Below are 57,671 nucleotides of genomic sequence, written 5' to 3'. Positions count from 1 at the left end.
TTAATGTAACGGATGAATTGATCATCAACTTGATTCAATTGAGCGTTTTTTTGCGCGGTTTCAAGTGTTGATTTTAATGCGTCGACATGAACAATTTCTTGCGGTGATTCTTTGGCACAAGCTATTGTTGCTGCACCCGTATAACCAAAAAGGTTTAAAACTTTTGCATTGGGAATTTTTCTTAAACAGTGTCTTAAAAAATCCCAGTTATCTGCTTGTTCAGGAAAAATACCGACATGTTTGAATTTACCTGTTTCTAAAGTGAACTTTAAATCTTTGTACTGTATTGTCCATGAGGTGATTGGATGGGACCAATGGTTGTCGATGAATGTTGAATCAACAGGAATTGATGTTCTTTTTTTATTTTGGGCAAGTGGTTCTGGTCGTTTGAGGATAACCTCTCCAAACCGTTCAACTTTAAACCCTTTCTCTAAGGCGAGTATTTCGTAATCTTTCCAGTTCGTATTTTTTAACATGATTGTCTCCTTTTTGCATCATTATAGCATGCAATCAACGGTGACGAATATGGTATAATAAAAAAAGGTGATAGTATGGATTATATGCAAGGTCTTAATGAACAACAACGAGAAGCTGTTTTAACAGATTCTCAACATACACGAATTATAGCAGGAGCAGGAAGTGGTAAGACTCGGGTTCTTACCACTCGTCTTGTTCATTTAGTGAAGGACTTAAACTATGATCCACGTCGGTTGTGTGCGATTACGTTTACCAATAAAGCTGCCAATGAAATGAAAGATAGATTAATGGCGATGCTTGATGGTTATTCTGAAGTTCACGTATCCACCATTCACTCGTTGTGTGTGTTGATCATTCGAATTGAGCATGAAGCCATTGACTTACCACGTGGTTTTACAGTTCTTGATACAGCTGATCAAAATCAAATTATGAAAGAAGCATATGACAAACTTGGCTATTCAAAACAAGATCTGTCTTATCGTGAATGTTTAAACTATATCTCAAATCATAAAATGGCACACATTTCCGCAGACGATGCGTTGTCTTTAGCGACAAAATACCCAGCTGATCGAAAAAAATCACAGGTATATAAATATTATGAAGATCGTTTAATCGAGTTAAAATCTCTTGATTTTGATGGGATTTTATTGGAGGTTTATTATTTACTTAAGGATAATAAAGCAGTCTTAGAGCGTTGGCAAAATCGTTTTGATGTACTTTGTGTTGATGAGTTTCAAGATGTTGATGAAGTTCAATACGGTATTGTTCGTCGTTTAGCTGGCAAGAACAATGATTTGTATGTTGTGGGTGATCCCGATCAAACAATTTATTCATGGCGCGGAGCCAATGTAAAATTTATATCTACGTTTGATACGTTGTATCCTGATGCAAGGACGATTGTGTTGAATAAAAACTATCGTTCAACACAATCGATTTTAAGTCATGCTAATGCACTGATTCAACATAATAAAAACAGACCACATAAGGATCTGGTCGCTCATAATCAAGCAGAAGATCCAGTGGTGTATCAAGAGTTTCTCGATGCTCAAGAAGAAGCTGAATGGATTGCACGAAAAATACATGAAATGTATGAAAAAGGAACCCCCTATTTAGATATCGCTATTTTATATCGATCGAATTATTTGTCTCGTGTGATGGAACAAGTATTCTCAAGGCATCAAATTCCTTATGTTATCTATGGCGGACAAAGTTTCTATGATCGTATGGAAATAAAAGATATGATTGCCTATTTACGAATGATTAGTCATGGTGATGATTTAGCGCTTCGTCGTGCGGTTGCGAAACCACGTCGTGGGATTGGTGAGAAGTCATTAGCAAGCTATGCAAATAGAGCAGAGAAACATCAAGCAAGTATTTACCAGATGATGTTGGTGGACGTGGAATCTGGTGTTGCAAAAAACAACATTAAAAAATTTGTAGACTTAATTGAATCGTTCAAAGAACAAGCCCATGAATTGCCATTAAATCGATTAATGGAATTGATTTTCACTCAAAGTGGTTTGAAGAAACATTATGAGGATAAAGGTGAGGATTCAAGGATAGACAGTGTTCGTGAATTATGGAACGATGCTGCATCATTTATCAAAGATCACAGTGATGCAGATTTAATTGATTACTTACAAATGATTAGTTTATACACAGATAAAGAAGAACAAGAAAGTGCAGATGTTGTGCGTTTAATGACGATTCACGCAGCAAAAGGATTAGAGTTTAACACGGTCTTTGTGATGGGGTTATCAGATGGTGTGTTTCCTAACCGAAATAGTATCTCAGAAGGAACTCAAGGGATAGAAGAAGAACGTCGTTTAATGTACGTTGCAATAACACGTGCTAAATCGAGGTTATTTATCTCGAATAACAGTGGATTTAGTTTTGTCTTGCAAGGATCATCTCGTCCCTCTCGTTTTATCAAGGAGATGGACATTGAAAAAGAGGTCTTTGAAATGCCTTCAGAATATATTCAATCTAGTGAGGAAAGTCTTCAAATACGAGAGCATCGCCGCTCTATAGAAATAATGGATGTTGTGATTCATGAAGTCTTTGGTGAGGGAATTGTTATTAACATCGAAGATGATAAAATGACTGTTGCCTTTAATTTCCCTCATGGAACCAAAACAATTGCGATGTCATTTGCAGGCATTAAACGAAAAGGAGTTTAAGATGAGTAAAGAGAGAATAGAAAAGTTAAGAAAAGATTTAGAAAAATATAATTATGACTATCATGTTAAAGATCAACCAAGTATTTCTGATTTTGAGTATGACCAACTTTTCAATGAATTGCTTCAATTAGAAGCAGATCATCCTGAATACTTTGATCCACTTTCTTTGACACAAAAAGTCGGAGGAGAAGTCTTGGATAGCTTTGTGAAGGTTGAACATCCTTATCCAATGTATTCATTGGGCAATGCATTTTCATTAGCCGATCTTGAAGTGTTTGATAAACGCATTAAAGCAGTCTTTCCAGAAACGACCTATGATGTTGAATTGAAAATTGATGGCTTAGCGATTTCGCTAGAGTATGAGGAAGGACGTTTTGTTCGCGCCTTAACCCGTGGTAATGGTACGGTTGGTGAAGATGTAAGTCATAATATCAAAGTCATTGATTCGATTCCTTTACGGTTGAATAAATCGGTAGATTTAATTGTTCGGGGCGAGGTGTTTATGCCTCATCCTTCATTTGTGAAAGTAAATAAAAAACGTGCAGAAGAAGGGCTCGTCCTTTTTGCAAATTGTCGGAATGCTGCATCGGGTACGATTCGTCAACTGGATTCGAAAATTGTTGCAAGTCGAGGACTTGATGGGTTTTGGTATACCATCATTAATCCTGAAAGTCATGGTTTGAAAACTCAATCTGAAGCCCTTGAGTACCTAAATTCCTTAGGGTTTAAAACAAATAAAGAAAACAAAGTTTATTCTGATATGGACGATGTGTATCAGAGAATAATAGAGATAGACACCTTCCGTCATGAATTACCTTATGACACCGATGGTGTTGTTGTAAAAGTGAATGACTTCGCAAGTCAAGAACGTTTGGGCTTTACCGTAAGAGTTCCTAAGTTCGCAATTGCTTATAAATTTAAGGCTGAAGAAGTCGAGACAAAGGTCCTTGATATTTTCCTGACGGTAGGAAGAACAGGTAAAATTACGCCCAACGCTAAATTAGAACCTGTTGAGATCTCAGGTAGCGTTGTGTCATATGCGACATTGCATAACTTTGATTATATTGAAGGCAAGGATATTCGTATCGGTGACTTTGTTCAAGTTAGAAAAGCTGGAGAAATTATTCCAGAAATTGTGAAAGTTAATCTTGAAAAGCGGGGTGCGGAAAGTGTACGCTACCAACCAACCTCTATCTGTCCTGTTTGTCATGATCCTTTAATGAAATTTGAAAACGAAGTGGATAGTTATTGTGTCAATGTCAGTTGTCCAGCAAAAACAATTGAATCTCTTATCCATTATGCATCAAGAGTTGCAATGGATATTGACACCTTGGGCGAAAAAAGAATTGAACAACTTCATCATCATAAACTTATAGAAACAATCAAGGATATTTATCTTCTTGAAGATCGTAAAGAAGAATTATATGAACTTGAGAAGATGGGTGAAAAAAGTGTTGAAAAATTATTAAATGCAATTGAAAAGAGTAAAGAACAAAGTCTTGATCGTTTTATCTTTGGTCTTGGAATTCGTCATGTAGGGTCAAAGACATCAACAGTTCTTGCTAATCATTTTAAATCAATTGATTCATTAAGTAAGGCAAGTTATGAAGACTTACTTAAGATTGATGAAATTGGTGGTATAATAGCGGAATCAATTGTTTCCTTTTTTGGCGTTGATGATAACTTGCAATTATTGAATGATTTAAAGGAGTTGGGAGTTAATCCTAGCTACGAAGACGAGGTTGTCGGAGATGGATTTAAAGATATGCGTTTTGTTTTAACAGGAACACTGACAAGCTTAAAACGTAATGATGCGAAACAAATTATTGAATCACTTGGTGGAAACGTCGTTGGAAGTGTCAGTTCAAAAACAAATGTTGTTGTTTATGGTGCTGAAGCAGGTTCAAAATTAACGAAAGCTCAAGAACTTGGAATCACAACATGGACAGAGGAACAATTTTTAGAAGAGGTGAACAAGCATGAAGAATAAAATAACCTTACTACTAGCCTTAATGTTATTGTTAAGTGCATGTGGGAGCAAGAAGAAAGAGGAGCCAGTTGAAGAGGATAAACCTGTCTCAATCGTTGATTCGAATAAAGGCGATTATTCAATTCTGGTCCCGTTTATTAATTCGCCCTTACGTCAAAGTTATGCTTCTAATTTTAGAGAAATAGATATGATGGAAATAGGTTCAGGATTACAAGAAAGGTCTAAAGAGTTCTTTGATCCTGATAAATATTCTGTATCAGAAGGAAGTTTGATTGATCGTGATCGCTACAATAATTTATTAGGAAATCAATCAGACAAAAACCCCAATGGATTAAACTTAAAACCTTTTGAAATTAAAGATGGCAGTGTAACCTTAAAAGATCCAACGTTTGTCAGCGATATTGTCGAAATTAACTTCCATCGTTCAAATAAAGTTGATGAGGTTGATGGTATTGCTGTAGCGCTCGTATTAAAAAGGGTTCAGATCCTTGACCATAAGATTGGATCAACGCATAAGCTTAGTGATGAGACCTTATTTGAAGTTGGGAGAACTCTTGGATTGCGTTTGTATTCCTATCTAAGTTCTTTGGAAGGAATGGGGGATGTCCCTATTTATATTGGCTTATATGCGCAAGAATCTGACATTGATAAATTGCCTGGGAAATATTTACCTGGGAATTATATTGGGCACGCATTCTTTAAAACTCGCTCAGATCAATTTGTTAAAGATAATGAACAGTGGATTTTATTGAATGATAAAATCGCAAGAGATAAAATTCCAGATGCAGCAAGTAGTTTTAGTCGATTACGAAAAAATATTCATACCTTTGCAGGTGATGAAAATATTGGTGTTGTTGCAAGTGGTTTCTTGGTTGATGATCGCTTACAAAAAATTAATATTGAAGTTGTGACGGGGTCGAAAACATATTTAGAAATATATGCGTTATCTCAGTACATTAATAAAGAGTTGGCGATGTTTGATGCCTATCAGGTTCCTGTTAAAGTTGATATACGTATTTATCAAAAATCAAGGGTCGTGATTGAGCGAAGTCCAGGTAAAGATAGCAAGATTATTGAGTTAAATTAGGAGGAATAAGATGGAATATAATAACAAGAAAGTTGAATCACTCGCAAATATGCTCATGATTGATGTGAGTCAAGAAGAGGTTGAAGCAATTGTTGAAGATACAAGTTTTAATGACTATTTAATATTTATGCAAAATATCGATACTCAAGATGTGGCGATGATGCATTTACCATATGATGAAGTCACAACTTATTTAAGAGACGATTCAATTGAATATGTCTTAGAGAGAGAAACAATGTTTAAAAATGCTCCCAAGCATGATAATCAATTTATAGAAGTGGTACAGGTGATTAGTAAATGAAGTATAATGCGATTGTTGAAAAACTAGATATACAAACAAATAAAAATGATGGAAAATTACACGATTGGACATTTGCAATTAAAGACAATGTAAATTTAATTGGTAGCAAAACGACTGCAAGTTCAGCACTGCTCGAAAATCATGAGTCGATTTACAATGCACATATCTGTGATTTGTTGTTAGCGGAAGGCGTGCATGTAACTGCAAAGACGTCGATGGATGAATTAGCGATGGGTGGAACAAATCGTTCCGCATTAACAGGCCCTGTCAAAAACCCTTATGATCCAACTCGTATTTCGGGAGGGTCATCGGGCGGGAGTGCGGCGTTAGTAGCAAGCCGTGATGTTCGAGCTGCAATTGGAAGTGATACGGGTGATTCTGTACGCAAACCCGCAGCTTATTGTGGCATTGTTGGGGTAAAACCAAGTTATGGCCGAATCTCTCGTTATGGTGTTGTTCCTTATGCCTCATCCCTTGATCATGTTGCCTACTTTAGTCAAAATGTCAGTGATGCAGCTTTAATATTAGAAGTTTTAGCTGGAAGAGATGATCGAGATATGACAAGTTCATATGAACCTGTGGATGCTTATGCAAGTCTTTTAGACTTAGATTTAAAGGGAAAAAAGATTGGTGTATTTAAAACTGTGAACGATGCAGTAGAAAATAAAGAAACACAAGAAGCATTTAATGATGTTTTGAATAAATTAGAAGAACAAGGTGCAATTCTTGTTGAGAAAACAATGGACAAAGCACTTTTACGTGCTCTTTTACCAACGTATTTAAGTATTGCGAATGCGGAAGCAAGTTCCAATCACTCAAACTTAGATGGTGTCCGCTTTGGCAATGCAATTGCAGGTGAAAATTTAGATGATTTAATGAAACATACACGAGGACAATTATCATTAGCGAGCAAGAAACGTTTAATCTATGGTGCATCCATGTTTTTAGATGAAGGTGATGAGATTCTTTTCAATAAAGCTAAAAGGGTCCGTCGTTTGATTGTGGAGTCCTATGAAAGACTATTCGATGATATTGATGTATTACTATCAATAGCAGCACCTAATCCAGCCCCTAAAATCGAAGAAACACAAGTCAAAGATTTATTTTCTGATGAACATTTAATTGCTGATAATTACATGGTGATTGATAATTTTTCTGGTTACCCAAGTTTGACTCAACCGATGGGAATGAGTGATTCAATGCCGATTGGTCTTAATATATCAGCAAAACCGTTTGCAGAAACAACAATGTTTGCATATGCCAAGAAAATTGAGTCACTGATTGCATGGAAGGGAGAGTTTTAGTATGTACGAAGCAGTTATAGGAATTGAAGTCCATTGCGAACTTTTAACAAATACAAAGATGTTTTCCGCATCGCCTTTGCGTTATGGTGTTGAACCTAATACAGCAATTAATGAGGTGGATTTAGCGTATCCTGGAACATTGCCTCAAGTGAATGCTCAGGCAGTTAAACAAGCAGTACTGTTAACCAAAGCCCTCAATTGTACACTGGATCCAGTGCTTCGATTTGATCGAAAAAATTACTTTTATTCAGATTTACCAAAAGGATATCAGATTACTCAACAATACTATCCACTTGGAAAAGATGGCTTATTTCCAATTATGGTTGCTGATCAAGTAATGGATGTTCGAATCAATCGATTACATTTAGAAGAAGATACAGCAAAACAATTCCATGAAATTGATAAAACACTCATCGATTTCAATCGTGCCGGAACACCATTGGTAGAGATTGTTACAGAAGCAGACTTTCGTTCAGGTCAACAAGCGGCGGCGTATGTCGAAAATTTGCGTTTGCTAGTCGTTCATTTAGGTGTATCCAATGGAAAAATGGCCGAGGGGTCATTGCGCTGTGATGTTAATATCTCGTTAAGACCAAAAGGACAAGAAAAATTTGGGACTAAAGTTGAAATAAAAAATTTAAATTCAATCAATAATATTGAGAAAGCAATTGAGTATGAAATTAAGCGTCAGACAGAGATTTTAGATAATAAAGAAGCTGTTGTTCAACAAACACGTCGATTTGATGAAGCAAGCCAAACGACTGTATTGATGCGTACGAAAGATGATGTTGTCGATTATCGTTATTTCAGAGATCCCAATATTCCTGCAATTAAAATACATGATGATATTTTGAATGCTGAACTTATTGAACTTCCACTTACCAAAATGAAACGTTATCAGAGTGAATATAATCTTTCAGCTTATGATGCGAAAGTATTAGTGAATAACCCAGAAATAAGTCAATATTTTGATGCGTTAACATCGAAATCATCAGAGTATAAACTAATGGTTAATTGGTTGACTCAAGATTTGCTTGCGGTTTTTGATCAAAAAGAAGATAAATCAATGACAGAATGGATTACTCCAGATTACTTTGTCCAATTTATTGATGCAATTTCAAGCAAGACAATATCTTCAAAGCAAGCTAAAAAAGTATTCACTGGTTTGTTAGAAGGGATTGAACCTAAAAAATACATTAAAGACAATAAGATGGTCCAAATTAGTGATGAAAAAGTCCTTACAGAGTGGATAATGGATGTTCTTGAGAATAACCCACAAGTGTTAGATGATTATCGAAATGGACTCGATAAGAGTATGAAATTTGTGGTTGGTCAGGTTATGAAACTTTCTAAAGGTCAAGCAAACCCACAATTTACCAATATGTTAGTCGAGCAAATCCTTGCGAAATTAGCATAAATCATATACAATTTGAATGTATTTAAGGAGGCCTCTATGAAGAAAATAATTGGTCCAGAAAAAGAGAATACTGTTGAAATTACGCCGATCAAGGATGTAAAAAAGACAGCACCTAAAAAAGATAATGGTAAGAATAAACAACCTAAAACTAAAGGAAAAAGAGCTAAATTCGCTTCGAAAGACGGAAGAGGGAAACGTGATTGGTCTTTTTATGCGATTGTTGTTAGTTTAATTATTATTTTAATTCCTACATTGATTGTTGGAGTAACCTTATTTAGAGCAACACGTGGAACAGGGAAACCTATTATAGGTCATCGCTTTGATAACGACCTAGCTCCAAAGATTGAAAAAGATGACATGAGTGCATTACAGCAAAGTCTTGAGTCAATTAAAGGTGTTGAAAAAGTTAATGTAGAACTTAAAACTGCAACGTTAAGAATCTACTTGGACATGCCACAAGAAAGTGATAAAAAAGCTGTGGAAGCAGCGGCAAACGAAGCTGAAAAAATATTAAACAGTAAATTTGATCCGAAACAGTATTTTAGCGCTGAGGGTTCAAAGTTACAATATGATTATGAAATCTATACTTATAATGAGTTAAGTGAAGATTCTTTGATTTATATCATCAATAAAACGTCCAGAATGACAAAGGCTAACAAACAATATCTTTCAGAACCTGTATCAAAGGAAATGAGAGATGAGCTATTAGAAATTCAGAATAACCGTGATAATCCAGTTAAAGAGGGTGTCGAAGGAGAAGGCGCTGAAGTCGAAACAACAGAATAATAGTTAAGAGATGGAGCAACAATGGAAACTACGATAAACTTATTTAACAAAATAAAAACACTTATGAGTGAAAACAGTTTGTTTTTACTCGTTTTTATATTGTTTTTACCTGATTATGCACTCTATCCGGCGATGGGGATTGCTTGGATATTTGTCATGTACGAGTTTTTTAAGTACAAAGGGTTTAATTGGAGCTTTTTTTGGCTATTGCTACTCTATTTAATGATCGTCTCCTTAGTATCAAAAAACTATAAAGGTTTTGCCGGTGCGCTTTATTTAATTATTCTTTATGCCTATGGAGGGTCCATTAAGCGTAGAGTAACACCCAAAACTTATATGGAACTGCAATTTTATATTGTGTTTTCATCACTCTTTAATTTCTTCTTTAACTTTATTCATTGGCGTCCCTCTTGGTATGATTGGTTTATGGGTCAGTTCTCATGGATTATTGATTTTGGAGGATTGCCTTTTTATGGTGATGGGTATATGAGAGCTTATTCAACCTTTGATAATCCTAATTTTTATGCATTCATATTATTGATTGTTTTGTTAGTTTGTTTTAATCAGATTCAATTCCAATTAACCTTTAAAAATTATAAGCTCATGTTTTTCTACATCGGTGCTTTTATCATTAATTTTTATGCATTATTATTAACAGGAACGCGCTCAATTTTAGTTGCACTAGGATTAGGTTTGGTTACGATATTATTAGCACAGCGAAAATGGATGCAATTAAAAGTTTTGATATTTTTAGGGGCAGCGGCTGTTTTATTTATTATGTCGAATGCAAGTTTATTTCCTAGATTTATGCAAATATCTCAACACAGTGAAATACGGTTTACAATATGGGAAACAGCACTCACACAAATTCAGAAAGAACCTTGGTTTGGTAAAGGTCTCTTTACCTATGAGTTTTTATTCGATCGTTCCGATGCCCATAATATTTTCATTGAAAGTTTTCTAAGCATGGGAATAATGGGAACCTTTATTTTTCTTGTGTATGTAATTGAGAAGATTTATTACTATTACAACAATGCATATTATCTCGATTATCCGTTGGCGTTATCGGTTATTATTTCTACGATTATGTATGGCATTTTTGATATACCGCTCTTTGCTGTTCAAACAAGTATGTTATTTATTGCTGTTTTATGTTTACCAACTCGAGATAAAGAGTTTTTAAAAGAACTAACTTAGTTCTTTTTTTATAGGAAGTAATAAAATGAAAGTGAGGTGATGGGGTTGATTACATTAATAACGGGACCAAGCCATGCAGGAAAAACATACCTGGCACAAAAAATACTTGAACAAGAACATCGTCCTTACATGTCTATTGATCATTTGAAGATGGGCTTAATTCGTAGCGCTAAGACAGATTTAACGGTTGAAGATGATATGTTACTCCAAGGTTATTTATGGGAGATTGTTAAAGAAATTATAAAAACAGCGATTGAGAATGAGCAAGAATTAATCGTTGAAGGCATTTACATTCCTTATACTTACAGACAAGATTTTAATAGAGAGCAATTAAATAATATTGAGTTTATTAGCATTGTTTTTACGGATAATTATATTACACAACATTTTTCACAAATAGTGGACAATAGAAATAGCATTGAAACAAGGCAGACATTTGATGTAACCCTTGAATCTGTTTTGAATGACCATCATGATCATCGTGCTTCTTTTAAAGAGGAAGTGGGAAGGTTGATTGTTGTTGAGGATGACTATATACAGACACTGGATGAATATTTGAAAAGGAGAGAGAAAGATGGCAAGAGCAAAGACAAAAAAAGAGTTATTAGAACAAGCAAGATGTAACTATGAAAACCTGTTTGCTTTGATTGATTCAATGAGTCAAGAGGAAGTGAATGGACAGTTTGTATTTGAAGATAAAGCGAGTCGTACTCAGGCACATTGGCAACGCGACAATAATGTTCGGGATGTTTTGGTTCATCTCTACGAATGGCATCAGTTGATATTGAATTGGGTAACATCAAATCTCGGTGGTGATGCTCAGACGTTTATTCCTGCACCTTACAATTGGCGGACTTATGGAGACTTAAATGTGGAATTTAGGAATAGACATCAATCAACAGATTTAGAGACTGCTAAAGGGCTTTTAAATGATTCTCATCAAGAGGTCATGACTTTGTTAGAGAAGTTTACTGATGATGAACTATTTACTAAGGGAGTTTATGATTGGGCCATCGGTTCGACGTTGGGGTCATATTTTGTTAGTTCATCAGCAAGTCACTATGATTGGGCGACTAAGAAAATAAAAGCCTATATAAAGGAAAGAAAAAATGCTTAATATTGCTTATATAGGAAATGGAAAAAGTACCAATCGATATCATTTACCTTTTGTTAAAAGTCTGAATACAATTATCACAGTAAAAAAAGTTTATAATCGGCAACTTGAAACGATGGCATGGGAACCAGATAACACGATTCAGTATACAGATAATTTGAATGATATTCTAGATGACCCAGCGATTGATGCGGTTGTTATTTGTACGCCTCCTTACACGCACTATAAGTATGCTCTGCAAGTGTTAATGAGTGGGAAACACTGTATGATTGAAAAACCCTTTACAGAGTCATATGAGCAAGCAAAAGAATTGTTCGAGCTTGCACATAACGAAAATCTTGTCTTACAAGCTTTTCAAAACAGGCGGTATGACAGTGATTTTTTAACTGTGTCTAAAATTATTGAATCGAAAATTTTAGGAGAACTCTATGAGGTCAATATTCACTTTGACTATAACCGACCTGAAGTTCCAAATGCATCAGAAGAACTGACAAAAAATGAGGCACTCATATATACTCATGGAAGTCATATATTAGATCAAGCAGTGGCGTTATTTGGAATCCCAGAATCCTATCACAGTGAAGCGAAACAACTATTAGGACACGGGAAAATGAATGACTACTTTGATATTGACTTGTTTTATCCAACATTAAAGGTATCTGTTAGAGCAAGTTATTTTAGAGTTCAGCCACGTCCTAGTTTTGAACTCAATGGAACTCAAGGTTACTACATAAAACAAGAGAAAGATCGCCAAGAAGAATTTCTGAAACGTTTTGTTATGCCAGGTGGGAAAGGCTTTGGTCTGGATGAAAAACAACATTACGGTAAAATATTTTATTATGACAATGAAAAACTCGTACAAAAGAGTGTTAAAAGTGAAATTGGAAATTATGCAAACGCATATCAAGATTTTTATGATGTCATTGTCAAAGGCAAAAAAAGCAAAGTAAAAGCGAAAGAAACTCTATTTGTAATGGATATTTTAGAAAAAACTTACAACAAAATAAGCGAATAATAAGCACTATAACGCTGTTATTTGTAGGATAAAGCATAAAACGAAGATTTATTGTAAAAAAGACTTGAAATGCATTTTTTATTATGGTATATTTTATGAGCGCTTGGAAATGCCTGATTAGCTCAGCAGGCAGAGCAACTGGCTGTTAACCAGTGGGTCGTAGGTTCGAATCCTACATCAGGCGCCAGATATTTGGCCCGTTGGAGAAACGGTTAACTCACATGCCTTTCACGCATGCATTCACGGGTTCGAATCCCGTACGGGTCACCATAAACAATTAACAACTTACCTCTTAGGGTGTAAGTTTTTTTATTTCAGGATATAGAACCGAAATAAATTTTCAAAAGTACCTGAAAGACATTTCACTAAAAATTCACAAACAGAAAGCCCTTACATTAATGAAGTAACAAATCGACACTCTATACAAGGGTTAAGGAAGGTTTAACTTTGTAAAATTAGAGTAAATTTTTATCAAGACTTGGATAATGATATTGAAATATAATTTCAATATGATACTTTATAAACGTAAAACATAGAGTATGGAGGATAAGATGAAAAAACTTACCAAGTTAATTTTAAGTGCGTTATTAATGTTAACGAGTATTGGTTTTAACGTTTCAACATCCATTGTGGTGGATGCAGAAAGTAAGTATCATGTTATAGAAGATTTTGAAGGAAGTCAAAAGTGGGAAGCGGCAGGTGCTCGCTTTAACGAACTTGATGTACGTAAAGATCAAAATATTGTGCGATTTGATAAAAACTCTTTATTTATGGGGTATGATTTTAACGGAACTGAAGGTGTGTCAGGTGTCTATGCTCAACCGACCAACCCAATAGAAATCCCAGGAGCGCCAAAAAAATTAGGGATGTGGATTTATGGTGATGGTGCTGGACATTGGTTAAGGTTTCAACTTAAAGATAGTACCGGTCAAAATTTTAATGTTGATTTAACAGGCGATCATCCAGGTGGTGTCAATTGGCAAGGCTGGAAATATGTGGAAGCACCAATTGCAGATACTTGGAAAGCGCCGTTCACAATTGATCAACAGGGAATTCGCTATATGGCAACGAAAGATGACCGCAAAAATACAGGCGGAATTTATGTTGATAAAATAATCGCGTTGTATGAGGATGATATTAACGAAGACGTCACCAATCCTCAAATATTAAAACGAAGTCCTGAACCAGGCGAAACAATCGTTGATGCGAAACCATATTTTCATGTAAACATCCAAGATTTAGAATCAGGGATCGATGATACAAAAATAACAATGACACTTGACGGTCAAAAAATAGTTCCAACCTACAAGGATGATGTCCTTGAGTATAAAGTGAAGGATGAGTTAGCAGATGGTCTTCATGAAATATTCTTAGAAATCTTTGATCATGCTGGGAATCATCATTTTGAATCATGGACATTTAGAGTGGATGCAGGGAATTTTTCACTTGAAATGGAAACTCAAGATAAGTCAATTGCTGGCGATGAAACATCATTTGATATCCTTGCGAAAAATTTTAAAAATATTGATGCATTAAGCTTTAGTCTGAAGAGTAAAACGGACTTAGAATCATTAAACTTTGATGTTAATCCTGAATTAAAGGACCACTTCGAATTGGTAAACAATGTTTATGTTTTTAAGAATTTACAAAAATTTGATCAAGAAAACATGTCATTAGGAAAAATTACTTACTCGCTGTCAGCAAGTTCAAGTGGTAAAGTTGTGATTGAGATGAACGAGGCAAATTATACGACAACAAACAATTTAACAAAACAGTTTTATATTGATGCTTATGAATCAAATATTATTCAACCACTGACTTTGTCAATTGAAGGTGTATCAGTAGGGACACCCTCAACAATTCGTATCACAGATTTAGATAATCAACCAGTCGAGGGTGCTGAAATACAAATTTTAGATAACTATACCTTGTTGCAATTTAAACAAGATGGCGAAATATTAAAATCAGCAAGCAGTTCATTGGCAGGGGATCATTTCCAAGCTATGAAGAAAGATGATTATGTCGTGATGGCAAAATCATACACAACAAGTCACCCATATTATCGTGTTTATATCGCTAATGGTGAACAACGTTATTATCATGTTCATAAGGATGATGTTGAAGAAGTGAACTGGAATTCACTCTTATCATCAAAATCAAAAGATGGAAAAATAGAAACTGACAAATTAACGCTCAGTCAATTGCCACTTAAACTTCAAGCAAAAAAAGGGAAATTGGTAAGTCAGGTCCTTGAAGTTCAAATTGCCCCACAATTGGGTGAGAAAACACCACAAAATAAATTACTAACTTGGGTCAATGATGCGAGGGATTCAATCCATGTTTCCTGGAAAACGGATACAAGTGAAAAAGATACTGTATTGAGATTAAAAGAAATGAAATCAGATTCACAGTGGATTACGATAAGCGGTGATTCTGAGCTGATAGCGGATGCTACAGGCGAGTTTAGAGTCCATCATGTTGAAGGAACAGATTTGAAAGAAAACACATCCTATGAATATCAGGTGGGGGATGGAGAAAATTTCTCAGAACCAGAAATCCTTAAGACGGCAGCGAAAACAAAGGATGAATTCACATTCACACTTGTTGCTGATTCTCAAGCATATGATGAAAAAGGCTTTCAACTTTATGCAAATGTCATTGAACAAGCAAAGAAACGAAATCCAAATACAGAATTCTTGCTTCATGCTGGAGATATTGTTGAAGAGGGCAATCGTTTAGATCAATGGGATATGTTCCTAAAATGCCAAGACCAAACGAATTTACCACTTATGTCAGTCATGGGAAATCACGATGTCTATGGACAAGGAACCAAGACGTATAATACATTAGTTCAAAATCCTAAAAATGGTCCAAAAGAATTCAAGAACTCAGTCTATTACCAAGATTATGGAGATGTTCGATTTATTGTTCTAAATTCTGAAGTCGGTGTTCAGGGAATGCAGAAACAAGTTGAGTGGTTAAAAGAAACAGTTACAACAAATCCTAATCCTTGGACAATTGTATCGTTCCACCGCTCACCTTATAAAGCTAACCCTAAACGTCCCGATGATGCAACGATGAAAATATTTGCTCCAGTTTTGGAAGCTTTAGACGTTGATTTGGTTCTAACAGGCCATGATCATTCATATTTAAGAACGTATCCACTTAAAGATGGAAAACCACAAGAACAAGGACCTATCTATATTATCGGTGGAAGTTCTGGTCCGAAATTCTACCCTGGCGAAAATCAAGATTATTCAGATGTAACGTTTGCCAAAGAAAAACAATTAGCCAGTAATATTACGGTAAGTAAAACTGAATTAAAACTTGAAGCCTTTACGCATGAGGGAGAGGTCATTGATGAATTTAAATTAAGTAAAAAACAAGAACCACAATTAGAAAGCTTAATTCAAAAATTAGAAAACCTATTAAATCAAGCTCAATCAATTGATAAATCTATCTATACTGGTGCGAGTGTTGATAAACTTGAAAGTGCAATAAAGAAAGCTAAACAAAGTTTAAAAAATCCAACTCAAGAAAATCTTACGCAGTCCATTGTAGAAATGGAATCAGCAATAGAAAACTTAGAATTGATAAAAGAGGAAAAACCATCGGTTGATCCAAATCATCCACTACCTCAAACGGGTATGGGATTGAGTTTAATCACGATGAGTGGTCTTGTCTTAGCAAGTTCAGGACTATTCATTAAAGTATTCAAGAAAAAAGATTAAGAGTAAAATGATAGCATCCCATGAGTTGGCTCAACTTATGGGGTGCATTGTTATTTTTGTAGATAGCCAATAAGATAAGCAAGACCTTAATCATAGAAACAACAGGTAAAATAGAAATAAAACGTAACTATTTTATAAGCTTTTCTTAAGTGATATCTATGTTTTCTTCAAGAAAAGACCTGTTTTTACATGCTATTGAAGATTATTTAAGAAAAAGTGCATATTTAATTGATTTTGTAAAAAATATATGGTATATTTTATAAGCATTAAAAGTGCTTGATTAGCTCAGTAGGTAGAGCAACTGGCTGTTAACCAGTGGGTCGTAGGTTCGAATCCTACATCAAGCGCCATTGTGGCCCGTTGGAGAAACGGTTAACTCACATGCCTTTCACGCATGCATTCACGGGTTCGAATCCCGTACGGGTCACCATTAATAACCTAACAACTTACATCGTTTGATGTAAGTTTTTTTGTATGCGATCATACTCTATTCCAATCATATTTGAAAATTATAAAAATACGTTTGTTAAGGCAATAAATCGCTACAAGAAGATAACATTGTAAATATTTAAGAACTGCAAATGGCTTTTTTTAACATATCACCTTATATTCAATTAGGATGAACTTGACTAAAAAAATTTCTATCTTGAAAAAAGGAATGGAAGAAGGCTGAATCAATATTTAGTTTAATTTAGGAAAAAAACATCGTTTGGTTTAGTTTAATGTATTGAGACATAATATTAAGTACATAGAAAAGGAGGTTAATATTATGGAATTAGTAATGCCGATGAATTATGAATTATTAAAACAAGAAGAAATGATGTATTTAGATGGCGGTTGGAGTGCATATACAGTTGCCAAAAATTTAACGAACCTTGCTGCTATGGGAATTGCAGGAGCTATGCTTGCATCAGTTGGAAAGATCATGTGGAATGCAGCTAGAAAAGGGATTAGTTTCACTGAATCAGTAGCTAAAATCGCTGTTGGAGTAAGTGTTGGTGGAACTGTTTGGGCTTTAGGAACATGGACCTTTTAAAAAGAATGATTAACCCAATCACTTTTATTATTTATTTTTTCTATCTATTTTGGCGACTAGGGTATGAAAACATAAGTACTATGGAATTTTTGATATATGCTTGGATGTTAGCGCTTTTTATTTTTAAAGCGTCCAGCATATTATTTAAAAAGTTGAAGTAATAATTTATAACTAAGGCTTGTTTTGAACGAGATTACAAGTCATCAAGGAGTGTCGATATATTTTCATAAGAATGACAAAGGAACAATCCTTTCATAGATTGAATGCTTTTAGAAGATAGGTCACATTAGTGTATTAAATTGAGAAGTCAATTATACTAATACTATGAGGGAGGATTTTATGTCAAAAATATATGAAACAGTTGTTATTAATGAAAAAGGTACTTCGGGGTTTATTGAAACAGATGATGGCTTAAAGTTAGATGTTTCATCACCAACAGATCCAAGTCGAACAGGACCGAATCCTGAACAATTTATGGGGATGGCTTGGAGTACTTGTTTAAATGCTACAATGCAAGTTATGTTGAATGCTAAACGGACACCAAAAGAGAGTAGAGTTAGAGTGGTTGTTACATTTAATAAGGAAGAGAGTAAACCGGGATATTATTTTACAATGAATGCTTATGCTTCAGTTGAAGGGTATACTGTTGAAGAAACGTTAAAATTAGCGAATCAAGCACATGGTCAATGTCCAGTTTCGAAGCTCATTGAGGCGAACAATCATGTACATGTTCATGCAGAGGCTTACTAAAGAAGATCATTCATATCTTCTTTTTTTAACGTGATAAGCTCTTGAAACTTTGTTTAAATTAATTCTTTAATCCTAAAATATGGTAGAATAAATGTAATTGGGATGAAAGTCCCTATTTAGATAAGAGGTGCGAATATGTCAGAATACAAGTTACCACTTCGGTCAGAAGTGGCTCTAGAAGATACATGGGATTTAACGCCTATGTTTGAAAGTGATGATGCATGGGAAGCAACGTTTAAGGAGCTTGAGTCAAGGCTTAATGAAGTCTCTGATTACCAAGGTTCACTGACACAAAGTGCTGCAAGCTTATTACAAGGTCTGAAGTTTAGAGATGAGATTTCATATGATCTTGGGATTCTTTATGTATATGCACATTTAAATTTCGATGTGGATACAACCAATCCTAAATATCAAGCAATGCAAGCTCGAGTGGAAGGATTATTATCACGCTTTGGTGCTGCGTTATCATTTTACGATTCTGAATTATTAGATTCAGATGAAGAAAAATTAATAGAATATTTAAAGTCAGAAGAAGCGTTATCGTTATACAAGCATGAGTTTGAGCGTCTGTTTACACGTCGTCCTCATACGTTGAGTGAAAAAGAAGAGCGTTTGCTTGCTTCAGCAAGTGAAGTCTTTGGTACAGCATCCAAAACATTTGGTATGTTAAATAATGCCGACATGACGTTTCCAAAAGTTAAAGATGAAGCTGGTAATGAGGTACAACTGTCACATGGTCGTTATTCATTGTTTATGGAAAGTGACAACCGTGCTGTTCGTAAGGAAGCGTTCTTGGCTATGCAAAATACGTATGGAGCATTAAAGAACACGTTGGCTAGTACATTGTCTGGATCGGTTAAGGTTCATAATTATTCAGCAAGTGTTCGTCATTATGACTCTGCGCGTCATGCTGCTTTAGCCAATAATCATATTGATGAATCGGTTCACGATGCATTGATTAACAGTATTCATGAAAATATTAATTTATTGCATGATTATGTCGACTTAAGAGAAAAAGCATTGGGTCTTGATGATATTCAAATGTATGATATCTATGTTCCAATGGTTGATGATGTTGACCTTAAATTTACGTATGAAGAAGCACAAGAAGTTATTCTTGATGCCTTGTCAGTCTTGGGTGATGAATATGTATCGGTTCTTAAACGTGCATTTTCAGAGCGTTGGGTTGATGTTGTGGAAAATGAAGGAAAACGAAGTGGTGCTTATTCTTCAGGTACTTATGGGACCAATCCGTATATCTTAATGAATTGGCAAGAAAACATTGATAATATGTTTACACTCGCTCATGAGTTAGGGCACTCTGTTCATTCCTATTTTACCCGTAAATATCAACCGTTCATTTATGGTGATTACTCAATTTTCTTAGCTGAAATTGCTTCAACAACCAATGAAAATCTATTGTTGAATTATTTACTTGATCAATATAAAGATGATGAAAAAGTACAAGCATACTTATTAAATCATTATTTAGACACGGTAAAAGGAACAGTTTTTAGACAAACTCAGTTTGCAGAATTTGAACATCTAATTCATAAATCAGATCAAGAGGGAATCGCTTTAACTGCCGATTACTTAATTGAAGAATACAGCAAGATTAATCAATTCTATTATAGTGAAAAGATTAGCACCCAAGAGATTGGTTATGAATGGGCTCGTATACCTCATTTTTACTATAATTATTATGTGTATCAATATGCTACAGGATTCTCTGCGGCAACACTCTTCTCAGAACACATATATAATGGTGGCGATGTTGAACCCTATCTCAATTTCTTGAAAGCTGGAAACAGTGCTTATCCACTTGATGTATTAGTTGAAGCAGGTGTTGATATGAAAGATACCAAAGCAGTTGATGAAACATTACGTCTCTTTGGCGAACGAATTGAAAAATTAACGGATTTGTTGATTAAATAAACGAGAGACTTTTACCCTAAGCAGGTGTAAAAGTCTTTTCTTATTTTGATGCATCTTGTGTTCATTTCTTTGGTTTTAGTTATATAATAGAGGTACCTAATAGGAGGAAAGAAAATGAATTATCTTAAATATTTTTTCGAAGACATGCTAGATAGTCAGGGGAGAATTTCTAGACATGATTTTTGGATGACAATTCTTTGGGTTTTTGTTTTTAATATTGTCTTCAGTTTAGCGTTTGGTGCTGTTGCACATTTAATTGGTACGGTTGTGAAGTTACCGTGGTTGGTTGCTTTTGTGCTTGCGTTTGTTAATATGGCAGTCTTGTTATCAACAGTTGCTATGCAAATTAGACGTTTACACGATACAAATCGTTCAACGTGGACAATTTTTTATAACTTAATACCAGTTATAGGGCAGTTTATTGTTATTTATTTTTATTGCTTACCTGGTGATCCTGAACCTAATAAATACGGTCATCCTGTTAATTTAAGTAAGTAATTAAGTAATTAAGTAAAAAAACGATTGATCTTATTGTTAAAGATCAATCGTTTTTATTTTATTTCAAATCAATGAGTTGAGTATTTTTGACATCTTTGATTGTTTGAGTTCCAGCAAGTTGCATCACTCGTTTTAAATCATTTTCAAAGTACTTGAAGACTGATGTTACGCCTTTATGACCGCCAAGTGCTAGGCCAAACAAGACTGGTCGGCCAATTGCTACAATATCGGCACCACTTGCGAGGGCTTTAAAGATATGTTCTCCGCGACGTATACCGCTATCAAATACAATCGGAACCTTGCCGGCAACTGCTTTAGCGATTGATTCTAAAGTCTCAAATGACCCTGGGGCATGATCTAATTGTCGACCACCGTGATTTGACACCCAGACACCGTCTGCACCTGCACCGATAGCGAGTAAGGCATCTTCAGGACATTGAATACCTTTAACGAAGACTGGTAAACCTGAGTAGTCTTTGATAAAACGAACATCGTCGGGTTCAATTTTTTGTTTTGATTGAGCATAGATGTTGTTGAGTGACATGTTTTTTCCTGAACCTGTTAAATAGCGAGAAACAATTGGCATACCAAATGGGTAGACAAATTTATTACTTAAATCACGTTCTCGATTCCCACTAAGGGTTGCATCGGCGGTTAGAATAATTGCACTTGCCCCATCTTTTTTTGCTTCATCAAGAATATTTTTATTCATTGTTTCATCTTTACTCATATAGATTTGGAACCAACGATTGTTGCCGTTTAAACCTTCATCAATTTCTTCGAACGTGGCACCAGAATATGCACTTATCGACATAATGGATCCGCCAAATTCAGCAATCCCTTTTGCGGTACCTGCTTCTTTACTCTCATGAGCTAGACCATGTGCAGAGATAGGTGCCATGATAAATGGAACACTAAGTTCTTGTCCTAATATCGATGTTTTCGTTTCGGGAAACTCAACATTTGCTAAAACACGTGGACAGATTCCTTTGTGAAAAAATGCTTCGTCATTTCTTTTGAGTGTCCATTCTTTACCAGACCCTCCTGACATATAATCAAATCCTCCCTTTGGAACGACTTTTTTTGCTTCTTCTTCAAGGTGGTATGTGCTAATGATTTCTAATTCCTTTACTTCTGTTGGTGCGTTGTATTCCATTTTGTTTGTCATAGATTTTCCTTCTTTCTATTTAAATATGATATCTGTAATTGGTTTAGTTAAGGGTGATAATAAAACAACTGTAATCCCTGTAATAACAATTGAAAGACCAGCCATGGCACCTTGAACATCTCCCAATTCAATCGCTTTTGCAGTCCCCATCGCATGGGCAGAACTACCCAAGGCGACACCTTGTGCAACCTCATCGTTAATCTTAAAGAGCTTGAAAAGAGGCGGGCCAATAATGCCACCGATGACACCGGTAAAAACAACCACAGCAACTGTTAACGACGGAATACCGCCCAATGATGTTGAAACATCAACAGCAATCGCAGTGGTAATTGATTTTGGTAACAATGTCGCAACCATAACGTGATCAAAATCTAGACTTAAAGCTAAGCCATAGATTAACCCTGTATGAAATAAGACTCCTGAAGCAATACCAATTAAAATAGCTTTCCAATACTTACGAAGTTGATCGTAATTTTGTTCTAATTTAACGGCCAATGCAACTGTAGCGGGTGTGATAAAAAGACTTAATACACTGGTGTTTTTTTCGTATTTTTCAATTGGTATATCAAAGACTAATAAGATTATAATAATTGAAATTATTGAAAAAACTAACGGATTAAACAGGACAAATTTTGGCCGTTTTTTAGATAATTTCGCTGCTAAAAGATACAAACCAGCAGTTAATGAAAGCCATAAAAACGGACTAGATAGTAGTGGTTTTAACATTTATGAACCCCTTTCTTTTAATGCTTGTGTCAAACGTCCAACAAACACTAACATCAAGGCTGTACTGATTAAAATTGTAATTGTTAATTGCATCCAAGACGTTGCTAAAATATCGAAATTATTGATCAAACCAACCCCAACGGGTACAAAAAATATTCCCATATTATTGGTTAACCAAGTTCCACTTTCTTTAACGCTATCAAGACTTATAAATTTAAAATGTAGCATTAAGAAAAAAAGAACCATTCCAATGACACTTCCAGGAATAACAATTAAATCACTGAGTATAAAAGATGCCAACTCACCCAACATAGAAAATAGAAAGATGATAAATAATTCTTTAATAATCTTCAAAACACTCCCTCCCCTCATTTTATGTAAACGCTTAACAAAATTAATATATCACGGTCAATAACTTTGTTTCAATCAATGTGATTTGTGAAAAAATTATAAAAAAAGGCTTAGTATAAAGGATAATTTCATGTATACTAAAAGTACATTTGTTGAAGGGGATGGTATTATTTTAGACATTGCTTTGAATAATTTAACGCATAGAATTACCCTCATCTTGATGATTGCATTTTTAATTTCAAATACTTCAATTATCAAACGGGCATTTCTAAAACAAAATTTGAGCTTGAGAGATATTATTGTTTTGTCATTGATTTTTGGAGCAATGGGGATCTTGGGAACCTACACCGGTATTGAAATTAATGGTGCACTCGCAAATTCAAGAGTCGTTGGGGTGTTTGTAGGAGGCTTGTTGGGTGGTCCACTTGTGGGATTACTGACTGGAATCATAACAGGTCTTCATCGTTATCTCATTGATATTAATGGTTTTACAGCACTGGCTTGTGCGCTCGCTACCTTTATTGCAGGCATTATGTCAGGGAAATTAAGCGGAAAGTTTCATCAAACACCGCAAAAGGTCAAGATGGCTTTCTTTTGGGGAGCTATCAGTGAAGTACTCCAAATGTTCATTATTTTACTAATTTCTAAGCCTTACTCAGATGCACTTGAACTAGTTAAACTCATTGGTATTCCGATGATCTTTTCCAATGCGTTTGGGATAGCAGCATTTATTGCAATTATGAAAAACATATATAAAGAAGTTGAAACAGAAGCAGCCTATCAATCTCAACTCTCATTACAAATTGCAGATGAGACCTTGAAATATTTTAGAACGGGATTAAATGAAGAAACGGCGTTAAAAATAGCCAAGATCATAAAAAAATATACGAACATTGATGCCATTGCATTTACAGATTGTGAAAAAATATTAGCTCATGTCGGCGTGGCAGGTGACCATCATAATATTGTTGAACCCCTACAAACATCGATTACCAAAGAAGTTATTGAGTCGGGTGAGTATAAAATTTGCAGTACAAAAAATGAAATAAGTTGTACGCATAAACGTTGTCCACTCAAAGCAGCAATCATTGTTCCTTTGAAGAAGAAAGATCAAGTTATTGGAACGTTAAAACTTTACAAAAAAACAGAACATAGTATCACTAAAGTTGAGATCCAATTAGCATTAGGACTTGCTCGATTATTTTCAACACAATTAGAATTAAGTGACATTGATGCACAAAAAGAATTGCTAACGAAAGCGGAACTCAAAGCACTTCAAAGTCAAATTAATCCACATTTTCTTTTCAATGCAATTAATACAATTGCCTATTTAATACGCATTGATCCCAATGAAGGACGGCGATTACTTCTGCACCTTGGAAAATATTTTAGAAATAATTTAGACAGCAAGTATGACGATGTGTCAATTCATCATGAAATTGAAAATGTTAATTCTTATTTAGAAATTGAAAAGGCACGATTTGGTTCAAAATTGACTGTTAATGTGGAACTAGATCAAACACTGGAGTGTGATTTACCACCTTTGATTATTCAACCGCTCGTTGAAAATGCAATCAAACATGGTTTGGGAAATAAGCTCGAAGGGGGCACTGTGAAAATTATCGTCCAAGAAGAAAAAGATGATATTAGTATCGTGGTTATGGATGATGGGGTAGGAATGACTCAAAGTGTCCAGCAGTATTGTTTTTCAAATCATGATAAAAAAAGTAGTATCGGAATTCAAAATGTTAATGACCGATTAGTTCATAAATATGGTAAAGATTACAGTTTAAGAATTAAAAGTGAAGTGAATGTAGGGACCCATGTTTACTTTAAAGTTCCAAAAGCAAGGAGGAGTTTAAGTGTATAAATGTATGATTGTGGATGATGAAGAACTTGCAAGAAATGAGTTAAAGTACATGTTGAAAAACTACGAATCAATGCAGGTTGAAGCAGAAGCTTCCAATGCTATCGAGGCTTTAAAAATATTAGAAACAATTCCCGATCTAGATATCCTTTTTTTAGATATTCAGATGCCGAAAATTAATGGATTAGAGCTAGCAGAAATTATTAATAACAAAGAAAACCCACCCATAATAATTTTTATCACAGCCTATGATGACTATGCCCTTAGAGCATTTAGGGTGAATGCATTTGACTACCTCTTGAAACCGATTGATGAAAAAGAGTTAGATATAACGTTGACTCAAAAACTTGAAAATCATCAAAAAGCTAACACAGAGTATCAAGAGAAATACCAAGAAATAAAAGATAAGTTAGAAACATTGGAGTCAAATGAACGTCTGCAAAAAATTACAGTGTGTATTGATGAAAAGATGTTGCCGATTGATTTTTCAGACATTATATACATCACTGTTGAAGAGAAAGAAACGATTTTAAGAACAAAAGAAAACAAGTATTATTTATCACAAACACTGAGTGAAATTTATAACCGCTTGAATGTTAAAAACTTTTTTAGATGTCATAAATCCTATATTATCAATACGAATTATATTGATACAATAGAACCGTGGTTTAACTATACTCTTAATTTAAAGCTTGCTCATGTTAATGAACCAATACCTGTGAGTCGAAGTAATGTCAAGAAATTTAAACGAATGTTGAATATCGAATAGTGTCATTAGACACTATTTTTTTCGATTGTAAACTATTGTGTAAATTAGGTTTACAAAGAAAGAAAGGTGTGATACCATCAAAAAAGAGGCGATACAATGAAAGAAAAAACAGTATTAGACTTTTTACAAGCAAATAAAGAACGATATATTAGTGGTCAGCAAATTGGTGATGAACTGGGAATGACGCGAGCTAATGTATGGAAAGAAATCGAAAAATTACGAAAACAAGGCATGGAAATTGCGTCAGTAAGAAATAAGGGATATCAACTTGTTTCAGCAAACAACATCCTTTCAGTTTCTGGGATCCAACACTTCATTGACCATGAAACAACACTGAAGGTATATGAGACGTTATCATCCAGCAATGACACTGCAAAACAGTATGCGAATGAAAGCCATGACGAAAATGTTTGGTTTATTAGTGATGAACAAACAAAAGGTAAAGGTCGACAAGGCCGTTCATTTTATTCACCCAAAGGGAATGGCATTTATATGAGTGTTGTTTTGCGTCCTGATTTATCTTTAGAAAATACGCAATTACTGACCATTCTCGCAGCAGTCGCGTTAACCAAAGCATTGAAGAAAGAGCTTGAATTAGACGTTGATATTAAATGGCTGAATGATATTTTTATCCAGGGTAAAAAAATGGCCGGAATTTTGACTGAAGGTGAGATAATCTTAGAGTTGAAGAAATATAAATATATTGTTTTGGGGATGGGCTTAAATGTCTATCAAGACAAAAACTTACCTGATGAGTTAAGTGATATATACACCTCATTAGAAGAGCATACGAATCAAACGATTCATCGAGAAAAACTGATTGCAATGATTATCAATGAATTCAATGCGTTATTAACACAATTTCCGGACAATGTTGAAACATTGCTGCATGATTATGAAGAACATTGTTTTGTCATCGGTCAGGAAGTATATGTGAATGACGATACGATAAATAAATATAAAGTCACAGGAATTACACCGCAAGGACATTTAGTGGTCGAAGATTCAAAAGGCCAAACAAGTGAACTATTTTCTGGAGAAATTTCAATTGGAGGATATCGAAAATGAAAACAAAAGATTTAGCGTTGTCGGCAATGTTTACAGCTTTTATTGCAGTTTGTTCTTACATTCAAATTCCCACACCCCTTGTTCCATTTACGCTGCAAGTCTTTGCGATTTCTTTAACAGCGATGATGTTGTCATTCAAACAAGCAAGCTTTGCCATTGTGTCGTATGTATTGTTGGGCTTGATCGGATTGCCAGTGTTTGCTGGTGGAGTATCTGGACCTCAAGCTATTCTATCTCCAAGTTTTGGATTTATTTTAGGTTTTATCCCGATGACCTTAACAATCAACAAAGTCTACCATCGCTTAGAAGGACCTAAAAGAGTCGTTGCATTACTGTGTGGAGAATTGATTTTATATGTCATCGCTCTACCCATCCTTTATTTAAACTTAAAAAACTTCTTAAATATAACCTTAGATATGAAGACTTTATTCGTTTCTTATTTTTTGATTTTCATACCTACCGATACGCTTTCAATGGGAATTAGTTATTATATAAGTGAAAAAATCAATAGAAATTAAAAACTTTAATTAGAGATATAAAGAGAAAATTGTTCAAAGAACCATATTTTATGTATAATGTGAATGTACTATGTTAACACATAGGTTTGTGTATAAATCTAAAGTAAATGAGTGATGAGTGATAGATTTAATATACTTTATGACCCTGTTCAACTATTTCTGAGCATGAAAATTGGAAATAGTTAATGTTTAGTTTTCAAATAGGAGGGTATCATGAAACAAGCATTAGAAGGATTGAAAGTATTAGATTTATCAAGAGTTTTAGCTGGACCCTATGCGACAATGATTTTAGCAGATATGGGTGCAGATGTATTAAAAGTTGAAATACCAAACAGAGGTGACGATTCACGTGCCTTTGGTCCATATGTGGGCGGTGAAAGTTCATACTTCATGAGTATTAATCGTAATAAAAAGAGTATGACATTGAATTTAAAAAATGAAAAGTCCAAAGCAATCTTATTAGAACTAGTTAAAGATGCGGATGTGTTGGTTGAAAATTATCGTCCTGGAACGATGGAAAAACTTGGTTTAGGGTATGATGTCTTAAAAGAGATTAACCCACAATTAATTTATGCAGCATCTTCAGGTTTTGGGCATACAGGTCCGTATAGTAAACGTGCAGCGTATGATGCTGTTGTTCAGGCAATGGGTGGTATCATGAGTATAACTGGAGAACTCGATGGAGAACCTACCAAAGTTGGCTCATCTATTTCTGACATTATTGCAGGAATGTATACATCAATTGGTGTTTTAGGAGCTTTAAATTATCGTAATGAAACTGGTAAAGGACAAAAAGTAGATGTTGCCATGCTTGATACGCAAGTGTCGATTCTTGAAAATGCAATTGCACGTTACATGGCTACAGGTGAATCCCCTAAACCGTTAGGTAATCGTCATGCTTCAATTATTCCATTTGAATCATTTGAAACAAAAGATGGCAGCATTATGATTGCTGCTGGTAATGACACATTGTGGGGCTTCTTATGTAATGCCTTAGGGGTACCTGAATTAATTGAAGACCCTCGTTTCCACACAAATCCATTACGTGGTGAAAATTATGATGAAATGAGACCGTTATTGGCTAAACCATTTCTTAATAAAACAACAGAAGAATGGATTGATATCTTAAATGATGTTGGTGTTCCTAATGGTCCCATTAACAAAATTGAGGATGTTGTGAATGATCCACAAGTAATTGCTCGCGAGATGATTGTTGAAGTTGATCACCCAACAGCAGGGAAAATATCTATACCAGGTGTGCCAATTAAAATGAGTGAAACTCAAGGCGAAGTCCGAATGGCAGCACCAGTTTTAGGTCAAAATACAGAGGAAGTTTTAAAAGAAATTTTAAATTATTCAGATGAAGAAATTGTGAAATTAAAAGAAGAAGGCGCAATTTAAACCACTTTTTTAAATAACAAAATAAACACTTAACAGTTATTATTTTAATTTTTGAGTGTTTTATTTTACATAAATACAGCATGTTTGACTAAAATCTTTGGGAATCAAAGCATAAGTGTTGATTTTTAAAAATAATAAAATAATATTTGTATTATGAAATTTTTGTGTTAATATGAATGTATAGTGATGAAGAGAAGAGATTATTTAGAAGTAAATTGATAGATTACAAAATTGCTAATAATATTGATTATTATAGTGACGAGTGAAGAGCGAAATCAAATTATGGGTTGATCCTGTTTTTGTATTAAGCTCTTTTTTTGTTGTCTAAAATTTAAATTTCTAAAGTTTTAAGCTCTAAATTTGATGACTACGAAAGAGAAGGGAGGGGTTATATGTCATTAAAAGAGGTAATGGAAGTAGCGAATGGATGGGGTATCTGGATTTGTGCGGGTATTGCTGTAAGCGTTATCATTGTTCAGACTGTTTTGTTTATTCGTTTATCTTTCAAGAATGCTGAAGGTGTTGGCTTATCGAAAGATGATGCTAAGAAAGCATTCAAAACTGGGCTCATTAGTTCAGTTGGTCCAGCAATATCAGTTTTTGTTGTTGTATTTGCAATGACGGCACTTGTTGGTGGTCCAATGACCTGGATGAGATTGAATATGACTGGAGGTTCAGCGGTTATACTAAAATCTGCAGAGATTGGGGCGGCTTCTGTTGGAGAAAGCCTTGGTTCTGAAGGGTTTACATTAACTGGTTTATCTGCGTCATGGTTTAGTATTGCAGCGAATGGAATTGGCTGGCTTATTATTCTATTTTTCCTCAATCACCGAATGGAGAAAGTTAGAACAAAAATAGGTGGTGGCGATCCTCGTTGGTTGCAATTGCTAACAGCATCAGTGACATTGGGCTTGTTTGGATTCTTTGCGGCACCAGAAATCTTAAAAGGTGGTGGCTACTCAAGTTCAGTGATTGCAGGGGGTGTTTCAATGGCGGTGATGTTATTTGTTGCCAAAAACCCAAAACTAAAGTGGTTAAAAGAATATGCGTTAGGGTTTGCACTCGTAATAGGAATGATATTTGGAAGTATGTTAGGTTAGGAGGAAACTATGAAAAATTATAACTATCAAGAACAGTGGATAAAACCAGCGATTAAGATTGGAAGAATCTCGATTTTATTTATAATGATTACATCATTTCTTCCGGTAGGTTACTTATACCTTAAGTATGGTGTTATACCAAGTTTTAATGAATTGGTGAATGCTTGGGTAGGGGTAGCGACAACATTCGGTCCATTTTATCTAATTGAATTATTCTCTTATTTCCCAATTTTCGGGACAGCAGGGTCTTATCTTGCGATTAGTACAGGGAATATGGTTAATTTAAAATTACCTGCCTCAGCAACAGCACAAGAAGTGCTCGGTGTTGAAAATGGAACACCTAAAGGCGAGGTAGTCTCAATGTTGGGGATTGCGGGATCAATTATTACAAACCTAGCGTTCTTAACGATATGTGTAATCTTAGGATCACAGATTATGAGAATTATGCCACCAAGTATTGAGCGTGCGTTTAATGAATTTACGATACCAGCTCTATTTGGTGCATTATACGGACAGTTAAGTTTAAATAATCCAAAAATTGGAATTATTGCTTTACCAATGTCCTTGATTATGTATAAATTCTTTAATTTACCACAATGGTTTATGTTAGTTGTTGTTGTCTTTGGGACACCAATGATTATCAGAGGATTATACAAAAAAAATATTGTTAAGTAATTAAAAAATAATGACATAACGAAAATCATACGATGATATTTCAATTTCAGTATAGAGAGAAGGAGTGGAACAATTGGAAAAAAGTTATATAAATGTACAGATCGGAAATGAAAAAAACGAGGTAGAACGTCTTGCTATTTTATTGGCAATGACGCAAAGCCATGAAGAAGAAAAATACTACATCGACATGTACCAAAACATGGGCTATAAATGTGTTGTTACAGGTGTTGCGGGAATGAATGATGAGGTTAGGAAGAAATTAGTAAGTGCTGTTGTCGGTGCGAGTCTAAACGAAAGGGTCATAGACAAAACACAACATGAAATGCACGCAGTAATTCATGCTACTGCTGATGCAGCAATGGGCGTACGAGTTGATTCACCAGTCTCACAAAGTTTCCAATTGAAAGCAACCATTGTCCGAAGAGATAACTGGTTATGTGTCGCGATGTATGGAAATATGGCTGTACATAAAGTAACAAATCATAAAACGATAGGGATTGGAGTTATGCATTTATAGTTTTTTCAAATGATGAAAGCGGAGGATTAAAATGAAAGAACAATTAAAAGCAACTTTAAAAACTTTAGTAGAAATTCCAAGTGTTAGTGGAAATGAACAATTAATGGTAAAACACATGTATACAGAATTAAGTAAGTATGCAGACGAAGTAACCATCGATAAATTAGGAAACGTTTATGCAAGTAAAAAAGGAAAAACAGAAGGACCTAAAATGATGATTGCGGCACACGTTGATCAAATTGGTTTTTCAGTTAAGAATATTCTTGCAAATGGTTTCATTTTATTTGATAAAGTCGGAACACCATCTGACCGTGTTATGACTGGACGTAAAGTTATGATTAACGGAAATATTCCAGGTGTTATTGGCATTAAATCTGCTCACTTAGAAAGCGCAGCAGAGAAAAACAGTATTAAAACTGCAAAAGAAAGTTACATTGACATTGCAGCCAACTCTAAAGAAGAAGTAGAAGCTTTAGGAATAAGAGTCGGAGATCGTATCGAATTTGTTTCAGATTTTACTGTTATGCAAAATCCTGACTATGTATGTACAAAATCAATCGACAATAGAATTAGCTGTGCTTTACTCCTTGAATTATTTAAAAAATTAGACGACATTGATTTTGCAGGAGAAATTGTTGGTGTAGCAACAGTTCAAGAAGAAACAGGAATGAAGGGTGCATTTGTATCAGGTAACAACGTTGATCCAGACTATGCAATTGTAATCGATACAATTCCTTCAGGTGATACACCAGATATTAACACTGAGCAAGACCTGCCAATTCGTTTGGGGGATGGTCCAGTCCTTGTTGTTGGTGATGGAATTATGATTGGTTTATTATTCAGTTTCTCATCACAAAAGGTTATTGATCAAATTGATAAAGCATCAAAACTAAAAGATGTTAAATTACAAGAAATTACCTTAATTGGTGAAGGGTATGCAACGGATGCAGCAAGATTAAGTTTCGCAGGAAGTGGTATTCCATTTGCAATGCTTGCAACTCCAAGACGTTATACACACTCACCAATTGAATTAATGAATATGAATGATGCAGTTGGAACATTTGAAATCTTATGTGGCCTTGTTGAAAAGAATGGCGAAGCTAACTTAGATTTTATTTAGATTTAAAAAAGACTAATGCTGCGACGCATTAGTCTTATATTATTGAAATATCATCTTATAGGAGGGTGAAAATGTCAGATTCAATTAATGAATTAAAAAAGTTAAAAGAAAAAATTGCTCTCGGTGGTGGAAAAGACAGAATTGAAAAACAATATTCAATGGGTAAAAGAACTGCTCGAGATCGAATAAATATGTTGTTAGATGAAGGAACATTTGTTGAAGTTGATACTTTTGTTTCAACCCGTGCGACAAATTTTGGCATGCAAGATAAGAAAATTGCAGGCGATGGTGTCGTTACAGGGTATGGACAAGTTGATGGTCGTTTGGTGTATGTCTATGCACAAGATTTCACGGTATTAGGTGGTTCTCTTGGACAGCAACATGCACAAAAAATTACTAAAATTCAAAAAATGGGAATTAAAATGGGGGCTCCAATTATTGGAATTAATGACTCTGGTGGTGCTCGTATTCAAGAAGGTGTCGATGCCTTATCAGGGTATGGCGATATCTTTTATAACAATACAATCGCATCGGGTGTCGTTCCTCAAATATCAGTTATTATGGGGCCATCTGCAGGTGGAGCTGTGTATTCACCGGCTATTACAGACTTTATTTTTATGGTGGAAAACACAGGAAAAATGTTCATCACCGGTCCTGAAGTTATTAAATCAGTAACGGGTGAAGAGGTTAGCCAAGAAGAACTGGGTGGTGCCTTAACACATAATGCTGTTTCAGGTGTTGCTCATTTTATGGACGAAACTGAAGAAGAAACACTGAATCGAGTCAAAGAACTCTTATCTTATTTACCATCAAACAATCTCCAAACAGCACCAAGTGTTGAATTGAGTGATGATGAAAATAGACATGATGAAGCATTGAATAGCATCGTTCCTAATGATCCAAACAAAGCCTACAATGTTAAAGATGTGATTGAAATACTTGCTGATAATGGTGAGTTCTTTGAAGTTCAAGAGCATTTTGCTAAAAATATTGTGATTGGTTATATGCGTTTAAATGGTGAAGCTGTTGGTGTCGTAGCCAATCAACCCAACTATTTAGCAGGATGTTTAGATATTGATGGTTCAGATAAAGCGGCTCGTTTTGTTAGAACTTGTGATGCCTTTAATATTCCATTATTAACACTTGTTGATGTGCCAGGATTTTTACCGGGAACCAATCAAGAACACAATGGAATTATTCGTCATGGTGCGAAGTTACTCTATGCATTCAGTGAAGCAACAGTCCCTAAATCAACAGTGATTATGAGAAAAGCTTACGGTGGTGCCTACATTGCAATGTGTAGTAAACATCTAAATACAGATATGGTTTATGCATGGCCTAATGCAGAAATTGCTGTTATGGGTCCTGATGGTGCAGCAAATATTATTTTTAGAAGAGACATTAATAATGCTGACGACCCAATCGCAGAAAAAGATAAGAAAGTCGAAGAATATCGCCAAGCTGTTGCTAATCCGTATGTGGCAGCAGAACGAGGTTATGTGGATGATGTTATCGAACCAAGTACAACTCGACAACGTTTGATTTCAACCTACGATATGCTCAAAAGCAAACGCGAAACTCGACCTACAAAAAAACATGGTAATTTACCATTATAGTGAGGTGAATTAAATGGAAGAATTTATTACAGTCAGTGAAAGTGTCATTATTAGTGCTTTTAGTATGCTTATAGTCTTTGTTGGACTGTTAATAATACTAGCAGTGATTAGCTTGCTTAGAGTGTTAAGCAATCGCCAAAATAATGACAATAAATTAAGTGAAGAATCAAATCAAGGGTCATTGATTGACGTCGACTCAAAGGTTGATGACGATGAAATAGTGAGTGTCATTGCTGCTGCATTAGCAGTTGTTATGGACACACATACTGATAACCTTGTGATACAAAAGATTACTCGCGTAAATAATATGGATAGTTGGACTCAAGCAGGATTACATGAACACATGTCCACAAAAGTCCAATAAGGAGGAACAATGAGAAAGTTTAATATTAATGTAAATGGAACAATGTATGAAGTTGATGTAGAAGAAGTGGGTGGTGATGCTCCTGTAAGACCAAGCGTTCAAGCAGCAAAGCCAGCACCCAAAGCAGCAACTCCTAAAAAACAAACACCGAAGGCAGCAGTGGTAGAGGGTCAAGTGGATATTAAGTCACCGATGCCAGGAAGTATATTCAAAATCAATGTATCAGAAAACGAAACTGTCGAAGCAGGCCAAGTTCTCTTGATCTTAGAAGCAATGAAAATGGAAAATGAAATCGTAGCACCTCAAGCAGGTACTGTAAGTAAAATTATGGTCAATGAAGGTGTTAGTGTTAATACTGGCGATCAGCTAGTGATTATTGAGTAGTCGAAAGGAAGTGGTAGTGTGTTATTAGATATGTTGAGAGGTTTCATCGAAGGAACCGGATTAGCATCAATTACAATGGGTCAAGGTTTAATGCTATTAACATCTTTTTTACTCTTGTATTTAGCAATCGCAAAAGAATTTGAACCGTTGCTACTTATTCCAATTGCATTTGGAATGTTATTAGCAAACCTTCCCTTAGCAGGCATAATGAATGAACCAACAGCAACAGAAAATGGTGGCTTGTTTTACTACTTATACCAAGGGGTAAAACTTGGTATCTATCCACCTCTTATTTTTATGGGGGTTGGTGCCATGACTGATTTTGGTCCTTTAATTGCCAATCCTAAATCAGTATTATTAGGCGGTGCTGCTCAATTTGGAATATTCGCAACATTTATTGGAGCAACAGCACTTGGGTTTACTGCTCAAGAAGCAGCATCCATTGGAATTATTGGCGGTGCAGATGGACCAACAGCGTTATTTTTAACGTCAAAGTTAGCACCTCACTTGTTAGGACCTATTGCGGTCGCAGCCTATTCTTATATGGCTTTGGTACCAATTATTCAACCACCAATCATGCGAGCACTAACTAAAAAAGAAGATCGTTCAATTGTAATGGATCAATTAAGAGAAGTATCACAATTAGAAAAAATAATATTTCCAATTGTTGTTACGGTTGTAGTTTCCTTGTTACTACCATCAGCTGCAACACTTGTGGGAATGTTAATGTTAGGGAATTTATTTAGAGAATCTTTATTAACTGAAAGGTTATCTGAAACGGCACAAAATGGTTTGGTCAACGTTATTACTATTTTCTTAGGGATAACTGTTGGTGCGACAGCGAATGCTGAAACATTTTTAAATGTTCAGACCATTAAGATTATTGTTTTAGGTCTTATTGCCTTTGGAATTGGTACGGCATTTGGTGTTATCTTTGGAAACATTATGTGTAAAGTATCGAAAGGTAAAATTAATCCACTAATTGGTGCTGCGGGTGTTTCGGCAGTCCCAATGGCATCACGTGTTGTCCAAAAAGTGGGTCAAGAAGAAAATCCAGCAAACTTTTTATTAATGCATGCCATGGGAGCAAACGTGTCTGGTGTTATTGGATCAGCGATTGCTGCAGGTGTGTTATTAAATTTATTTGGATAAATTGCTACTGACTAAAGAATAGATATACTGACACAAAAACTATTACGATTCACTTCGTGATAGTTTTTAAAATCAAACGAATAAGCGTCAAGAAGTATTCACAAAAATCAATGCATTAGTATCTAAAAAAGTATTTACTTTATACCTAATAAGGAGTGTGCTTTAGATGTTTAGATGTTTAGTTGTGGATGCCAACGAATCAACTAGAAATAGGCTCGTTAAAGCGTTATCAAAATATAGTTTTTTAACAATTGAAAAGTGTGTATATAACACCGTTAATACCATAGAAATGGTTGACAAAATGTCAAATGTAGACTTAGTTTTTTTAGATTTAGAACGATTAGATACTGAAGAGTTGAACTTGATTAAAACACTGAATCATCAAGGAAAACCAGCTGAAATAATTTTTATGATGGATGATGATGACAGTGCTTTAAAAGCGTTCAGTTTAAATAACCTGAAATATTTATTGAAACCAATTGATGAAAAAAAACTTGATGCACTTATTATTGATGAATTGAAAGCATATATGAGTTCGATGTTAGAATATAAGCAAAAATATAATAAAATAAAGGCTAAATTAGAAACGTTAGAAACACCTGAACGATTGAATAAAATAACAGTATGTGTTCAAGGGAAATTAATACCTGTTGATTTTTCTGAAATCATCTATGTTACGATTGAAAATGGTGATACGGTCTTAAGGACCCAAGATAATAAATACTACTTATCACAGACCTTGCAAGAGATTTATGATAAGCTCAGTGTGAAAAATTTCTTTCGATGCCATAAGTCATATATTATTAATACGAACTATATTGATAGTATAGAACCATGGTTAAATTATACCTTTAATTTAAAGCTTAATTACATTGATGAAACAATTCCGGTGAGTCGTAGTAATGTAAAACAATTTAAACGAATGATGAATATAGAATAGTGCACTTGAGTGCACTATTTTTGTATTACAGAAAAATTTACCCAAAAGAAAGCCGTTACAGACTACAATATGGTCACATGTTTTCTAAGGAGGAAGAGGAATGATTCAATTAGTAATAGGAATAGCAATCTTAGTTATTGGGTATTTTACCTATGGTAAGATTGTTGAAAAGCATTTTGGACCAGAACCAGAATTAGAAACACCGGCTTACAGACTACAAGATGGTGTTGATTATATGCCGATGTCAAAGGGGAGAGTTTTCTTAATTCAGTTATTAAATATTGCTGGACTTGGACCAATATTTGGAGCCATCCAAGGTGCGCTCTTTGGGCCGATGGCATTTATTTGGATTGCACTGGGAAGTGTGTTTGCAGGCGGGGTCCATGATTATTTTACTGGGATGCTATCACTTCGTCATGATGGAAAAAGTGTTTCAGAAATTGTGGGTGTTTACTTAGGTGAACCGGCGCGTAAGTTAATGCGAGTTTTCTCGGTTGTGTTATTGATGTTAGTTGGTACAGTCTTTATGACGGGTCCAGCAAACCTTTTAGCAGGTCTAGGGATTCCAGGAATGGATAACTTTGACACGTGGTTAATCATAATTTTTGTTTATTATTTCTTAGCGACAATCTTACCGATTGATAAAATAATTGGTAAAATATACCCTGTATTTGGGTTAACATTGTTAATCATGGCAGGTGGAATTGGAATTTCCTTGTTTACAGGCGGTTATACCTTACCAGCCTTCTCATTTACAAGTCTGCATCCTAAAGGATTACCAGTTTGGGCGATGTTGTTTACCACTGTTGCATGTGGTGCGATCAGCGGATTCCATGCAACACAAACTCCAATGATGTCGCGTTGCTTACAAAACGAAAACCAAGGACGTCCAGTGTTCTTTGGTGCCATGATTGCGGAAGGAATTATCGCTATCATTTGGGCGGCAGCTGCAATGGCATTCTTTGGTGGCGTTGAAGGATTAGGTGAGTTTTATTACGGTGCTGGTGGCGGACAACCAGGAGCTGTTGTAAATCATATATCTTTAGCAATGTTAGGGAAATTTGGTGGAATACTAGCAATCATTGGTGTTATCGCTGCTCCAATTACTTCAGGAGATACAGCATTTAGATCAGCTCGTCTGACGATTGCGGATGCGATGAATTTTAATCAAGTTGAAAAGAAAAATAGATTAATTCTTGCGATTCCATTGTTTGCGGTTAGCTTTGTCTTAACCCGAATGAACTTTGATATTATTTGGCGTTATTTCTCGTGGTCAAACCAAACATTAGCGATGATTGTTCTGTGGACATCATCAAGTTACTTAGTCCATAAAAACAAGTCCCATTGGATGACGACTTTACCAGCTGTGTTTATGACTGCTGTATCAGCAACTTACTTGCTTCAAGCACCTGAAGGATTTGGATTACCAACCTCAATCTCAAATCCAGTCGGAGCACTTGTTGCCCTAGCTTCATTTATCTACTTTGTGTATCGTGTTAAAAAATTCAAAAAAGAACAATAACTAAACACATAAAAAACAACCTTTATCTTTCCTTGTTGATAGAGGTTGTTTTTATTTGCTTGAATCAACATCATATTCCACCAAGGTAGCAAGAGATACCAAAATCAAGAGAAAATATTCATCAAACAAAACAGAGGTGTATTCCGATGATTCCTTGTTCACGATACAAATTTTCCTAAAAACACCAAGAATCACGACAATAAATAGTGTAAATAGTTCGTTTTATTGTGAATTATATAAGGGGATTGTGTGAAGTCAATCAAGAAGATGTTTCAATATTAGATCGTATTCTTGATAACTTTGTTGAATTGTACAAGGGAATTCATCATAAACCTAAATAATTAGCAAAAAAACTTTGATAGCATTGAGATAAGAGGTGATAGATATGAAAAAAAATGTATTGTTTAAGTTAAATAATAAGAAAGGAGTAGGAGTTTATTCTGTTTGTACTGCAAATGGAACAGCTATTGAAGCAGCCTTAGAGTTTGCACGCGATCATGATGCACCAGTTGTTATCGAGTCCACTGCTAATCAAGTGGATCAATTCGGTGGATATACCGGCATGAAACCGACAGACTTTAGAGATTATGTTTATGATATTGCGAATAAAGTAGGAATCTCAAACGAGATGGTTATTTTAGGAGGCGATCATTTAGGTCCTTTAACATGGACAGATAAAAATGAAGATGAAGCGATGGAACTTGCGAAAGTCTTGGTATATGAATACGTAAGAGCAGGTTTTACAAAGATTCATTTAGATACTTCAATGCGAGTAGCAGATGATGACCAAAATGAAAGATTATCGGATGCAACAATCGCCAAACGTTCAGCAATTTTAGCCAAAGAAGCATTGAGAGGATATCAAGATTTATTAAAAGAAAATAAAGATGCAGTTTTCCCTGCATTTATTATAGGATCGGAAGTCCCAATTCCAGGTGGAGCTCAGGAAGAAGAAGAGGAATTGCAAGTAACATCAGTTGAGGACTTTGAAACAACCTATGGTGTATTTAAAGAAACATTTGCTGCGTTAGATGTGATGGAAGTTTTCGATGCGGTGATTGGAATAGTTGTTCAACCAGGGGTAGAATTTGGCGATGCAGAGATTGACCAATATAATCGAGAGAAAGCAAAAGATTTAAGTCAAACACTAAAAACAAAGTATCCACAATTAGTCTTTGAAGGACACTCAACAGACTACCAAACACCAGAACATTTACGAGAAATGGTCGAAGATGGGATCAATATTTTAAAGGTTGGCCCTGCTTTAACATTTGCTTATCGTGAAGCACTCTTTGCATTAAGTTATATCGAAGACACATTAGTCGAAAACCCTTCTAATTTTATCGATGTTTTAGAACAATCAATGATGAAAGAACCTAAAAATTGGAAGAATCACTATCATGGAAATGAGAAAGAGTTATTTATAAAACGCAAATTTAGTTACAGTGATCGTGCTCGATATTATTTACCACAAGATGATGTTCAAAAAGCAATTACAACACTCATTAAGAATATCAATGAAACAGGTATTCCTATGAATGTTTTATCTCAACATTTACCTTATCAATATCGCAAGGTTCAAAAAGGATTAATTGAACTGGAAGCGACTGCTTTAATTAAAGATTATATTAAGTTATATTATGAAGATTATCACTATGCGACACAGATAGATAAATTATTTTAGGAGGCTTAGAACTATGATTTTAGGTAAAAAAGTTGAAAAATGGAAAGAATTAAATGGGTACAATACAGCCAATGAAATTTATCAACAACCTGACACTTGGGAAAAAACAAAGACACTAATTGAAAATCAAAAATATTCATTATCGACATATATTGAACCTTTTAAAAAAGAAGGTACCATTATATTTACAGGCGCTGGAACAAGTGAGTTTGTTGGTTCAACGCTAGTTCCGCTCTTACAAGAAAAATACTTTGATCGCGTGTTAAGTATTCCAACAACCGATATTGTTGCGAATCCAAAACGTCATATTCATGAAGAAGGTAAGATTTTACTTGTCTCGTTTGGAAGAAGTGGAAATTCACCGGAGTCTATCGCAAGTGTTGATCTTGCTAATCAAATAAATCCGGATGTCAGTCACTTAATTATTACATGTAATCATGAGGGGAAATTAGCGTTAAGAGAAGGTGAAAATTACTATTCGATTAAGTTGCCTCCTGAAACAAATGATCAATCTTTTGCAATGACAAGTAGCTATACGAACATGGTTTTAGCTGCATATTTGGCTTTTAATCTTGATACAATCGAGTCAGAAAAAGAGTTAGTAGATGAAGCAATAGAAAAAGCGAATGATATACGATTAAACGATTACAAAAAAATAGAAGCAATCATTGATTCCTTTGATTTTAACCGTATTGTTTATATTGGTGATGATGAACTTGAGGCATTGGCCCATGAAGCATCATTAAAAATGTTAGAGTTAACTGCTGGTGAGACTGTTGTAGCCTATAATACCCCTTTAGGCTTTAGACATGGACCTAAATCAATCTTAAATAGTGAAACCTTGATGGTTGTCTTGATGTCAAACAATCACTACACTCGTAAGTACCAAATTGATTTAATCAAAGAAGTAGCAAGTCAAAGAAAAGGGAACAAAATTATGGTTGTTGATAAGTTACATGATCATGATCTTGAGTCATTGGTTGATATTTATCTTCCGGTAACCTATAATTCAAGTAAAGACCTCTCGGTTTTGGCGAGTTCTTTGTATGTTCAAATGATGTCGTTATTTAAAGCGTTGCAAGTAGGCAAGGGACCTGACAATCCTTGGCCAAGTGGTGAAGTAAACCGTGTTGTTCAAGGCGTAATCTTATATGACTTTGAGGAGGAAGCATCATGATTGGAATTGTAGTTGTAGGACATGGTGAATTTGCAAATGGATTGAAAACTGCCGTTGAATTGATCGCAGGTCCACAAGATTCATTTGAGGTTTTGTCCTTCTTGGAAGGCGAAGAACATCAATTACTTGATAATTTAAAACAAGCAATTGATGCAGTCTCTAGTGATAAAGGAACACTAATTTTTACTGATTTAAAGGGAGGAACGCCGTTTAGGGAAAGTGTGATGGTCGCAAGTCAATATGAACACTGTGAGGTTTTAACTGGAACCAATCTTGCCATGTTGATTGAAGCCATTATGTCCAGACAGTTTATAGAAACAGCAAAAGACCTAGCAATGAATGCTGAACAAACAGGGAAAGATCAAGTCTACCGATTTGTCTATGAAGATTTAGATACAGAAGAAAACGAAAGCGATGGTATCTAGAAAGGGGAAATTACGATGACACCTTGGCACGTTGTATTGTACACAGCAATGACCGTTATCATTATTATTATTGCAATTATTGGCGTTTATTTTTTTAGAACTAAAAGTGTAATGAAAAAAACAGAGAATCGGAGTGGAACACTCATTGACACTTTAAAACCAGGCGACCAAGTTTTATTTGCAAATGGTTTAATCGGTCAATTTGTAAGGGTTAAAGATAAAGATGTGAGTGCAATCATTAAGTTGCATGATGGAAGCGAAATTGAAGTTGCACTGTATAGCATCAACAATATAATTAACTAAAAAACGATCATGATTGTGATCGTTTTTTTATACCTCATTGGATTTAAAAATCGAACGAGAATATTCACTGGGTGTAATGCCAAAATGCGATTTAAATTTTCTAGAGAAATAGTGAATTGAACTGAAGCCTAATCGATGAGCAACTTCAGTTAATGTATATTTATTCGAACTGACCAAACGCTGTGCTTCTTTCATCTTTAAGTCATTGATGTACTCTTTGGGTGGTAAGCCCAAATGCTTTTTAAAGAGAAGCTGTAATGAGGAGCGACTAAATGAGAAGTGCTCGCATAGATCCGTTACAGTGAGGTTTTTATCCATATTTCTAAGGATGAAGCTATTGATTTCATCAATTGTTTCATTTTCAAAGTTTGTCTGAACAGGGTTTGCACTTGTGAGGAATAATTCATCGCTCACGCCAGCATTGTTTTGTAAAAGATAGACAATGATTTCTTGAAGGTGAGCAATCATTAAACTTCGAGAATAAGGCTGATTGTGAGACTCCATTAATGTTGCTTGTTTAATATACTGTTGAATAAGATGACGAATATCATCAGTACATTCTAACACTTTGTTTTTCAAGTCAAAAACATTCTCACTTGATACTTTTAAATCAAACATAATCGTTAAATAGGAACATGCTTTACCTGTTTTAATTTTCTGTTGATGAAATTGTTGCGGGAAATATATCATTATATTTTGACTGCTTAAGGTATGTTCAATACCATCAACGGTTGAAATAAGTTCGCCTGTATCTACATATGTAAGTTCCCAATACGAATGAGATTCTCCTAAGAAAAAGTAACGTTGACCTTTAACACTATAATAATAAGAGTAAATATCTGAAACATAAACTTCTGATTGAATGGGTTGGTACTTGATCGATTCTTGTGTAGGGATAGTTTTTTCTTTGAATGAATTGTTTGTAAATTTGGAGACATCAAGATTTACATAGTCTGTTAATGGTATAAGAACATGAGGGATATTCTCATGAACAACAGATTCTCGGTGAATGACAAATTGATGGTGTTCGTTGTTTTCATCCAATAAAACTAAAAGAGCAATCCCATCATTGACCTTATAGGAAACTTCACAGTCAAACGCTTTGTAAAAGCCGGGTTTACGATTAGAGTATATTCTTTGTTCAATATCATATGTGTGTTTAGCATCGGAAATATAACCAAAATTATAGTACTGTGGACTTGTCGTTTTTAGATACATTTTATGCATCCCCCTTTAATTAAGTATATACGTTCTTTGCGAATTTACAAAGTTTTAATATTTTCTTGGTCAAAAGTGCAAACATGCAAATGAATAGTGTAAATTAATTTATGTGAAACTATGTCATAATTAGAATGTACAAAGATTAAGCGCTTACATAGGAGGAGGTATTGTATGCCAAATATTGTTCTGACTCGAATCGACAATCGTTTGATTCATGGTCAAGTTGCAACTCAGTGGTCATCAAGTGTAGGAGCCAATTTACTATTGGTAGCAAATGATGAGGTGTCTACAAATAAAATGAGACAAGGTCTTATGAATATGGCAGCACCAAGTTATGCTACAACACGTTATTGGACCTTAGAAAAGACTATTGGAACGATTCATAAAGCATCGTCGAAGCAGAAAATTTTCATTATTTGTGAAAGCCCTCAAGATGTCTTAACACTTGTTGAGGGTGGTGTTCCAATAAAAAAGGTAAATATTGGAAATATGCACATGTCCAATGGAAAAAGACAAGTAGCACAAACTGTCGCTGTTGATGATGCGGATGTCGAAGCATTTAAAAAATTGAATGACCTGGGTGTCGTTTTGGAAATTCAAAAAGTACCAAACGAATCCAAAGAGAACATAGATAAAATTTTGAAAGAATAAGGAGGAAAAAAAGTGGGAGCAGACTTTACAATAGTACAATATGTATTAGTATTTATCGTCGCCTTTATTGCTGCAATTGACCAATTTAGCTTTCTAGAGTCCTTGTATCAACCTATTGTGCTTGGCCCGATTGTTGGTTGGATCTTAGGAGATATTGGGATTGGTTTAGCAGTAGGGGGTACATATCAACTGATTCAAATCGGTAGTATGCCTATTGGAGGTGCACAGCCACCTAACGCAGTTATCGGTGGAATCATGGCAACAGTGTTTGCAATAAGTATTCAAGGTATTGATGCAAGTGCTGCAGTCGGTCTAGCCGTTCCATTCGCATTGCTTGGACAGTATGCCGTTACAACTGCATTTACATTAATGTCACCTTTAATGGCAAGAGCAGATCTTGCAGCTGAGAATGCTGATCCTAAAGGGATTGAGCGAATAAATTATCTTGGTATGTTAATCATTGGTACATTATTTGCAATTATCGTCATGATTGGAATGAAGGTCGGTACAGGAATGAGTTCAAGTATCATGCAATGGGCAGCAGATAACAGTTGGTTTATGGCTGGATTAGCAGCTGCTGGTAACATGATGCGTTATGTTGGATTTGCTATTTTAATGAAAATTATGTTGTCTGGTGAACTTTGGGGATTCTTCTTACTTGGATTTGCATTCGCATCCATTGTTGGTGGAATTGGATCCTTGAAAGATTCAGCACTCTTAATTATTGCTTTAATTGGTTTAGCAATTGCAATTTATGATTTCCAAATGAATACAAAAATAAAGTCTATTGAATCAACTGGAGGTGACGAAGATGGAATATAATAATTATGAAAATCTAACACCTGCAAAAAATATTAGTAAATCAGCACTCAATAAAATGGTTTGGCGATCATTATTCTTACAAGCATCGTTTAACTATGAAAGAATGCAAGCCGGTGGTTGGTTATACTCAATCCTACCTGGATTAGAGGAAATTCATACTGATAAAGAAGATTTATCACGTTCAATGAAACATAACCTAGAGTTCTTTAATACTCACCCATTCCTTGTTACATTCGTAATGGGTATCGTCTTGTCATTGGAACAACAAAAAGCAGATATACCAACAATTCGTGCGGTAAGGGTTGCTGCAATGGGACCTTTAGGTGGAATTGGAGATGCTTTATTCTGGTTAACTTTAGTTCCAATTACAGCAGGACTAACTGCCAATATGGCAATTCAAGGTCAGATTTTAGGGCCAATATTATTCCTATTAATCTTTAACGCAGCTCAATTTGCGATTCGTTATTTCTTAATGCATAAATCATATGAATTAGGAATTAATGCCATTGATTTATTTACCAATAATGCGAAAGAATTTACCCGATCAGCAAGTATCTTAGGGGTCTTTATTGTTGGGGCATTAGTCTCAAACTATGGTGCAACAGGAATTCGAGTCATTTATGACCAAGGTGGAGGAGCTGTCATTAATTTCCAAAAAATTCTAGATGGTATCTTACCACAACTGATTCCTTTAGCGATTACATTGTTACTATTCTTCTTAGTTAAGAAGAAAAATTGGACACCAACCAAAGCAATCGTACTCTTATTGGTTATTGGTTTAACTGGTACAGCGTTTGGAATATGGACCGCTGATTCAGGCGCATTAGATGCAGACGGAGAGGCACTTGATGGTGGTTATACACCATTGGTAGAGTGGTATAAACTTCCAGCAGAAGAAGCAGAATAATACACACTAACGATATAATAAAAATGCCAAGATCTCAATTCGAGAAATCTTGGCATTTTAAATCTAAACTTACATCTTAATAGTTGTCATCATTTTGAGCGTCATAGTAACCACGATCAAATTCTCTTTGACCCTCATAATAAGCCTGGTTTGATGTTTCTTGCTTGTATTGGTTAAAATCATCAAGAAGACTGTATTCTTCAGGTAGAATAAAGGGTTGTGCTGCGTAGTGATTTAGTGTATTTATAAGGATTGCTAAGTTTTCAAACATAAACTTAAATTTACGTTTGAAGAACGGGTCGTAGGTTGCTTTGGTAATGCGTAAAGCAGGTCCGAAAGCTCCGATGAAATCATCACCCATTGATGCATTTCTTTTTCCACGATAAGCACCTTCAGTGTAAGACTTGTTGGTGTTGTAAGACCCCATAAACTTCCAACCGTATGTTTTTTTGTTATAATACTTCCAAAAACGTTTAGACATCCATTTCGCTAAGCGAGAATTACTTGCGTTTTCATCCTCAATCAAAGCGGAATACGTGTTGATAACACTCAAAGAAAATACGACTTCAATGACTAATTTCGCTAAAATAAATAAACCAAACAATAACCAAAGCTGCTTTGCAGGGTTATTAGAAACATACTCTTTTATTACTATAAATATCCAAAAACATGTTGCTAAACCAAAAAAAAGAATTTTATGAATTATTTTTTTGGCGAATAAATAATCCTTATGATTCTTATCCTTATAAATATCAAATAAATGTGTAAGATTTGACATGTGAATCCCCTTTCAATATACAAATAATTATATCATAGTAAAAATAAAAGATAAGCATTAATTGTACGAATTTGATCGAATTTGGTTAAAGCATGGTTTAGACGTAAGTTCTTTGAAGAAGATAGAGCTAGATTCATAAAAATAATTAAGATATAAGACCCCTTTAGCATCTATAATGTTCGAGTTGATGTTCAAAAATGTTGTTAGATGTTTGAATATGTGATAAAGTTAATGGTGGAGGATATTATGAAGAATAAAAGACAAGACCTTATTCTAAAACAGATTGAAAAGAATAAAATGGTAACAGTACAAGATTTAAGTGAAACATATAAAGTTTCAGAAATGACTGTCAGAAGAGATCTTATCGAACTTGAAAAACAAGGCCTCATTAAAAGATTACATGGTGGAGCGTCTAAAATAACCAACAATCGTAAATCAGAATTAGTGTATAGTGAATTAAGTCATGATCATAAAATGTCAATGAATATAGAATTGAAACATGAAATTGCTCGTAAAATTGCAGCACAAATTGAAAATGATGAATTAATTTTCTTAGGTGCAGGAACAACAATTGAATTAGTCTCTGAATTGATTGAAGAAAAAACATTGAAAGTTATTACAAACTCTCTGGCACTCTTCATGAAGCTTAAAGCTCAAAAAAATAAAGGTCTAATCTTAATTGGAGGAACCTTTCGAGAACGAACGAGCTCATTTGTGGGAACGTTAGCCAATGAATCACTCGAGAACCTTCGTGTTCATAAAGCATTTATTGGGGTTAACGCTATTGATGATGATGTCATAATGAACTACAATGAGGAAGAGGGTATAACTCAGCAAAAGATCTTAAATAATGCAACAATTAAATATATTGTTGCAGATAATACAAAATTAGATCAAGTTGACTTTTATCACTTCTACAATTTAAGTGATTGTGATTATTTAATAACAGATAGTCAAACAGATCAAAATGTGCTTAAACGTTATGAAAAGAACATTAAAGTGTTATAAAATGTTCGAATAACAAACAAAAAACAACACCAAACGAACATTTGGTGTTGTTTTTTGTTTGTTCGTGTGTTACAATTCATTTGCAACCGCTATCAAGGAGGGATTTAATGGATAAAACGGATGTTCAAATGTTAGGGTTTGAGATAGTTGCTTATGCAGGAGAAGCAAAATCTAAATTAATGGTAGCACTGAATCATATTTTAGATGAAAATTATGAAAGTGCTAAAGTATTGTTTGATGAAGCACAAGAATTAATAAGAGATGCTCACCAAACTCAGATGGATATGCTTGCAAAGGAAGCTCAGGGGATTGATCTTCCTTACAGCCTGACAATGGTGCATGGGCAAGACCATCTCATGGGAACTGTATTATTGCGTGATGTTATTGAAGTGATTTTAGTTAAAAAAATCAGTGAATAGGAGAAGAAAATGAAAAAAATAATTTCGTACTTAGAAAAACTTACGCCTTATTTTGATAAATTTACAGCAAATACATATGTTAGTGCAATGCGTGATGGACTTATTGCACCGATGTATGTCTTATTATTCTCAAGTATCTTTATGATGATTGGTTATGTACCAAACACATGGGGATTCTATTGGAGTGATGAGATTATGGCTTTATTATTAAAACCATATGACTTCACAATGGGATTATTTGGAATTATTGTTACGGTTACTGTTTCAAAAGCATTAGCAGATTTAAAAAACAATGACCGACCAATTAATAAAAAATTAAATCCATTGGCAATTATGATTTCATCATTCTCAGCATTTATGATTTTAATGGCCGACCCAATTGAAGGTGGAATTACCATTGATTATTTAGGATCCTCAGGAATGTTATTTGGAGTTGTTATTGCGTTTATTATTCCAAATATCTATGCATTCTGTGTTGATCGTAATTTAACTGTTCGACTTCCAAAAGAAGTGCCACCTAATATTTCTGAAACATTTGCAAGTTTAATTGCATACTCACTGTCGATTTCAGTGTTTTGGATTTTCGATATTGTGTTTAGACATTTCTCTGGAGGAATAAACGTTTCTCAAGCAATTATGACTTTGTTAAATCCAATCTTTGTCATGGCGGATACATATGTGGGATTATCAATTATTAACGGAGCGGCAGCGTTCTTTCAATTCTTAGGTCTCAATGGACCTGATGTTGTATTACCAGCAGTTAAACCAGCAATGTTTATGAACTTAGCAGAAAATCAAGCATTATATGCTCAAGGGTTACAACCAATTAAAACTCTGACCAATTCAGCTTATGATATGACGGCAGCATTTGGTGGTACTGGAGCAACCCTCGTATTGGTCTTTATGTTTGCGTTCTTATCTAAATCTAAAGCAAATAAAGCCGTAGGTAAAGCAGCAATTTTACCAGTTATGTTTGCAGTCAATGAACCGTTAACATTTGGGGCGCCTTTGGTCTTGAATCCATTGTTCTTTATTCCATTTATGGTCGCACCAATTGCCAATACTATTCTTTATAAATTCTTTGTAGCAACGCTTGGGATGAATGCATTTATTATGGAAGTGCCTTGGACGACACCCGCTCCGATTGGTTTACCTTTAGGAACGAACTTACATCCATTATCATTTGTCCTTGTTCTCTTAATTATTGTGGTAGACTTTGCCATCTATTATCCATTCTTTAAAGTATATGAAAAACAGGTTCTAGAACAAGAACTATTAAGTTTAGACAATGAACTAGATGGGCATGAAAACAAAATTGATGTAGCAAGTTTAGCAAAAGACTTGAGCGATAAAGTCAATGTCTTAGTCTTATGTGCTGGAGGGGGAACAAGTGGGTTGTTCGCCAACACTTTAAATGAAGTAAAAGTACATCATGGCATTGAGCTTAATGCACAAGCAGGTCATTATGGACAACATAATGATATCTTACCAAATTATGATCTTGTCGTGTTAGCACCTCAAGTGTCAAGCCATTATGAAAACTTGAAGAAACAAGCAAGTCAGTATGGTGCAAAAGTTGCGATGACAACAGGTAAAGAATACATTGCAATGACACGAGATAAAGAATTAGCAGCAGATTTTGTATTAGCAGAAATGAGTAAAGGAGATTAGTAATGTCATTAGATTATAAGAACTTTCCAGAAGGATTTCTTTGGGGAAGTGCCTCAGCAGCATATCATTTTGAAGGCGCATTTGACGTTGATGGTAAAGGATTAACAGTTCAAGATGTAACACCCAATGGTGCTAGAGGAATTATTACCGATGGACCAACACCTGATAACCTTAAATTAGGTGCAGCAGATTTTTATCATCGTTACAAAGAGGATATTAAGTTGTTTGCAGATATGGGATTCAAAGTCTTTAGAACATCGATTTCTTGGGCTAGAATTTTCCCAAACGGTGATGATGAAACTCCAAATGAAGCAGGGCTACAGTTCTATGATGATGTCATTGATGAGTGTTTAAAATACGGCATAGAGCCGATGATTACACTTGCTCATTATGAGACACCATTAGCATTAGCAAAAAATTACAATGGTTGGCTTGATCCTAAATTAATTGGTTTTTTTGAAAATTACTCAAGAACTGTCTTTGAACGATATAAGGACAAAGTAAAATATTGGGTTACATTTAATGAAGTTAATGCAATTTTAGAAACACCTTTTATTGCAGGTGGAATCTTGACACCAGAAGAGGAGTTATCAAATTCTCAATTATTTCAAGCAGCACATTACCAGTTGGTTGCGAGCGCGAAAGTAACGAAAATTGCGCATGAAATTAATCCTGATATGCAAGTTGGCTGCATGATTTCAGCTAAAGGCGTTTATCCATTACGTCCAGTACCTGAAGATGGGGTGCAAGCCATGTTAAAAGAACAAGAACTTGATTTCTTTACTCATGTTCATGTTCGTGGTGAATACCCTCCATATATTAAACGTTTCTTTGCAGAAAATGATATCTCATTTGATGTGAGTGAAGAAGACCTAAAGTACTTAAAAGATTACCCAGTTGATTATATTTCTTTAAGTTATTATCGTAGTTGCTGTACCACCATTTTAGATGACGAAGCACCAGACATTCGCGATGTATCTGAAGATACAATCACAGTAAAAGAAGTGGCAAATCCTTACTTAGAATCAAGCGAGTGGGGTTGGCAAATCGATCCAGTTGGATTTAGAATTTTACTGAATAAGATGTATGACAAATATGCACTTCCAATTTTCATAGTTGAAAATGGTTTAGGGGCTATGGATACATTAATTGAAGATGGTCAAGGAAGCTATACCGTTAACGATGATTATAGGATTGATTATTTAGAACGACATATTCAACAAGTTCATGAAGCGATTCTGGATGGCGTTGATATTATGGGATTCCTCAGTTGGTCAGCCATGGATGTGGTCTCAACAACAGAAGGACAGATTAAAAAACGTTATGGATTTATTTATGTTGATTTACAAGAAGATGGTACGGGAACGTTGAATCGTTATAAGAAAAAAAGTTTCCATTGGTATAAAAATGTAATTGAATCAAATGGTTCAATTTTACTTAATGATTAGTTTTTAGGAGGTACATATGATATATATTTCAGCAACACCAGACGGATTAGAATTAAAAAATAACGTGCTTCTTTATCTTGATGAATTAGATGTTGCGTATGAAGATTTAACAAAAAAGGATGCAAATACCATTTCCGCAACACAAAATGTTGTGAAAAAAGTACTAGAAGATAACGCATTTGGAATTGTAGTGGATGGCACGGGCAATGGTCCATTTATGGTCGCAGGTAAATACAAAGGCATTATTTGTGCACAACTCAATGATGAACAATCAGCATTGATGACACGTGATCACAACAATACCAATATTATAACTTTAGGACAAGATATTATTGGTAATGATGTAATGCGTGGTATTGTGAATCGTTTTGTAACACATGATTACGCAGGCGGAAGACATCAAATACGTGTTGATATGCTTGATTCCATGTTAGAGGAGCCAAACTTATGAGAATAGCGATTGGTTGTGACCATATTGTCACAGATGTTAAAGATCGGTTAAGGGATCAATTAATTAATCAAGGACATGATGTAATTGATTGTGGAACATATGATAATGTTCGGACTCATTATCCAATCTATGGAAAAAGGGTTGGAGAATTAGTCTCTCAAGGCGTTGTTGATAAAGGAATTGTATTATGTGGAACAGGTGTTGGAATTACCAACGCTGCACAAAAAGTTTATGGTACACGTGTAGCACTTGTACGAGATGTAGCAACTGCAAAAGATGCACGAGAAACTTATAATGCAAATATTATTGGATTTGGCGGCAGAATTGCAGGATTTGGGCTCATTGAAGATATTGTAGAAACATTCCTAACAACAGAATTTGATGCAAGTGTGGACAATGTTAAAAAAGTTGAGGAAATTGATCGCTTAATTGATCAAAAAACATACAAATTTTATGAAGATACATTTGATAAATTCTTGGATGATTGGGAGAAAGGGTGTTATGTAGATTAATGATGGAAAATCAATTAAAGAAATTAAACAATAAAAAAGCAATAGGAATATACTCAGCATGTACGGCAAATTCAACAGTTATTGAAGCGGTTCTTGAACGTTCTAAAAAAGACAACAGTGTTGCTGTGATTGAAGCGACTGCCAATCAAGTAAATCAATTTGGTGGTTACACAGGCATGAAGCCTTTGGATTTTAGAAACTTTGTTTATGAACTTGCAGATAAAGTAGACTTCCCACACGATAAAATTATATTAGGTGGTGATCACTTAGGACCATTGACATGGGTTAATTTAGATGAAGATGAAGCCATGAAAAATGCAGAACAACTTGTTTATGATTATGTCTATGCAGGTTTTACTAAGATTCATTTAGATACGTCCATGAAAGTTGCGAATGATGATAAAAATTCGAAACTAAGCGATGAAATAATTGCTAATCGTACTGTACGTTTAGCCCAATCATGTAAAAAAGCATTTTCGGATTTACAAAAAGAAAATATCGATGCAATACCTCCAGTTTACATCATTGGTTCAGAAGTACCAATTCCAGGAGGATCTCAAGAAATTGAAGAAATGGTTGTCACATCAGTTGATGATCTAGACACAACATATAATGTATTTAAGACTAAGTTTTCTGAAGCCAATTTAGACGATATGTTTGATGATATCATTGCAATTGTTGTTCAACCTGGAGTAGAATTTGGTGATGAAAACATTGATTTCTATAATCGTGAAAAAGCAAAAGAGCTAGTTGATCACTTGAAATCCAACTATCCTAATATTGTGTTTGAGGGACATTCAACGGATTATCAAACACCGATGTTACTGAAGAATATGGTAGAAGATGGCATTAATATTTTAAAAGTAGGACCAGCATTAACACTTGCCTATCGTGAAGCTTTATTTGCTTTAAGCCACATTGAAGATAATTTAGTGAAAGACTCTTCGAAGTTTATTGACGTTTTAGAAAATACGATGATTGAGTCACCAGAAAACTGGCAAAAATACTACCATGGTACAGAAGAGGAACAAGCACGAAAACGTAAATTTAGTTTTAGTGATCGTGCTCGCTATTACCTTCCACAACCTGCAGTTTCTGAAGCAATTAGTAAACTTGAGAGTAATCTTTCAAATCAAGAAATTCCACTTAATCTTCTCTCACAATACTTGCCAATTCAGTATAGAAACGTTAAAGAAGGAAAAGTAAAAAATAATGTTAATGAGTTAATTAAAGACTATATCAATGTTTACCTTGATGATTATGTCTTTGCAACAAATATCAAAGAGTTGTCCTTATAATGTTAAAAAAGAAAGCATATCTAAGTATATTTTTAGCTGCAATGATTTGGGGAGGTGGCTTTGTAGCCACCTCCTATGCTTTAGAACAAATTCCAGCGATGGCAACCCTTGCCATACGGTTTACACTTTCTGCAATTGTTTTATTTATTTTTGGTTATAAGACAATACTGAAAGCACACAAGGATGAGTTGATAAAAACTGCGCCCTTAGGAATATTTTTGTTCTTAGCATTTTATTTTCAAACGATTGGTAATGCAGCTACAACTGTATCAAACAATTCCTTTTTAACAGCTTTGAATGTTGTATTTACACCATTTATAGCCAGTGTGATTCTTAAAACAAAAACGGATAGAAAAGACTATTTAGCGAGTCTTTTAGCCTTGCTTGGAGTTGCATTATTAACAATGAGTAGTGTGAATCTTAGCTTTAATATGGGGGATTTATATTCATTAATTGGTGCAGTATTCTTTGCATTACATGTGGTTTTTTCAAGCAAAGCCAAGGATGTTGGTACGCTACTAACAACATTTATGCAAATGGTGGTCGCAGGGATGATTTCACTTGTTGCCTCACTAATTATTGATGATTATTCATTTCTAGCCACTTTAAATCTTAGTTCCGTTGTATCCATTGGGTATTTAGTCATTTTTTCAACGCTGATTGCGTACTTACTGCAATTATTTGCTAGTAAAACATTATCACCAACAGCTTTGTCAGTCGTATTATCAACAGAAGCGCTTTTCGCAACCTTATTTGGGATAATTTTACTGGGTGAAAAAATTACAGTTAAATCTGGAATTAGTATGGGATTATTGATGCTAGCAGTTGTTATGAGTTCAAGTAAAAAAAGTAATGTGTAAACTTTAAAAAACTGAGTACAGACTCCAAATTAGGAGGCAGCACTCAGTTTTTTTATTTATGTAAATAATCGATAAGGTCATGATCAATAATGAGGTTTAACGTTTTTTCTAATTCATTTTGAAACAGTCTTTGTTGACTATATTGAAGATTTTTTTTTGTGTTATTCTTGTTAATTGACTCAAAATATTGATTTCGATTTATGAGATCTTTTTTGCTTGGATAAAAAGAAAAGCTCAGAGAATGATGTTTGGTTCGAATCTTTTCGTAGAGTTGAGGATGCTCATCCATGATCTGATAAACGACATCATAATATGCAAGTGATGGGTTAATTTCCAACCATCGTTCAACTACGCCAGGAACCTCGTACTGACGAATAAAAAACTCAATTTCTTCAAGGATGGTCATCAGTTTTGTTTTAAGCTCCAAGTTACCAAGCGTTAATTTAAAGATGGCACGATTGAGCTCACAAATCCACTCGCCAAAAAAAGCAAATCCATCAAGTGTCGTATTTGGAATATAGTTAAAATGCTGAGATGATTCTAATTTTAGTAAAATGTCACGAAATCCGGTAAGTATACCTTCCAAAGAGTCCATAGGCTCTAAATAGTTGCGAATGTCGCTCACTTTTTGATAGGTCAAAATTTGCAGCACATCCTCGATATCCGTCATATAAAATGTTTCATCATTTTTCAAAATAAGCCCAAACTCATTGGCCAAAGTCATTGCTTTTTTATGACTTATTCCTCCTTTTTTTCTTCCCAAAAACCGCCGAATATCATCATAAGAATATATTTCATTGCCACTTGAATCTGTATAGATTTCTGCAAAGTATTGATGCAAAGTTGTCATGTTTTCAAAGATATCCTTGCGTCCACCATGCATTTTATTTTCTAAATCAAGATTGATTTTTTCAATGTCAACCAAAGTATAGGTATCGTGTGGGAAATTGTAAATTCTTTGTTTGTTATTGGTCATGTATTTTGCTCCTCTTACTTAATAGTATAAATCATCGGCATAATAAATAGGTAAATTTTTAACAAGTGAATAAGTATGATGATCTTTTAAATCAAGCGATTCCAATAAGAACTTCGTCAATAATTTACCACGATATTCAATTCGTTGATTAACGGTGTTTAGAAATGTATAAAATTCTTCATTGTTTTGCGGAGTGTATGCGTTTGTTTTTCCATAGTGTTTTAAGTGGTTTTTCCACAATGGATTAATGGTTAATGATTTTTTATTGACATAGACTTGAAGTTGATAGACTTCAATAAAATTTTTCCAAGCATGAATCGGTTCGAGAAAATCTTTAAGTGAAGCTAAAGTAACATCCCAGTAGTCTTTTGAAAAAGATGCCCGACCGGTATTCATCCAATGAGGAAGAACGATAAAGTTACCCAGTGTATGTGTCAACTTTCCAAATCGATTAAACCCTTCAAGGTTATCAATAATTAGCTCAGAGTTTTTGTAACTTTCTTTTAAGTTTTTATAATAACTGTCTTGATGCTTCTTTGCTTTGTCATATGATTTTGATTGCTTGTAAGCTGCATTAAATGTTGTGATAAAAGAGTTCATAACATCACCCCGAATTATACCGCTGCTATCGACAGGCCACAGTACTTTGTAAATTTCGTGAGCCTCTTTATCAGCATCTGCGTATTTACCTTGCCGCTGAATGGGGTCGTTGGGGTTGAGATAGAATCCCTGTTCGTCAAATTGATAATTTTTATAATCAATCAGCATGTCTATTCCGTTTTGATTATCTTGGATTGTTGCAAGTTTGTAGGTTTGCTTAAAATCATACTCCCATGGATAAACATTCAATTCATCACAGTATGCTAACCAGCGAATTATATTTGCTTTTGTCTCAATCATTGCTTTCCTCCTTCGTGTTAGTTTTATTATAAAAAAAAGGTGGAAGAAAGTCTTGGCTAATTTTTGCCAAACGTAATTTAGTGTATTAATATGCTACTATTAAAATGGAGTGTGATACTATGATTTCCAATAGAATGATTCAAATAATAAAAATACTGAACGATAAAGACGCGATTCTTAGCGGAAAAGAAATTTGTTTTGAACTTGGAATAACAACACGTACTTTACGAAACGAATTAAATAAAGAAAAAGAAAACTTAAAAGCAATTGGTGTTGAGATTGAATCGATTCATCGTCGTGGATATAAGCTTAAAATTGTGGATGAGGAAGCTTATTACACTTACTTATCAGACTCAATTAAAGATACTAATTTAAAGATGAAGTCAATTCCTCGTGAACCTGATGAGAGAATTCATTATATAATTCAAAGATTATTGGTGAGTCATGACTATATAAAAGCTGAAACTATAGCAGATGAAATATATATATCGCGATCAACCTTTGACAATGACTTAATTAAGGTTAAAGAAAAGTTGGAGTATTTTGAATTAGAAATAATAAGTAAACCTGCCTTTGGATTGAAGATTACAGGCTCTGAAATGAGAGTCCGGTCAGCAATTTCTCTTTATTTTTACGGTGCCAACACATACAGTGAAATCATTGTAGAACGTGATAAAGAAAGTATTTATAACGAAATATCAGATATCTTACTAAAATTAATGCATGAACATGAATTTCGCCTCACCGATTTGGGGTTTAAAAACTTAGTCACTCATATAATTATTACCTTGATAAGAATGAAGGATCATTACTATGTGCCCCAACCTGGCAACATTCAAGACTTGGCTCAAAGTGAGGCTTATGATCTAGCGAATGTGCTGTGTGATCAGTTGGAAATAAAATATAAAACAAAATTACCAACGAGTGAAAGACTATATATTGCAATGCACTTAACAGGAAAAGAATCATCTCAGCACATTAAGACAAATAAAATATCTTTTGAAGAAAATGATAGATTATTTAAAGAAATATTCATGTATATTGAAGAGAATTACAACATGAACCTCGCCCATGATCTCGATCTGTATACAGCGTTATCACTACACTTTAAACCGATGAAAAACAGATTGGAATATGGACTAAGGATAGAAAACCCTTTACTCGCTACGATTAAGTTAGAACAAAACCTTGCATTTGAGATAGCGGTTGGGGTTGCTTTCATTATTTCTAAACATTGGGGGTTCACGATAAGTGAAGAAGAAATTGGCTACATAGCCTTACACATTGCCTTATCAATTGAAAACTTTCAAGAACAATCGAGTAAGAAGAATGTCTTGATTGTTTGTGCAACAGGCGTTGGAAGTTCACAGATCCTTTATCATAAAGTGAAACAACAATTTGGTCAAAGCATTGATAAATTAGATGTGAGTGAACTGTATGCTTTAGATACAATGAATCTAGACGATTATGATTTGATTTTGAGCACTGTCCCTATTCACCAACAGGTTTCAATACCGATGATCGAAGTTAATTATTTTCTTAATTCTGATGATGTTAAGGGCATCTCTGGGTTATTAAAAGGTGATGAGGATAACTTTGATTTCATTGAAGATTATTTCTCAAAAGATTTATTTTTTACTGATTTAAAAGGGACTGATTCCAAACAAATCATTAAAGAAATGTGTTCGAGAATCGAAACTGTAAAGCCATTACCGAAGTCGTTTGAAAAGTCAGTTCTAAAAAGAGAAAAGTATGCTTCAACTGAGTTTGGAAACCAAATCGCAATGCCCCATCCGATGGAAGCTATAACCTCTTCCACATTTGTTGCGATAGGTGTTTTAGAAAAACCGATTATTTGGAAAGAAAACTATGTTAAATTCGTTTTGTTAATGAGTGTATCGAAAAATAAAAACGAATCATTAAGCCTCTTTCACGAAGTATTGTCTGCACTTGCGTTGGATAGTAAAGCGATGCTGGAATTTTCGAAAACCCCAACGTTAGAAACGCTTAAAGCAATTTTATATAGTCTTGCGCAAGATGAACAGGCGAATGATATTGACCGCTTATTCAAGTAATTTCCTTTA

At 34.8% G+C, this 57,671-nt stretch carries 55 protein-coding genes and 4 tRNA genes (1 of these 59 running past the window's edge); 51 read left to right on the top strand and 8 right to left on the bottom strand.

The genetic code is table 11. The features are described 5' to 3' along the window. Positions 1-476, bottom strand: partial view of a class I SAM-dependent methyltransferase gene (locus GVV10_RS05320; RefSeq protein WP_159520337.1) — the 5' portion only. It extends 370 nt beyond the left edge of the window; 476 of the gene's 846 nt are visible here — the first part of the coding sequence; the start codon lies at positions 474-476; its stop codon lies off the left edge, out of view. Positions 477-551: 75 nt separating this feature from the next. Between GVV10_RS05320 and GVV10_RS05315 the strand changes: the two genes are divergently transcribed. From GVV10_RS05315 to GVV10_RS05220, 20 genes are all read left to right on the top strand, one after another. After that, positions 552-2,657 carry an ATP-dependent helicase gene (locus GVV10_RS05315; protein ID WP_159520335.1) on the top strand — a complete coding sequence of 702 codons (2,106 nt, stop codon included), beginning with the start codon at positions 552-554 and terminating at the stop codon, positions 2,655-2,657. Between the two features lies 1 nt (position 2,658). Further along, positions 2,659-4,647, top strand: a complete 1,989-nt coding sequence (ligA, locus tag GVV10_RS05310) for an NAD-dependent DNA ligase LigA (protein ID WP_159520332.1) — start codon at positions 2,659-2,661, stop codon at positions 4,645-4,647. Further along, complete coding sequence (locus GVV10_RS05305; RefSeq protein ID WP_159520330.1) at positions 4,637-5,734, top strand: CamS family sex pheromone protein; 1,098 nt, start codon at positions 4,637-4,639, stop codon at positions 5,732-5,734. Before ligA ends, GVV10_RS05305 begins: the two co-directional genes overlap by 11 nt. 10 nt (positions 5,735-5,744) lie before the next feature. Further along, positions 5,745-6,035 (top strand): Asp-tRNA(Asn)/Glu-tRNA(Gln) amidotransferase subunit GatC, encoded by a 291-nt coding sequence (locus GVV10_RS05300; RefSeq protein ID WP_159520328.1) that lies wholly within the window; start codon positions 5,745-5,747, stop codon positions 6,033-6,035. Beyond that, the gene (locus GVV10_RS05295) at positions 6,032-7,339 is read left to right on the top strand and encodes an amidase family protein (RefSeq protein ID WP_159520326.1); all 1,308 of its coding nucleotides are present in this window, start codon (positions 6,032-6,034) and stop codon (positions 7,337-7,339) included. Before GVV10_RS05300 ends, GVV10_RS05295 begins: the two co-directional genes overlap by 4 nt. Before the next feature lies 1 nt (position 7,340). Continuing rightward, complete coding sequence (gene gatB, locus GVV10_RS05290) at positions 7,341-8,756, top strand: Asp-tRNA(Asn)/Glu-tRNA(Gln) amidotransferase subunit GatB (protein ID WP_159520324.1); 1,416 nt, start codon at positions 7,341-7,343, stop codon at positions 8,754-8,756. A gap of 36 nt (positions 8,757-8,792) precedes the next feature. Next, positions 8,793-9,542, top strand: coding sequence for a hypothetical protein (locus GVV10_RS05285; RefSeq protein WP_159520322.1), 750 nt, complete (start codon positions 8,793-8,795; stop codon positions 9,540-9,542). Positions 9,543-9,563: 21 nt separating this feature from the next. After that, on the top strand, positions 9,564-10,739 hold the full coding sequence (locus tag GVV10_RS05280) for an O-antigen ligase family protein (RefSeq protein ID WP_159520320.1): 1,176 nt from the start codon (positions 9,564-9,566) through the stop codon (positions 10,737-10,739). A 45-nt stretch (positions 10,740-10,784) separates the two neighbouring features. Next, a complete protein-coding gene (locus GVV10_RS05275; RefSeq protein WP_201289997.1) occupies positions 10,785-11,363 on the top strand; it encodes an adenylate kinase in 579 nt (192 codons plus the stop codon). Further along, positions 11,314-11,856 carry a ClbS/DfsB family four-helix bundle protein gene (locus tag GVV10_RS05270; protein WP_159520318.1) on the top strand — a complete coding sequence of 181 codons (543 nt, stop codon included), beginning with the start codon at positions 11,314-11,316 and terminating at the stop codon, positions 11,854-11,856. Before GVV10_RS05275 ends, GVV10_RS05270 begins: the two co-directional genes overlap by 50 nt. Next, on the top strand, positions 11,849-12,868 hold the full coding sequence (locus tag GVV10_RS05265) for a Gfo/Idh/MocA family oxidoreductase (RefSeq protein WP_159520316.1): 1,020 nt from the start codon (positions 11,849-11,851) through the stop codon (positions 12,866-12,868). Before GVV10_RS05270 ends, GVV10_RS05265 begins: the two co-directional genes overlap by 8 nt. 111 nt (positions 12,869-12,979) lie before the next feature. Then, positions 12,980-13,055: transfer RNA gene (locus tag GVV10_RS05260), tRNA-Asn, on the top strand. A 7-nt stretch (positions 13,056-13,062) separates the two neighbouring features. Continuing rightward, positions 13,063-13,138: transfer RNA gene (locus GVV10_RS05255), tRNA-Glu, on the top strand. A 281-nt stretch (positions 13,139-13,419) separates the two neighbouring features. Then, positions 13,420-16,599 (top strand): metallophosphoesterase, encoded by a 3,180-nt coding sequence (locus GVV10_RS05250; protein WP_159520314.1) that lies wholly within the window; start codon positions 13,420-13,422, stop codon positions 16,597-16,599. 274 nt (positions 16,600-16,873) lie between these two features. Beyond that, a tRNA-Asn gene (locus GVV10_RS05245) sits at positions 16,874-16,949 on the top strand. A gap of 4 nt (positions 16,950-16,953) precedes the next feature. Beyond that, positions 16,954-17,029, top strand: a tRNA-Glu gene (locus tag GVV10_RS05240). A 339-nt stretch (positions 17,030-17,368) separates the two neighbouring features. Beyond that, the gene (locus tag GVV10_RS05235; RefSeq protein ID WP_159520312.1) at positions 17,369-17,635 is read left to right on the top strand and encodes a hypothetical protein; all 267 of its coding nucleotides are present in this window, start codon (positions 17,369-17,371) and stop codon (positions 17,633-17,635) included. 339 nt (positions 17,636-17,974) lie between these two features. Further along, complete coding sequence (locus GVV10_RS05230; protein ID WP_159520309.1) at positions 17,975-18,385, top strand: OsmC family protein; 411 nt, start codon at positions 17,975-17,977, stop codon at positions 18,383-18,385. 135 nt (positions 18,386-18,520) lie between these two features. Continuing rightward, positions 18,521-20,320: an oligoendopeptidase F gene (gene pepF / locus GVV10_RS05225; protein ID WP_159520307.1), complete on the top strand. Its 1,800-nt coding sequence runs from the start codon at positions 18,521-18,523 to the stop codon at positions 20,318-20,320. 114 nt (positions 20,321-20,434) lie between these two features. Further along, positions 20,435-20,818, top strand: coding sequence for a DUF805 domain-containing protein (locus GVV10_RS05220; RefSeq protein WP_159520305.1), 384 nt, complete (start codon positions 20,435-20,437; stop codon positions 20,816-20,818). Between the two features lie 58 nt (positions 20,819-20,876). On the opposite strand, the gene GVV10_RS05215 is transcribed toward GVV10_RS05220, so the two are convergent. Genes GVV10_RS05215 through GVV10_RS05205 form a run of 3 tightly spaced genes read right to left on the bottom strand, consistent with a single transcriptional unit; the run spans position 20,877 to position 23,066 of the window. Beyond that, positions 20,877-21,986 carry a lactate oxidase gene (locus GVV10_RS05215; protein WP_159520303.1) on the bottom strand — a complete coding sequence of 370 codons (1,110 nt, stop codon included), beginning with the start codon at positions 21,984-21,986 and terminating at the stop codon, positions 20,877-20,879. 15 nt (positions 21,987-22,001) lie between these two features. After that, the gene (locus GVV10_RS05210) at positions 22,002-22,712 is read right to left on the bottom strand and encodes an LrgB family protein (protein ID WP_159520301.1); all 711 of its coding nucleotides are present in this window, start codon (positions 22,710-22,712) and stop codon (positions 22,002-22,004) included. Further along, positions 22,713-23,066, bottom strand: a complete 354-nt coding sequence (locus GVV10_RS05205; protein ID WP_159520299.1) for a CidA/LrgA family protein — start codon at positions 23,064-23,066, stop codon at positions 22,713-22,715. Between the two features lie 127 nt (positions 23,067-23,193). Here GVV10_RS05205 and GVV10_RS05200 point away from each other — a divergent pair, with 127 nt between their 5' ends. The 19 genes from GVV10_RS05200 to GVV10_RS05110 all read left to right on the top strand — a co-directional run bounded on the left by GVV10_RS05200 (position 23,194) and on the right by GVV10_RS05110 (position 41,665). Next, complete coding sequence (locus GVV10_RS05200) at positions 23,194-24,933, top strand: LytS/YhcK type 5TM receptor domain-containing protein (RefSeq protein ID WP_159520297.1); 1,740 nt, start codon at positions 23,194-23,196, stop codon at positions 24,931-24,933. Beyond that, entirely contained in the window at positions 24,926-25,699 is a 774-nt protein-coding gene (locus GVV10_RS05195; RefSeq protein WP_159520295.1) for a LytR/AlgR family response regulator transcription factor, read from the top strand. Before GVV10_RS05200 ends, GVV10_RS05195 begins: the two co-directional genes overlap by 8 nt. Before the next feature lie 96 nt (positions 25,700-25,795). After that, positions 25,796-26,767 (top strand): biotin--[acetyl-CoA-carboxylase] ligase, encoded by a 972-nt coding sequence (locus GVV10_RS05190; protein WP_159520293.1) that lies wholly within the window; start codon positions 25,796-25,798, stop codon positions 26,765-26,767. Beyond that, complete coding sequence (locus GVV10_RS05185) at positions 26,764-27,285, top strand: biotin transporter BioY (protein ID WP_159520291.1); 522 nt, start codon at positions 26,764-26,766, stop codon at positions 27,283-27,285. Before GVV10_RS05190 ends, GVV10_RS05185 begins: the two co-directional genes overlap by 4 nt. Before the next feature lie 213 nt (positions 27,286-27,498). After that, on the top strand, positions 27,499-28,686 hold the full coding sequence (locus GVV10_RS05180) for a CaiB/BaiF CoA transferase family protein (protein WP_159520289.1): 1,188 nt from the start codon (positions 27,499-27,501) through the stop codon (positions 28,684-28,686). A gap of 392 nt (positions 28,687-29,078) precedes the next feature. Then, complete coding sequence (locus GVV10_RS05175) at positions 29,079-29,786, top strand: DUF5058 family protein (protein ID WP_159520287.1); 708 nt, start codon at positions 29,079-29,081, stop codon at positions 29,784-29,786. Between the two features lie 9 nt (positions 29,787-29,795). Beyond that, positions 29,796-30,461 carry a hypothetical protein gene (locus GVV10_RS05170; protein ID WP_159520285.1) on the top strand — a complete coding sequence of 222 codons (666 nt, stop codon included), beginning with the start codon at positions 29,796-29,798 and terminating at the stop codon, positions 30,459-30,461. Positions 30,462-30,534: 73 nt separating this feature from the next. Then, complete coding sequence (locus GVV10_RS05165; protein ID WP_159520283.1) at positions 30,535-30,978, top strand: HutP family protein; 444 nt, start codon at positions 30,535-30,537, stop codon at positions 30,976-30,978. Between the two features lie 31 nt (positions 30,979-31,009). After that, the gene (locus GVV10_RS05160; RefSeq protein WP_159520281.1) at positions 31,010-32,098 is read left to right on the top strand and encodes a M42 family metallopeptidase; all 1,089 of its coding nucleotides are present in this window, start codon (positions 31,010-31,012) and stop codon (positions 32,096-32,098) included. Positions 32,099-32,169: 71 nt separating this feature from the next. Next, complete coding sequence (locus GVV10_RS05155; RefSeq protein ID WP_201289996.1) at positions 32,170-33,714, top strand: acyl-CoA carboxylase subunit beta; 1,545 nt, start codon at positions 32,170-32,172, stop codon at positions 33,712-33,714. 13 nt (positions 33,715-33,727) lie between these two features. Next, a complete protein-coding gene (locus tag GVV10_RS05150; RefSeq protein WP_159520277.1) occupies positions 33,728-34,078 on the top strand; it encodes an OadG family protein in 351 nt (116 codons plus the stop codon). 9 nt (positions 34,079-34,087) lie between these two features. Continuing rightward, complete coding sequence (locus GVV10_RS05145) at positions 34,088-34,462, top strand: biotin/lipoyl-containing protein (RefSeq protein ID WP_159520275.1); 375 nt, start codon at positions 34,088-34,090, stop codon at positions 34,460-34,462. An 18-nt stretch (positions 34,463-34,480) separates the two neighbouring features. Next, positions 34,481-35,614: a sodium ion-translocating decarboxylase subunit beta gene (locus GVV10_RS05140; protein WP_236261867.1), complete on the top strand. Its 1,134-nt coding sequence runs from the start codon at positions 34,481-34,483 to the stop codon at positions 35,612-35,614. Positions 35,615-35,780: 166 nt separating this feature from the next. After that, on the top strand, positions 35,781-36,554 hold the full coding sequence (locus GVV10_RS05135) for a LytR/AlgR family response regulator transcription factor (RefSeq protein ID WP_159520273.1): 774 nt from the start codon (positions 35,781-35,783) through the stop codon (positions 36,552-36,554). A gap of 100 nt (positions 36,555-36,654) precedes the next feature. Beyond that, positions 36,655-38,076 carry a carbon starvation CstA family protein gene (locus GVV10_RS05130; RefSeq protein WP_159520271.1) on the top strand — a complete coding sequence of 474 codons (1,422 nt, stop codon included), beginning with the start codon at positions 36,655-36,657 and terminating at the stop codon, positions 38,074-38,076. A gap of 385 nt (positions 38,077-38,461) precedes the next feature. Further along, on the top strand, positions 38,462-39,760 hold the full coding sequence (locus tag GVV10_RS05125) for a class II D-tagatose-bisphosphate aldolase, non-catalytic subunit (protein WP_159520269.1): 1,299 nt from the start codon (positions 38,462-38,464) through the stop codon (positions 39,758-39,760). 13 nt (positions 39,761-39,773) lie between these two features. Next, complete coding sequence (locus GVV10_RS05120; RefSeq protein WP_159520267.1) at positions 39,774-40,937, top strand: SIS domain-containing protein; 1,164 nt, start codon at positions 39,774-39,776, stop codon at positions 40,935-40,937. Next, entirely contained in the window at positions 40,934-41,362 is a 429-nt protein-coding gene (gene agaF / locus GVV10_RS05115; RefSeq protein ID WP_159520265.1) for a PTS galactosamine/N-acetylgalactosamine transporter subunit IIA, read from the top strand. The genes GVV10_RS05120 and agaF overlap by 4 nt, the downstream gene beginning before the upstream one ends. A 15-nt stretch (positions 41,363-41,377) precedes the next feature. Continuing rightward, the gene (locus GVV10_RS05110; RefSeq protein WP_159520263.1) at positions 41,378-41,665 is read left to right on the top strand and encodes a preprotein translocase subunit YajC; all 288 of its coding nucleotides are present in this window, start codon (positions 41,378-41,380) and stop codon (positions 41,663-41,665) included. Positions 41,666-41,692: 27 nt separating this feature from the next. Here GVV10_RS05110 and GVV10_RS05105 read toward each other — a convergent pair whose 3' ends face one another. Then, the gene (locus GVV10_RS05105) at positions 41,693-42,883 is read right to left on the bottom strand and encodes a helix-turn-helix transcriptional regulator (protein WP_159520261.1); all 1,191 of its coding nucleotides are present in this window, start codon (positions 42,881-42,883) and stop codon (positions 41,693-41,695) included. Between the two features lie 174 nt (positions 42,884-43,057). Here GVV10_RS05105 and agaV point away from each other — a divergent pair, with 174 nt between their 5' ends. Genes agaV through GVV10_RS05090 form a run of 3 tightly spaced genes read left to right on the top strand, consistent with a single transcriptional unit; the run spans position 43,058 to position 45,266 of the window. Further along, positions 43,058-43,537 carry a PTS N-acetylgalactosamine transporter subunit IIB gene (gene agaV / locus GVV10_RS05100; RefSeq protein WP_159520259.1) on the top strand — a complete coding sequence of 160 codons (480 nt, stop codon included), beginning with the start codon at positions 43,058-43,060 and terminating at the stop codon, positions 43,535-43,537. A 12-nt stretch (positions 43,538-43,549) separates the two neighbouring features. Further along, positions 43,550-44,359 carry a PTS mannose/fructose/sorbose/N-acetylgalactosamine transporter subunit IIC gene (locus GVV10_RS05095; RefSeq protein WP_159520257.1) on the top strand — a complete coding sequence of 270 codons (810 nt, stop codon included), beginning with the start codon at positions 43,550-43,552 and terminating at the stop codon, positions 44,357-44,359. Next, a complete protein-coding gene (locus GVV10_RS05090; protein WP_159520255.1) occupies positions 44,349-45,266 on the top strand; it encodes a PTS system mannose/fructose/sorbose family transporter subunit IID in 918 nt (305 codons plus the stop codon). The genes GVV10_RS05095 and GVV10_RS05090 overlap by 11 nt, the downstream gene beginning before the upstream one ends. A 76-nt stretch (positions 45,267-45,342) precedes the next feature. Here the strand turns inward: GVV10_RS05090 and GVV10_RS05085 are convergent, their stop codons facing one another. Next, positions 45,343-46,044: a hypothetical protein gene (locus GVV10_RS05085; protein ID WP_159520253.1), complete on the bottom strand. Its 702-nt coding sequence runs from the start codon at positions 46,042-46,044 to the stop codon at positions 45,343-45,345. A 246-nt stretch (positions 46,045-46,290) separates the two neighbouring features. On the opposite strand from GVV10_RS05085, the gene GVV10_RS05080 reads away from it, so the two are divergent. The 8 genes from GVV10_RS05080 to GVV10_RS05045 all read left to right on the top strand — a co-directional run bounded on the left by GVV10_RS05080 (position 46,291) and on the right by GVV10_RS05045 (position 53,711). Then, a complete protein-coding gene (locus GVV10_RS05080) occupies positions 46,291-47,052 on the top strand; it encodes a DeoR/GlpR family DNA-binding transcription regulator (protein ID WP_201289995.1) in 762 nt (253 codons plus the stop codon). 107 nt (positions 47,053-47,159) lie between these two features. Further along, positions 47,160-47,471 carry a PTS lactose/cellobiose transporter subunit IIA gene (locus tag GVV10_RS05075; protein ID WP_159520249.1) on the top strand — a complete coding sequence of 104 codons (312 nt, stop codon included), beginning with the start codon at positions 47,160-47,162 and terminating at the stop codon, positions 47,469-47,471. Between the two features lie 9 nt (positions 47,472-47,480). Next, the gene (locus tag GVV10_RS05070) at positions 47,481-49,142 is read left to right on the top strand and encodes a PTS transporter subunit EIIC (RefSeq protein WP_159520247.1); all 1,662 of its coding nucleotides are present in this window, start codon (positions 47,481-47,483) and stop codon (positions 49,140-49,142) included. Between the two features lie 2 nt (positions 49,143-49,144). Beyond that, on the top strand, positions 49,145-50,590 hold the full coding sequence (locus tag GVV10_RS05065) for a glycoside hydrolase family 1 protein (protein WP_159520245.1): 1,446 nt from the start codon (positions 49,145-49,147) through the stop codon (positions 50,588-50,590). A gap of 16 nt (positions 50,591-50,606) precedes the next feature. Next, a complete protein-coding gene (locus GVV10_RS05060) occupies positions 50,607-51,041 on the top strand; it encodes an RpiB/LacA/LacB family sugar-phosphate isomerase (protein ID WP_159520243.1) in 435 nt (144 codons plus the stop codon). Then, on the top strand, positions 51,038-51,553 hold the full coding sequence (locus GVV10_RS05055; RefSeq protein ID WP_159520241.1) for an RpiB/LacA/LacB family sugar-phosphate isomerase: 516 nt from the start codon (positions 51,038-51,040) through the stop codon (positions 51,551-51,553). The genes GVV10_RS05060 and GVV10_RS05055 overlap by 4 nt, the downstream gene beginning before the upstream one ends. Continuing rightward, positions 51,553-52,851, top strand: coding sequence for a class II D-tagatose-bisphosphate aldolase, non-catalytic subunit (locus GVV10_RS05050; RefSeq protein ID WP_159520239.1), 1,299 nt, complete (start codon positions 51,553-51,555; stop codon positions 52,849-52,851). Before GVV10_RS05055 ends, GVV10_RS05050 begins: the two co-directional genes overlap by 1 nt. Further along, on the top strand, positions 52,851-53,711 hold the full coding sequence (locus GVV10_RS05045; protein ID WP_159520237.1) for a DMT family transporter: 861 nt from the start codon (positions 52,851-52,853) through the stop codon (positions 53,709-53,711). Before GVV10_RS05050 ends, GVV10_RS05045 begins: the two co-directional genes overlap by 1 nt. A 52-nt stretch (positions 53,712-53,763) precedes the next feature. Here GVV10_RS05045 and GVV10_RS05040 read toward each other — a convergent pair whose 3' ends face one another. Further along, entirely contained in the window at positions 53,764-54,687 is a 924-nt protein-coding gene (locus GVV10_RS05040) for a hypothetical protein (protein ID WP_159520235.1), read from the bottom strand. An 18-nt stretch (positions 54,688-54,705) separates the two neighbouring features. Beyond that, positions 54,706-55,587, bottom strand: coding sequence for a hypothetical protein (locus GVV10_RS05035; RefSeq protein ID WP_159520233.1), 882 nt, complete (start codon positions 55,585-55,587; stop codon positions 54,706-54,708). Between the two features lie 134 nt (positions 55,588-55,721). Between GVV10_RS05035 and GVV10_RS05030 the strand changes: the two genes are divergently transcribed. Then, positions 55,722-57,662, top strand: coding sequence for a BglG family transcription antiterminator (locus GVV10_RS05030; protein WP_159520231.1), 1,941 nt, complete (start codon positions 55,722-55,724; stop codon positions 57,660-57,662). Positions 57,663-57,671: the final 9 nt, after the last annotated feature.

This window comes from Erysipelothrix urinaevulpis (genome assembly GCF_009828835.1).
Classification (GTDB): domain Bacteria; phylum Bacillota_I; class Bacilli_A; order Erysipelotrichales; family Erysipelotrichaceae; genus Erysipelothrix; species Erysipelothrix urinaevulpis.
This window is presented reverse-complemented; position numbering and strand designations above follow the sequence as displayed.

What these genes read in the sequence shown, in the direction of transcription:
- GVV10_RS05315 (WP_159520335.1), top strand. Translation starts at nt 552, where the DNA reads ATGGATTATATGCAAGGTCTTAATGAACAACAACGAGAAGCTGTTTTA.
- ligA (WP_159520332.1), top strand. Translation starts at nt 2,659, where the DNA reads ATGAGTAAAGAGAGAATAGAAAAGTTAAGAAAAGATTTAGAAAAATAT.
- GVV10_RS05305 (WP_159520330.1), top strand. Translation starts at nt 4,637, where the DNA reads ATGAAGAATAAAATAACCTTACTACTAGCCTTAATGTTATTGTTAAGT.
- GVV10_RS05300 (WP_159520328.1), top strand. Translation starts at nt 5,745, where the DNA reads ATGGAATATAATAACAAGAAAGTTGAATCACTCGCAAATATGCTCATG.
- GVV10_RS05295 (WP_159520326.1), top strand. Translation starts at nt 6,032, where the DNA reads ATGAAGTATAATGCGATTGTTGAAAAACTAGATATACAAACAAATAAA.
- gatB (WP_159520324.1), top strand. Translation starts at nt 7,341, where the DNA reads ATGTACGAAGCAGTTATAGGAATTGAAGTCCATTGCGAACTTTTAACA.
- GVV10_RS05285 (WP_159520322.1), top strand. Translation starts at nt 8,793, where the DNA reads ATGAAGAAAATAATTGGTCCAGAAAAAGAGAATACTGTTGAAATTACG.
- GVV10_RS05280 (WP_159520320.1), top strand. Translation starts at nt 9,564, where the DNA reads ATGGAAACTACGATAAACTTATTTAACAAAATAAAAACACTTATGAGT.
- GVV10_RS05270 (WP_159520318.1), top strand. Translation starts at nt 11,314, where the DNA reads ATGGCAAGAGCAAAGACAAAAAAAGAGTTATTAGAACAAGCAAGATGT.
- GVV10_RS05265 (WP_159520316.1), top strand. Translation starts at nt 11,849, where the DNA reads ATGCTTAATATTGCTTATATAGGAAATGGAAAAAGTACCAATCGATAT.
- GVV10_RS05250 (WP_159520314.1), top strand. Translation starts at nt 13,420, where the DNA reads ATGAAAAAACTTACCAAGTTAATTTTAAGTGCGTTATTAATGTTAACG.
- GVV10_RS05235 (WP_159520312.1), top strand. Translation starts at nt 17,369, where the DNA reads ATGGAATTAGTAATGCCGATGAATTATGAATTATTAAAACAAGAAGAA.
- GVV10_RS05230 (WP_159520309.1), top strand. Translation starts at nt 17,975, where the DNA reads ATGTCAAAAATATATGAAACAGTTGTTATTAATGAAAAAGGTACTTCG.
- pepF (WP_159520307.1), top strand. Translation starts at nt 18,521, where the DNA reads ATGTCAGAATACAAGTTACCACTTCGGTCAGAAGTGGCTCTAGAAGAT.
- GVV10_RS05220 (WP_159520305.1), top strand. Translation starts at nt 20,435, where the DNA reads ATGAATTATCTTAAATATTTTTTCGAAGACATGCTAGATAGTCAGGGG.
- GVV10_RS05215 (WP_159520303.1), bottom strand. Translation starts at nt 21,986, where the DNA reads ATGACAAACAAAATGGAATACAACGCACCAACAGAAGTAAAGGAATTA.
- GVV10_RS05210 (WP_159520301.1), bottom strand. Translation starts at nt 22,712, where the DNA reads ATGTTAAAACCACTACTATCTAGTCCGTTTTTATGGCTTTCATTAACT.
- GVV10_RS05200 (WP_159520297.1), top strand. Translation starts at nt 23,194, where the DNA reads ATGTATACTAAAAGTACATTTGTTGAAGGGGATGGTATTATTTTAGAC.
- GVV10_RS05190 (WP_159520293.1), top strand. Translation starts at nt 25,796, where the DNA reads ATGAAAGAAAAAACAGTATTAGACTTTTTACAAGCAAATAAAGAACGA.
- GVV10_RS05185 (WP_159520291.1), top strand. Translation starts at nt 26,764, where the DNA reads ATGAAAACAAAAGATTTAGCGTTGTCGGCAATGTTTACAGCTTTTATT.
- GVV10_RS05180 (WP_159520289.1), top strand. Translation starts at nt 27,499, where the DNA reads ATGAAACAAGCATTAGAAGGATTGAAAGTATTAGATTTATCAAGAGTT.
- GVV10_RS05175 (WP_159520287.1), top strand. Translation starts at nt 29,079, where the DNA reads ATGTCATTAAAAGAGGTAATGGAAGTAGCGAATGGATGGGGTATCTGG.
- GVV10_RS05170 (WP_159520285.1), top strand. Translation starts at nt 29,796, where the DNA reads ATGAAAAATTATAACTATCAAGAACAGTGGATAAAACCAGCGATTAAG.
- GVV10_RS05160 (WP_159520281.1), top strand. Translation starts at nt 31,010, where the DNA reads ATGAAAGAACAATTAAAAGCAACTTTAAAAACTTTAGTAGAAATTCCA.
- GVV10_RS05155 (WP_201289996.1), top strand. Translation starts at nt 32,170, where the DNA reads ATGTCAGATTCAATTAATGAATTAAAAAAGTTAAAAGAAAAAATTGCT.
- GVV10_RS05150 (WP_159520277.1), top strand. Translation starts at nt 33,728, where the DNA reads ATGGAAGAATTTATTACAGTCAGTGAAAGTGTCATTATTAGTGCTTTT.
- GVV10_RS05145 (WP_159520275.1), top strand. Translation starts at nt 34,088, where the DNA reads ATGAGAAAGTTTAATATTAATGTAAATGGAACAATGTATGAAGTTGAT.
- GVV10_RS05135 (WP_159520273.1), top strand. Translation starts at nt 35,781, where the DNA reads ATGTTTAGATGTTTAGTTGTGGATGCCAACGAATCAACTAGAAATAGG.
- GVV10_RS05130 (WP_159520271.1), top strand. Translation starts at nt 36,655, where the DNA reads ATGATTCAATTAGTAATAGGAATAGCAATCTTAGTTATTGGGTATTTT.
- GVV10_RS05125 (WP_159520269.1), top strand. Translation starts at nt 38,462, where the DNA reads ATGAAAAAAAATGTATTGTTTAAGTTAAATAATAAGAAAGGAGTAGGA.
- GVV10_RS05120 (WP_159520267.1), top strand. Translation starts at nt 39,774, where the DNA reads ATGATTTTAGGTAAAAAAGTTGAAAAATGGAAAGAATTAAATGGGTAC.
- agaF (WP_159520265.1), top strand. Translation starts at nt 40,934, where the DNA reads ATGATTGGAATTGTAGTTGTAGGACATGGTGAATTTGCAAATGGATTG.
- GVV10_RS05110 (WP_159520263.1), top strand. Translation starts at nt 41,378, where the DNA reads ATGACACCTTGGCACGTTGTATTGTACACAGCAATGACCGTTATCATT.
- GVV10_RS05105 (WP_159520261.1), bottom strand. Translation starts at nt 42,883, where the DNA reads ATGTATCTAAAAACGACAAGTCCACAGTACTATAATTTTGGTTATATT.
- agaV (WP_159520259.1), top strand. Translation starts at nt 43,058, where the DNA reads ATGCCAAATATTGTTCTGACTCGAATCGACAATCGTTTGATTCATGGT.
- GVV10_RS05090 (WP_159520255.1), top strand. Translation starts at nt 44,349, where the DNA reads ATGGAATATAATAATTATGAAAATCTAACACCTGCAAAAAATATTAGT.
- GVV10_RS05085 (WP_159520253.1), bottom strand. Translation starts at nt 46,044, where the DNA reads ATGTCAAATCTTACACATTTATTTGATATTTATAAGGATAAGAATCAT.
- GVV10_RS05080 (WP_201289995.1), top strand. Translation starts at nt 46,291, where the DNA reads ATGAAGAATAAAAGACAAGACCTTATTCTAAAACAGATTGAAAAGAAT.
- GVV10_RS05075 (WP_159520249.1), top strand. Translation starts at nt 47,160, where the DNA reads ATGGATAAAACGGATGTTCAAATGTTAGGGTTTGAGATAGTTGCTTAT.
- GVV10_RS05070 (WP_159520247.1), top strand. Translation starts at nt 47,481, where the DNA reads ATGAAAAAAATAATTTCGTACTTAGAAAAACTTACGCCTTATTTTGAT.
- GVV10_RS05065 (WP_159520245.1), top strand. Translation starts at nt 49,145, where the DNA reads ATGTCATTAGATTATAAGAACTTTCCAGAAGGATTTCTTTGGGGAAGT.
- GVV10_RS05060 (WP_159520243.1), top strand. Translation starts at nt 50,607, where the DNA reads ATGATATATATTTCAGCAACACCAGACGGATTAGAATTAAAAAATAAC.
- GVV10_RS05055 (WP_159520241.1), top strand. Translation starts at nt 51,038, where the DNA reads ATGAGAATAGCGATTGGTTGTGACCATATTGTCACAGATGTTAAAGAT.
- GVV10_RS05050 (WP_159520239.1), top strand. Translation starts at nt 51,553, where the DNA reads ATGATGGAAAATCAATTAAAGAAATTAAACAATAAAAAAGCAATAGGA.
- GVV10_RS05045 (WP_159520237.1), top strand. Translation starts at nt 52,851, where the DNA reads ATGTTAAAAAAGAAAGCATATCTAAGTATATTTTTAGCTGCAATGATT.
- GVV10_RS05040 (WP_159520235.1), bottom strand. Translation starts at nt 54,687, where the DNA reads ATGACCAATAACAAACAAAGAATTTACAATTTCCCACACGATACCTAT.
- GVV10_RS05035 (WP_159520233.1), bottom strand. Translation starts at nt 55,587, where the DNA reads ATGATTGAGACAAAAGCAAATATAATTCGCTGGTTAGCATACTGTGAT.
- GVV10_RS05030 (WP_159520231.1), top strand. Translation starts at nt 55,722, where the DNA reads ATGATTCAAATAATAAAAATACTGAACGATAAAGACGCGATTCTTAGC.